At 45.4% G+C, this 57,292-nt stretch carries 47 protein-coding genes, 2 tRNA genes, 1 other RNA gene and 1 pseudogene; 19 read left to right on the top strand and 32 right to left on the bottom strand.

Translation table 11 applies throughout. From position 1 onward, the window contains the following. Positions 1-403: 403 nt before the first annotated feature. The 3 genes from aroC to crcB are packed head-to-tail and all read right to left on the bottom strand — an operon-like array spanning position 404 to position 2,461. The gene (aroC, locus tag LRY47_RS04395) at positions 404-1,492 is read right to left on the bottom strand and encodes a chorismate synthase (RefSeq protein ID WP_295222930.1); all 1,089 of its coding nucleotides are present in this window, start codon (positions 1,490-1,492) and stop codon (positions 404-406) included. 1 nt (position 1,493) lies between these two features. Then, positions 1,494-2,087: a molybdopterin-dependent oxidoreductase gene (locus LRY47_RS04390; RefSeq protein ID WP_295222934.1), complete on the bottom strand. Its 594-nt coding sequence runs from the start codon at positions 2,085-2,087 to the stop codon at positions 1,494-1,496. Next, positions 2,087-2,461, bottom strand: coding sequence for a fluoride efflux transporter CrcB (gene crcB, locus LRY47_RS04385; RefSeq protein WP_295222928.1), 375 nt, complete (start codon positions 2,459-2,461; stop codon positions 2,087-2,089). Before crcB ends, LRY47_RS04390 begins: the two co-directional genes overlap by 1 nt. 34 nt (positions 2,462-2,495) lie before the next feature. On the opposite strand from crcB, the gene LRY47_RS04380 reads away from it, so the two are divergent. After that, positions 2,496-2,753, top strand: a complete 258-nt coding sequence (locus tag LRY47_RS04380) for a hypothetical protein (protein ID WP_295222926.1) — start codon at positions 2,496-2,498, stop codon at positions 2,751-2,753. Here LRY47_RS04380 and LRY47_RS04375 read toward each other — a convergent pair. The 20 genes and pseudogenes from LRY47_RS04375 to LRY47_RS04280 all read right to left on the bottom strand — a co-directional run bounded on the left by LRY47_RS04375 (position 2,740) and on the right by LRY47_RS04280 (position 28,241). Continuing rightward, positions 2,740-4,923, bottom strand: coding sequence for a heavy metal translocating P-type ATPase (locus LRY47_RS04375; RefSeq protein ID WP_295222924.1), 2,184 nt, complete (start codon positions 4,921-4,923; stop codon positions 2,740-2,742). The genes LRY47_RS04380 and LRY47_RS04375 overlap by 14 nt on opposite strands. Before the next feature lie 89 nt (positions 4,924-5,012). Then, positions 5,013-7,349, bottom strand: coding sequence for an endopeptidase La (lon, locus tag LRY47_RS04370; RefSeq protein ID WP_295222922.1), 2,337 nt, complete (start codon positions 7,347-7,349; stop codon positions 5,013-5,015). Between the two features lie 16 nt (positions 7,350-7,365). Next, positions 7,366-7,773, bottom strand: coding sequence for an Hsp20/alpha crystallin family protein (locus LRY47_RS04365; protein WP_295222920.1), 408 nt, complete (start codon positions 7,771-7,773; stop codon positions 7,366-7,368). A 20-nt stretch (positions 7,774-7,793) separates the two neighbouring features. After that, on the bottom strand, positions 7,794-8,657 hold the full coding sequence (gene galU / locus LRY47_RS04360) for a UTP--glucose-1-phosphate uridylyltransferase GalU (protein ID WP_295222919.1): 864 nt from the start codon (positions 8,655-8,657) through the stop codon (positions 7,794-7,796). After that, entirely contained in the window at positions 8,647-9,456 is an 810-nt protein-coding gene (amrB, locus tag LRY47_RS04355; protein ID WP_295222917.1) for an AmmeMemoRadiSam system protein B, read from the bottom strand. Before amrB ends, galU begins: the two co-directional genes overlap by 11 nt. After that, positions 9,435-10,250, bottom strand: a complete 816-nt coding sequence (locus LRY47_RS04350; RefSeq protein WP_295222915.1) for a hypothetical protein — start codon at positions 10,248-10,250, stop codon at positions 9,435-9,437. The genes amrB and LRY47_RS04350 overlap by 22 nt, the downstream gene beginning before the upstream one ends. Before the next feature lie 3 nt (positions 10,251-10,253). Next, positions 10,254-11,264, bottom strand: a complete 1,011-nt coding sequence (gene mqnE, locus LRY47_RS04345) for an aminofutalosine synthase MqnE (RefSeq protein WP_295222913.1) — start codon at positions 11,262-11,264, stop codon at positions 10,254-10,256. A gap of 80 nt (positions 11,265-11,344) precedes the next feature. After that, on the bottom strand, positions 11,345-12,649 hold the full coding sequence (locus LRY47_RS04340; protein ID WP_295222911.1) for a diguanylate cyclase: 1,305 nt from the start codon (positions 12,647-12,649) through the stop codon (positions 11,345-11,347). A gap of 121 nt (positions 12,650-12,770) precedes the next feature. Continuing rightward, the gene (gene nhaB, locus LRY47_RS04335; RefSeq protein WP_295222910.1) at positions 12,771-14,309 is read right to left on the bottom strand and encodes a sodium/proton antiporter NhaB; all 1,539 of its coding nucleotides are present in this window, start codon (positions 14,307-14,309) and stop codon (positions 12,771-12,773) included. Positions 14,310-14,422: 113 nt separating this feature from the next. Continuing rightward, positions 14,423-15,952, bottom strand: a complete 1,530-nt coding sequence (gene nhaB, locus LRY47_RS04330) for a sodium/proton antiporter NhaB (RefSeq protein ID WP_295222909.1) — start codon at positions 15,950-15,952, stop codon at positions 14,423-14,425. Positions 15,953-16,071: 119 nt separating this feature from the next. Next, positions 16,072-17,250, bottom strand: coding sequence for a molybdopterin molybdotransferase MoeA (locus LRY47_RS04325; RefSeq protein ID WP_295222907.1), 1,179 nt, complete (start codon positions 17,248-17,250; stop codon positions 16,072-16,074). A 3-nt stretch (positions 17,251-17,253) separates the two neighbouring features. Next, on the bottom strand, positions 17,254-18,273 hold the full coding sequence (locus LRY47_RS04320; protein ID WP_295222905.1) for a molybdopterin-binding protein: 1,020 nt from the start codon (positions 18,271-18,273) through the stop codon (positions 17,254-17,256). Positions 18,274-18,303: 30 nt separating this feature from the next. Continuing rightward, complete coding sequence (locus tag LRY47_RS04315) at positions 18,304-18,705, bottom strand: bifunctional nuclease domain-containing protein (RefSeq protein ID WP_295222904.1); 402 nt, start codon at positions 18,703-18,705, stop codon at positions 18,304-18,306. A 2-nt stretch (positions 18,706-18,707) separates the two neighbouring features. Further along, positions 18,708-20,024, bottom strand: coding sequence for a tRNA (N6-isopentenyl adenosine(37)-C2)-methylthiotransferase MiaB (gene miaB / locus LRY47_RS04310; RefSeq protein ID WP_295222902.1), 1,317 nt, complete (start codon positions 20,022-20,024; stop codon positions 18,708-18,710). A gap of 47 nt (positions 20,025-20,071) precedes the next feature. Beyond that, positions 20,072-21,136, bottom strand: coding sequence for a glycosyltransferase family 9 protein (locus LRY47_RS04305; RefSeq protein ID WP_295222900.1), 1,065 nt, complete (start codon positions 21,134-21,136; stop codon positions 20,072-20,074). Continuing rightward, positions 21,136-22,078, bottom strand: a pseudogene (rfaD, locus tag LRY47_RS04300) (ADP-glyceromanno-heptose 6-epimerase). Before rfaD ends, LRY47_RS04305 begins: the two are co-directional and overlap by 1 nt. Then, positions 22,078-23,493 (bottom strand): D-glycero-beta-D-manno-heptose-7-phosphate kinase, encoded by a 1,416-nt coding sequence (rfaE1, locus tag LRY47_RS04295; protein ID WP_295222898.1) that lies wholly within the window; start codon positions 23,491-23,493, stop codon positions 22,078-22,080. The pseudogene rfaD and the gene rfaE1 overlap by 1 nt, the downstream one beginning before the upstream one ends. Positions 23,494-23,500: 7 nt before the next feature. Then, positions 23,501-24,214: a hypothetical protein gene (locus LRY47_RS04290; protein ID WP_295222897.1), complete on the bottom strand. Its 714-nt coding sequence runs from the start codon at positions 24,212-24,214 to the stop codon at positions 23,501-23,503. Then, complete coding sequence (locus LRY47_RS04285) at positions 24,211-25,425, bottom strand: hypothetical protein (protein ID WP_295222895.1); 1,215 nt, start codon at positions 25,423-25,425, stop codon at positions 24,211-24,213. Before LRY47_RS04285 ends, LRY47_RS04290 begins: the two co-directional genes overlap by 4 nt. Further along, positions 25,404-28,241, bottom strand: a complete 2,838-nt coding sequence (locus LRY47_RS04280) for an anaerobic glycerol-3-phosphate dehydrogenase subunit C (protein ID WP_295222893.1) — start codon at positions 28,239-28,241, stop codon at positions 25,404-25,406. The genes LRY47_RS04285 and LRY47_RS04280 overlap by 22 nt, the downstream gene beginning before the upstream one ends. 154 nt (positions 28,242-28,395) lie before the next feature. On the opposite strand from LRY47_RS04280, the gene pdxA reads away from it, so the two are divergent. From pdxA to LRY47_RS04230, 10 genes are all read left to right on the top strand, one after another. Beyond that, on the top strand, positions 28,396-29,358 hold the full coding sequence (gene pdxA / locus LRY47_RS04275; protein ID WP_295222891.1) for a 4-hydroxythreonine-4-phosphate dehydrogenase PdxA: 963 nt from the start codon (positions 28,396-28,398) through the stop codon (positions 29,356-29,358). After that, on the top strand, positions 29,342-30,148 hold the full coding sequence (gene rsmA / locus LRY47_RS04270) for a 16S rRNA (adenine(1518)-N(6)/adenine(1519)-N(6))-dimethyltransferase RsmA (RefSeq protein WP_295222889.1): 807 nt from the start codon (positions 29,342-29,344) through the stop codon (positions 30,146-30,148). Before pdxA ends, rsmA begins: the two co-directional genes overlap by 17 nt. Then, on the top strand, positions 30,129-30,758 hold the full coding sequence (locus LRY47_RS04265) for a 3'-5' exonuclease (protein ID WP_295222887.1): 630 nt from the start codon (positions 30,129-30,131) through the stop codon (positions 30,756-30,758). Before rsmA ends, LRY47_RS04265 begins: the two co-directional genes overlap by 20 nt. A gap of 98 nt (positions 30,759-30,856) precedes the next feature. Beyond that, positions 30,857-31,708, top strand: coding sequence for an acetyl-CoA carboxylase, carboxyltransferase subunit beta (gene accD / locus LRY47_RS04260; protein WP_295222885.1), 852 nt, complete (start codon positions 30,857-30,859; stop codon positions 31,706-31,708). Further along, on the top strand, positions 31,708-32,844 hold the full coding sequence (locus LRY47_RS04255; RefSeq protein WP_295222883.1) for a Mur ligase family protein: 1,137 nt from the start codon (positions 31,708-31,710) through the stop codon (positions 32,842-32,844). The genes accD and LRY47_RS04255 overlap by 1 nt, the downstream gene beginning before the upstream one ends. Continuing rightward, complete coding sequence (locus tag LRY47_RS04250; RefSeq protein WP_295222880.1) at positions 32,841-35,021, top strand: LptA/OstA family protein; 2,181 nt, start codon at positions 32,841-32,843, stop codon at positions 35,019-35,021. Before LRY47_RS04255 ends, LRY47_RS04250 begins: the two co-directional genes overlap by 4 nt. Beyond that, on the top strand, positions 35,014-36,042 hold the full coding sequence (locus LRY47_RS04245) for a hypothetical protein (protein WP_295222878.1): 1,029 nt from the start codon (positions 35,014-35,016) through the stop codon (positions 36,040-36,042). Before LRY47_RS04250 ends, LRY47_RS04245 begins: the two co-directional genes overlap by 8 nt. An 11-nt stretch (positions 36,043-36,053) precedes the next feature. Continuing rightward, the gene (locus tag LRY47_RS04240) at positions 36,054-37,043 is read left to right on the top strand and encodes a DHH family phosphoesterase (RefSeq protein WP_295222876.1); all 990 of its coding nucleotides are present in this window, start codon (positions 36,054-36,056) and stop codon (positions 37,041-37,043) included. A gap of 44 nt (positions 37,044-37,087) precedes the next feature. After that, entirely contained in the window at positions 37,088-37,249 is a 162-nt protein-coding gene (rd, locus tag LRY47_RS04235; protein WP_295222874.1) for a rubredoxin, read from the top strand. Positions 37,250-37,313: 64 nt separating this feature from the next. Beyond that, on the top strand, positions 37,314-38,525 hold the full coding sequence (locus LRY47_RS04230; RefSeq protein ID WP_295222872.1) for an FprA family A-type flavoprotein: 1,212 nt from the start codon (positions 37,314-37,316) through the stop codon (positions 38,523-38,525). Between the two features lie 62 nt (positions 38,526-38,587). Here the strand turns inward: LRY47_RS04230 and LRY47_RS04225 are convergent, their stop codons facing one another. After that, complete coding sequence (locus tag LRY47_RS04225) at positions 38,588-40,012, bottom strand: serine protease (RefSeq protein ID WP_295222870.1); 1,425 nt, start codon at positions 40,010-40,012, stop codon at positions 38,588-38,590. A gap of 82 nt (positions 40,013-40,094) precedes the next feature. Here LRY47_RS04225 and LRY47_RS04220 point away from each other — a divergent pair, with 82 nt between their 5' ends. The 4 genes from LRY47_RS04220 to LRY47_RS14140 all read left to right on the top strand — a co-directional run bounded on the left by LRY47_RS04220 (position 40,095) and on the right by LRY47_RS14140 (position 42,778). Then, a complete protein-coding gene (locus tag LRY47_RS04220) occupies positions 40,095-40,508 on the top strand; it encodes a hypothetical protein (RefSeq protein WP_295222868.1) in 414 nt (137 codons plus the stop codon). A gap of 93 nt (positions 40,509-40,601) precedes the next feature. Next, positions 40,602-40,690: transfer RNA gene (locus LRY47_RS04215), tRNA-Ser, on the top strand. Positions 40,691-40,724: 34 nt separating this feature from the next. Further along, positions 40,725-40,823, top strand: an RNA gene (gene ffs, locus LRY47_RS04210) — signal recognition particle sRNA small type. 50 nt (positions 40,824-40,873) lie between these two features. After that, entirely contained in the window at positions 40,874-42,778 is a 1,905-nt protein-coding gene (locus LRY47_RS14140; RefSeq protein ID WP_366043228.1) for a SurA N-terminal domain-containing protein, read from the top strand. A 61-nt stretch (positions 42,779-42,839) separates the two neighbouring features. On the opposite strand, the gene LRY47_RS04195 is transcribed toward LRY47_RS14140, so the two are convergent. The 7 genes from LRY47_RS04195 to LRY47_RS04165 all read right to left on the bottom strand — a co-directional run bounded on the left by LRY47_RS04195 (position 42,840) and on the right by LRY47_RS04165 (position 52,211). After that, positions 42,840-44,522 carry a methyl-accepting chemotaxis protein gene (locus LRY47_RS04195; protein WP_295222866.1) on the bottom strand — a complete coding sequence of 561 codons (1,683 nt, stop codon included), beginning with the start codon at positions 44,520-44,522 and terminating at the stop codon, positions 42,840-42,842. Positions 44,523-44,672: 150 nt separating this feature from the next. Next, positions 44,673-45,806: an ATP-binding protein gene (locus tag LRY47_RS04190; RefSeq protein ID WP_295222865.1), complete on the bottom strand. Its 1,134-nt coding sequence runs from the start codon at positions 45,804-45,806 to the stop codon at positions 44,673-44,675. 630 nt (positions 45,807-46,436) lie between these two features. Continuing rightward, positions 46,437-47,807: an amidophosphoribosyltransferase gene (gene purF / locus LRY47_RS04185; RefSeq protein WP_295222863.1), complete on the bottom strand. Its 1,371-nt coding sequence runs from the start codon at positions 47,805-47,807 to the stop codon at positions 46,437-46,439. Further along, complete coding sequence (gene purL / locus LRY47_RS04180; RefSeq protein ID WP_295222862.1) at positions 47,804-50,035, bottom strand: phosphoribosylformylglycinamidine synthase subunit PurL; 2,232 nt, start codon at positions 50,033-50,035, stop codon at positions 47,804-47,806. Before purL ends, purF begins: the two co-directional genes overlap by 4 nt. Then, on the bottom strand, positions 50,032-50,730 hold the full coding sequence (purQ, locus tag LRY47_RS04175; RefSeq protein WP_295222860.1) for a phosphoribosylformylglycinamidine synthase subunit PurQ: 699 nt from the start codon (positions 50,728-50,730) through the stop codon (positions 50,032-50,034). The genes purL and purQ overlap by 4 nt, the downstream gene beginning before the upstream one ends. A gap of 2 nt (positions 50,731-50,732) precedes the next feature. Further along, on the bottom strand, positions 50,733-50,966 hold the full coding sequence (gene purS, locus LRY47_RS04170) for a phosphoribosylformylglycinamidine synthase subunit PurS (RefSeq protein WP_295222858.1): 234 nt from the start codon (positions 50,964-50,966) through the stop codon (positions 50,733-50,735). A gap of 231 nt (positions 50,967-51,197) precedes the next feature. Continuing rightward, positions 51,198-52,211 carry a glycoside hydrolase family 3 protein gene (locus LRY47_RS04165; protein ID WP_295222857.1) on the bottom strand — a complete coding sequence of 338 codons (1,014 nt, stop codon included), beginning with the start codon at positions 52,209-52,211 and terminating at the stop codon, positions 51,198-51,200. A gap of 78 nt (positions 52,212-52,289) precedes the next feature. Here LRY47_RS04165 and LRY47_RS04160 point away from each other — a divergent pair. The 4 genes from LRY47_RS04160 (at position 52,290) to LRY47_RS04145 (ending at position 55,754) form a co-directional block, all read left to right on the top strand. Continuing rightward, positions 52,290-52,363: transfer RNA gene (locus LRY47_RS04160), tRNA-Arg, on the top strand. A 200-nt stretch (positions 52,364-52,563) separates the two neighbouring features. Continuing rightward, positions 52,564-53,706, top strand: a complete 1,143-nt coding sequence (locus LRY47_RS04155) for a site-specific integrase (RefSeq protein ID WP_295222855.1) — start codon at positions 52,564-52,566, stop codon at positions 53,704-53,706. A gap of 210 nt (positions 53,707-53,916) precedes the next feature. Continuing rightward, a complete protein-coding gene (locus LRY47_RS04150) occupies positions 53,917-54,234 on the top strand; it encodes a hypothetical protein (RefSeq protein WP_295222853.1) in 318 nt (105 codons plus the stop codon). 491 nt (positions 54,235-54,725) lie between these two features. Continuing rightward, positions 54,726-55,754 carry a Fic family protein gene (locus LRY47_RS04145; RefSeq protein WP_295222851.1) on the top strand — a complete coding sequence of 343 codons (1,029 nt, stop codon included), beginning with the start codon at positions 54,726-54,728 and terminating at the stop codon, positions 55,752-55,754. A 658-nt stretch (positions 55,755-56,412) separates the two neighbouring features. On the opposite strand, the gene LRY47_RS04140 is transcribed toward LRY47_RS04145, so the two are convergent. Continuing rightward, entirely contained in the window at positions 56,413-57,201 is a 789-nt protein-coding gene (locus LRY47_RS04140) for a hypothetical protein (protein ID WP_295222850.1), read from the bottom strand. Between the last annotated feature and the right edge of the window lie 91 nt (positions 57,202-57,292).

The following is a 57,292-nucleotide window of genomic DNA, read 5'->3' as shown; positions in this document are numbered from 1 at the left end:
CCCTTTCTAAAGTCAAGAAGTTTTTTTCAAACCTTCCTTTTTCTTCCGTCCGGTCTTTCGAGCTTCCCGCTCTTTCAAGCGGCTGGTGAATCTATCAAACTTACTCACCGTTGTCAATCTCTTTTTTAGCTTTTTTAAAAATCTTTTCAAGACCTTTTAAAAAGCAATCGGCACCTTACGATGCCGTATTTTCCAACATCTTTCTCGTTGCCCGCCGTCTGTCTTTCGGCTTCTTGCGGGAGGGTGAGCTTACTTGATTCAGCCCGCCTTGTCAACTACTTTTTTCTTTTTCTATCAACTTTTTCCGTCTGAACTTTTTCACCAATCAAGGTGTGTCTCAAGCGGAGATGTGTTATATCTAATCTGACTTATGAAGTCAACCACTTATTTCATTTTTTTTAATTTAATTGTCTGTTCCTGCTCCGCCAACATTAAAAAACTTCGCTATCGCCCTGTCAGTCATTATCATATCAAGTACAGTGACGGCAGACATAGCTTCGGCAACAGGTACAACGCGGGGAGCAACACAGGGGTCGTGGCGTCCTTCTGTGATAATTGTCTTCTCATTACCGTAGAGGTCTATGCCCTTTTTGGGTACAGTTATGGAGCTTGCAGGTTTAACCACAAAACGGAATACAATATCCTGACCGCTTGCCATACCACCGAGTGTACCACCGGCATTGTTTGACAGGAAACCGTATTTGGTCACCTCGTCGTTGTGCTCACTGCCGCGCATGAGAGCCGCCGCAAAGCCGCTGCCGAACTCTATACCTTTAACGGCGGGAACAGACAGGATCGCTTTTCCGAGGTTCGCGTTCAGCCTGTCGAATACTGGCTCGCCCACACCGACAGGCACTCCTTTAATGGTCACTTCCACTATGGCACCTACAGAATCGCCGTCATTCTTAGCATCCAATATATAATCAGTCATAGCCTGCACCGCATCGGGGTCACAGGTTCTGATGATATTCTTCTCTATAAAATCGAAATCTCTTTTAACAGCCTTATGAGGACCCACCTGAATGACATATCCTTTAATGTCTATACCAAGTTGTGTCAGCACAGCCTTTGCCACGGCGCCGCCGCAAACACGTCCGATAGTCTCACGGGCTGATGAACGCCCGCCGCCTCTGTGGTCGCGAATACCGTATTTCGAGAAATAAGTAAAATCAGCATGTCCGGGGCGAAACAGATTTTTGACTGCGTCATAATCTCTCGACATCTGATTCTTGTTGAACACCATCATCATTATAGGGGTTCCGGTTGTCTTGCCTTCAAATATACCGCTATAGATATCCACTGTATCGGATTCATCGCGGGGTGTTGATACCTCGCTCTGTCCCGGTCTGCGTCTGTCCAGTTCTTTCTGGACATATCCCAATGAAAGCTCAACGTTAGGCGGGCAGCCGTCAATTACAACGCCTACCGCTTTGCCGTGGCTTTCGCCGAATGTAGTTATGGTAAAATTCTTTCCGAATGTATTCCCAGCCATATTAAAACTCCGTAACTTCGCCGCCTTTGATGCGGATATGTTTTCCTGTATTTACGTCCTCAACCATACATGGAAGAATGGTTCCGTCGTCTCCGTAACCGTTCGCCTCCCAGAAACCCCGAACATATTCATCCGTAAAATATATCTTTTTAAGCCATTTACAGCTTTTGAAACCCCATTGGTTAGGGATGACCATCCGCAGAGGACCGCCATACTCGTGTTCAATCTCTTCCCCTGCAACACCTGTGCAGATTATAACGCGCGGATTCATAAGAAGTTCCGCCGCCAGAGAGGTTTTATAACCGCCCCAGCTCTCCGTATACATATATTTATAGTCAGCCGATGGTTTTACCCAATCTAAAAAATCCTGCCACAAAACACCCTGCCAGTCCGCCCTGACGCTCCATTTTGAAACGGAGGTCAATCTGCTGTTGACTGTGTGTATTTTAAAGTTTGACAGGAATTCGTCTAATTTATAAATACCCGTCTTTTCGCACTCGCCGCCTATCTGTATGGTATAGTCGGCACGTTCCGGCACCTCTTTAATGCGCTCGGCATTGAACACCGGACATTTGACGCTTCGCAGAAATCCCATCACACCAACTGTCTGGCAAGCAAAACACCGCCATATGCCGCAAGAAGGCTCAGAAAAAGATTGCATGCTATATATATGAAAGCGGGGATGATTGCGCCATCTTCAAGCAGGTAGACCGTTTCAACAGAAAAGGTTGAAAAGGTTGTAAAAGCGCCGAGCATACCGACACCAATGAACAGCCTGATATCCTCGCTTGCGACAAGCTTTTCAACAGAAAGCACAACAACAAGACCCAAAATGAAAGAACCGATAACGTTAACGACCACTGTTCCAAACGGAATCTTATCTGTTATCAGGCTATTCGTCCATTTTGTAGTATAAAACCTTGCGATGGCTCCAAGAAATCCGCCTATACCGATTAACAAAATTTTCATTTACAAAACCTCATTTCAGTCTTATATAGAAACTATGACATCAATTCAAGGCGTTATTGCAATCTGTGTGATTGCATTTATTTTGAATTTACCTTTCGGGTGGATAAGAGCCAATACCAGAAAGTTTTCTCTGGCGTGGTTCGCCTGCGTTCACGCACCCATTCCGGTCGTAGCGGTCATCCGCATAGCAACGCATACCCCGTGGACATACATTCCTCTCTTCCTTCTGTTCTCAGTTGCCGGACAGATTCTCGGTGCGAAGATGAAGCGCTTCTGTGTCAAAGCTTCTTAATTTTAAGCCTCAAAGAATTGCTCACAACGCTTACGGATGAAAACGCCATTGCCACACCTGCATACATAGGCATCAAACGTATGCCGAAAGCCGGATAGAAAGCCCCTGCTGCGAGGGGAATCAATACTATATTATAAAAGAACGCCCAGAAAAGGTTCTCTCTGATTATCGCCAGCGTATAACCTGACAGTTTGATAGCTTTTACAATTCTGTCGGTTTTGTCGCCTATGATAGTGATATCTCCCGACTGCATGGCAACCTCTGTTCCGCCGCTCATGGCAAAACCCACATCACTCGCCGCAAGCGCAGCCGCATCGTTGATTCCGTCGCCTACCATGGCAACAACGTCGCCGTTGTTTCTGTATTCATGGAGTTTTTCAAGCTTGCCCTTGGGGCTTACGCCGCTGAAATACTCATATATATCAAGTTTTTCCGCAACGCTCTTCACAGACTTTGCATTGTCTCCGGAGATTATCACAGGAACGATATTCATCTTTTTAAGTTTTGCAACAGTATCGACCGCATCTTCCTTAACGGTGTCCGCCACACCGAACACACCAACGTAGACTCCATCCACAGCGACATATACATGGGAGCCTGAAAAACCGGACTGCGGAGCTTCCACATCGTTGCTTTTCAGGAACTCCAGTTTACCGACAAGAACTTCTCTGCCTTCTATTCTCCCTTTCACGCCCTCGCCGTCTATGTTTATGAAGTTTTCAACGCTATGAATCACTGCGCCTTTACCATTTGCAAAAGCAACAACCGCCTTTGCCAGAGGATGTTCAGAAAGCGTCTCCAGAGATGCGGCATAAGAGAGAAGTTTATCTTCTGTATATCCCACAGCCGTATGCACGTCTTCAACCCTGAGTTTTCCGGTTGTCAGTGTACCCGTTTTATCAAATATCACTCTGTTGACCTTACAGGCTTTTTCAAGGGTTTCGCCGTTTTTGACAAGTATCCCTTCGGAAGCGCCCCTGCCTGTGGCAACCATAACGGCTGTAGGTGTTGCAAGCCCCATAGCACAGGGACATGCAACTATCAGCACTGATACGAACGCCAGCAGGCTGTTGGTCAGAACAGGTTCGGGGCCGAAAATCATCCACAGTCCAAGGGTTGCTCCTGCGATCAGAATAACCGCCGGAACAAAAACAGAAGAGACCTGATCCGCCATTCTCTGAACGCGGGGTTTGGATGCTGTCGCACCCTTAACCGCTTTTATTATACCCGCAAGTACGGTATCAGTACCAACTGAGGTCGCTTTATAAAGGAGAGTTCCGGATGTCAGTATTGTTCCGGCATAAAGGCTTTCGCCAACCCTTTTTGAAACGGGAACCGACTCACCGGTGAGCATGGATTCATCCACACTGCCCTGCCCGTGTTCTACAATTCCGTCAACGGCTATGGAACCGCCGGGCTTAACACGGATAACATCATCTATTTTAAGTGTTGAAGCGGCAACTTCCCGCTCGCCGTCGTTCTCTATTACGGTAGCTGTCTTCGGAGCAAGGTTCAGAAGAGCTTCAATGGCGCCGGCAGCTTTCTTTTTTGCTCTGGTCTCAAGCAGTTTGCCCAGCAGTATGAAAGTTATGATAACCACTGACGCATCATAGTATACATGCGCCATGTTGTGCTGCATAAAAAAGTCATGAAAAATGGTTACAGCTGCGGAATATCCGAACGCGGACAGTGTGCCCAGCGCCAGCAGAGTATTCATATCTGACGTGCGGTTTTTCAGATTCTTCCAGGCTATCTTATAAAATGAGCGCCCACCGAAATACATGACGTAAAGTGACAGGAACATCATGACCCAGTTGGTTATCTGCATATATTTGTGCGGGAGCATTATTACCATTGAAAACAGAAAGACAATGAAAGCAACAGGAGCCGCCAGCTTCAGCGATTTTGCGTAATAAGCTTCCGTCTCGTCATCGGAGATATCTTTGTCCACGCCTTTGTAAACGTAGCCGATACGTTCAATCTCCTGCGCGATGTCATCTATGTCCACAACTGCAGGATCGTATTCTACAGCCGCTGAGTTCGTTGCAAGATTGACAGCAACGGAACTGATCCCTTCGACCTTTCCGAGTTTCTTCTCAACACGGCGCACACAAGCAGCACAGGTCATTCCGCCTATGTTCACGTTTTTTTCTACAAGTTTTGAAGACATATGAACTCCGACAAAAAATATTGATATTCAACATCAATATAAGAAAAGCCCTCCTGAAATACAAGAGGGCTTTTTGAATATTTGAATATTTAATCAATCAGCGCGTGTGGAACAACTTCGTCAAACGTGCTGACGTAAACTATCTCAAGAGCTTTGGTCACATATTTCGGAAGACCGCGGAGGTCTTTTTCGTTTTTCGCAGGCACCAGCACCTTTTTAATGCCGTGGCGTTTTGCAGCCAGCAGTTTTTCCTTAAGTCCGCCGATGGGCAGAACCTTTCCGGTGATGGTTATTTCGCCCGTCATGGCTAGGCTTTTCTCCACTTTTTTACCTGTCAGACAGGACAGGATAGCTGTCGCCATGGTAATGCCAGCACTGGGTCCGTCCTTCGGTATAGCTCCGGCAGGAACGTGGACGTGTATATCAAAGTTTTCAAAATCCTCGTTGCTTATGCCGTATTTCTCGCCGATTGTACGGACATAGGTCATTGCGGCACGGGATGATTCTTTCATAACATCGCCAAGCTGTCCTGTAACGTTCAGCGCGCCTTTGCCCTTAAACTTGGTACATTCGACAAAAAGCACGTCTCCGCCCACGGGAGTCCACGCAAGTCCTGTTACAACGCCGACCTCGTTCTCTTTCAGAGCGTCTTCACCAAGGAACTTTATAGGTCCGAGGTATTTTTCAAGTGACTTATCCGTAACTACGAAAGATGCCGCCTTGTCGCCCTCCGCTATCTTTCGTCCTATCTTTCTGCACACCGTACCGATAGTACGCTCAAGGTTACGGAGTCCGCTCTCCATTGTGTAGCCTGAAATAAGCTCAGACAGAGCTTTTTTGGTGAACGTCACGTCGTGGTCGTCTATGCCGTTCTCTTTTTTCTGTCTGGGTATCAGGTATTTTTCAGCAATCTTTATCTTTTCCTCTTCCGTATAACCGGGGATGTTGATTATCTCCATCCTGTCTTTAAGCGCCGGAGGTATCGGGTCGAGGTAATTCGCAGTGGTGATAAACAGCACTTTCGACAGGTCGAAAGGCACGCCCATGTAGTGATCCGTAAAGGACACGTTCTGCACGGGATCAAGCACCTCAAGCAGAGCGGAAGACGGGTCGCCCCGGAAGTCGGAACCTAGCTTATCAATTTCATCAAGCATAAAGACAGGGTTGTTAGTTCCCGCCGTCTTCATCCCCTGAATTATCTTGCCCGGAAGCGCACCGATATACGTTCTTCTGTGACCGCGTATCTCCGCTTCGTCCCTAACGCCGCCAAGGGACATACGGACGTATTTTCTGCCCATTGCTTTTGCGACTGACATACCAAGAGAGGTTTTGCCCACTCCGGGAGGTCCCGCGAGACAAAGTATGGGGCTTTTAAGATCGTTTTTCAGCTTGCGCAGAGCGAGGAAGTCCAGAATCCTGTCCTTCACCTCTTCCAGACCGAAGTGATCCTCATCCAGTATTTTCTTAGCATTCTTAATATCTATCATATCTTTGGTGGCTTTGCTCCATGGGATTTCCACCATCCAGTCGAGATACGTTCTTGCAACAGTTGCCTCGGCAGAATCGGGATGCATCTTCGACAGCCTGTCGAGCTGTTTCATTGCCTCGTCGTTCACCTTTTTAGGCATTTTGCATTTCTTTATCTTTTTGGCGTACTCATCCATTTCGACCTGAAAGTCGTCCTCTTCACCCAGCTCTTTTTTGATAGCTTTGAGCTGCTCGCGGAGGAAATACTCTTTCTGGCTTTTGTCTATCTCACCTCTGGCATCGTTCATTATCTTCTGCTGAACTTCCAGAATGGATATTTCGCGGTTAAGGAGTTCGCCTACCTTTTTAAGTCTGTCCACAGGGTTCTCTATCTCAAGAACTTCCTGCCCCTCGTCCATCTTAAGTCCGAGGTTGGATACGATTATATCCGCCAGTTTCCCCGGTTCGTCTATGCTGTCTATAACAGCAAGCAGATCCGGCAGCATGGGTTTGCCAAGTGAAACCGCTTTGCTGAGAAGCTCTTTCGAGTGGCGAAGGAGTGCCTGCTCGTCGATGTTCTCCTGTTTAACGGAATCGTTTATCTGCTCTATCTTAACGCGCATGCCCTGATCGCTCTCAACATAATCGGTAATCTTCGCACGTTTGATACCCTGAATCAGCAGTTTGACTCTGCTGTCGGGCATCTTGAGCATACGAAGGATGACGGCAACTGTGCCGACCTTGTATATTTCGTCCTTTTCAGGATCCTCAACGGATGCATCCTTCTGGCAGGCAAGAAAAATCAGCCTGTCCTCGTTCAGCGCCTCGTTAACGGCGGCGATACTCTGTTCCCTGCCGACATAAAGCGGCAGAACCATGTATGGGAAAACAACTATGTCCCTTACGGGAAGGAGCGGAAGCTCATCGGGTATGTTTATTTCCTGCTCGAATTGTTCCATGTTTATCTCCTCTCAATCATTCAAGTTCACAAGCACATCTGGATATTCTGACTGTAAGTACACCGTCTTTCAGTTTTGCGGTGGTATCGGAATCGTTAACGCAGAAAGGCAGACGAACCACCCTGCGAAACCAAACCGCCTCACGCTCAACACGGATATAACGTACCTGTTCAATACATTCTTTCGGTCTCATGCCTTCGACAACAACTATGTCATCGAGCTGGTAAACGGTGAAATCGTCAGCGGAAAGCCCCGGCAGTTCGACATAGATATTGATATCCGTATCGTTTATAACAATGTCCATCGGGGGACCCTGTGTCTCTGTCAGACTTGCTTTGGCAGAGTTTGCAAACCTTAAAAGCTCATCCAGTTCTTTTTTGAATAATCCGTGGATGAATTTAATTTTCTCTATTTTGTCGTGCATTTGCTCCACCTCTCACGGTGTCAGATTTGCATACCTTTTATAACTTTCATTGCGTGTTCGCGCATATCTTCCCTATCCAGTGCAAAATTTACGGCAGCCTCAAACAGCCCGAACTTATTTCCGCAGTCAAACCTTTTTCCTTCAAAACTATAGCCGTATACTCTGCTTGATTTTGCCACCTCAAGGATAGCGTCAGTAAGCTGTATCTCCCCGCCGGCACCTCGTGGTATGGTCTGAAGAGCGTCCATTACCTCGCTGGTCAGGATGTATCTTCCGATTATCGCAAGGTTTGAGGGCGGGTTCTTTTTCGGTTTCTCCACCATACCTTCCAATCTCATCATCCTGTCGTCAACCCTTTCACCCGGAACGACAATTCCGTATTTTGAGGTGTCCTCGTCCGGCACCTCCATAAGGGAGATAACCGATTTCCTCGTCCTGTTGAACTGCTCGACAAGCTGCGCTGTAACAGGCACTTTGCTCATTATTATATCGTCGGGCAGAATCACAGCGAAGGGTTCATTGCCTACGGCATCCTTTGCGCAGAGAACCGCATGTCCAAGCCCGTTGGGGTTTTTCTGGCGGACGTATGTGATGTCGCACATCTCCGATATTCTGCGCATCTCCTCAAGAGCCTTCACCTTGCCGTTAGACTCAAGCTGATACTCAAGCTCCGGCGTATTATCAAAATAATCCTCCAGAGCGCGTTTGCTTCTGGCGGAAACAAATATGACCCGTTCTATCCCCGCTGCGATAACCTCTTCAACTGCATACTGTATCAGCGGTTTGTCTATTAATGTAACCATCTCTTTCGGGATGGATTTTGTCGCAGGTAAAAGCCTTGTTCCAAGCCCCGCAACAGGGAATACTGCTGTTCTAACTCTCATGAATCACCTTTGAATATATTAATCCGGCATAGCCCACAACACTGTTAAAGTCTCCGGAAACGACGCCGCTGTGGGTGTGTTCGACCAGTTCCGCCTTATGCGCGCCGCAAAGTCCGCAATAATGCAGACCTATGTAAGCTGGGAAAATACCGCACATCGATATACTGTTCGTAAACACGCTATTATACAGCATATTTTCATCGGATTTCAACAGAGCATCCAGTGCAATGGAGTCTTTTTGCTCTGTTATCTGCGCATTTTCAAAGTGATTCATGTCAGAACTCACTACAACCAGCGCATTTTTGTCTCTGACTGATGAAAATAATACCTCAGCGGCAGATTTTAAAGTGTTTTTATGCATATTTTTTACAGTTATACATGTTATTTTTACATCAGAACGTAAAAATTTGAGCATAGGTACGATAACTTCCAGAGAATGTTCTCTGCGATGCGCCTGTGTGTCCCTTTCAAAGATATCTGACAAACAAAGTGTGTTCACTGTTTCCCCGTCAATTATTACATCGCCGAAAGGAGTCTCCCACTCGCCCTCAGGATACACCGAAACAGCAGCACCCGCACCGGTGTGGTTCGGTCCCATAATCACGACATGTTCCGGAATATTAACTGACGACAAAGTTCTGAAAGCGGTGGCGCCTGAATAGATGTAACCGGCATGCGGAACAATAACCATCAGGGCATCTTTTTTAGGAAGTTTGGAAGTGTTCTCTTTGAAGAATTCTGTAAGTTCGTTTTTATCCGCGGGGTAGAAATATCCCGCTACCGCTGCCTGTCTGCGCATATCTGTTTACCTACCTTGTCAAACCATTCGGAGGTCAGCTTAACGGAAATGTTAAAATAACTGAAATCGTTAAGCAGTATCAGCTTTTTGTCCAGACTGTTCATCACCCAAGGCATCCTGTTGCGGGAAATGACCAGCTCTTTGACCCTTTTAAAGCTGAATTTGTTCAGAAAATGCAGTTTTGAACTTAAAAATGCGAGGTTATCGGAACTTTTGCTGCCGATTATCACAAGTCTGTTACCGGATCGGCACATTTCAATTCTTCGACCGTCGCACATGAAAATTATATAGTCGTTGCCAAGGGCATCGTTTATATCAAAATCGGTGTCGTACAATGAAAGTTTTTCGCTTCCCGCAACGAACTCAAGATAGCCCGTAACGATAACAGCGTTGCCGTTATCCTCTGCAATAGCGGAGAAGCTGGAAGCGCTGGACACAGGAGACGTGACCATGTTGTTATCCTCAAGCGCCTGCCGTCTGAAAAGCGAAAGGTCGATTATATCGCCGCAGCCAAGTCCTTTTGAAATTCCGCGCAGTTCGCCTGAAACTCCGCGCACACTGAAACCGGACAGGAACGATTTTTTGAGTTTCATAAAGCGCTTGGAGGTTCCAAGTCCCGGTTCGTTCTGATAGAACGTACGGTATCCGCCGTCGAAGAACACATGAACGTTCTCCGCCGTTATTTCAGGGAATTGCTCGTTCTTCACCAGCTTAACGTCAAAGCCTCTGTTGCGGACGTTCTCTGCAACTTTCAGCAGATTTGGCGAAGGGTTTAAGAAAATATAATCAGCCATATATCAGCCGTATACCTTTATTTCGTTATAAAAAGCATCGCGCTCCACAGCGGTCAGTCCCGCCGAACGGGCAAAATCAGCCATCTGATTAACAGTAAGCCCATCGCTGCTCTTTGCTCCGGCTGCGTGAGTTATGTTCTCTTTAACAATGGTTCCGTCAAGATCGTCCGCACCGAAGCGCAAAGCAACCTGAGCGGTTTTCTCACCGAGCATCACCCAGTAAGCCTTTATATGCGGCACATTGTCCAGAACAATTCTGGAAACGGCTGTGGTCTTAAGGTCTTCAACACCTGTCGACGCAGGAATATGACTCAGAAAGGTGTTTTCCGGATGAAATGAGAGCGGGATAAAAGCCTGAATACCGCCTGTTTCCTCTTGCAGTGTACGCAAGGTCTCAAGGTGGCGCATCTTATGTTCATCTTTTTCTATATGTCCGTAAAGCATTGTGGCGTTGGTCATTATCCCAAGCCCGTGAGCCGTTCTGTGTATTTCAAGCCATCTTTCCGCAGGTATCTTTTCGGGACAGATAACATTTCTGACCTCAGGGTCGAATATCTCCGCACCGCCACCAGGCATCATCTCAAGCCCTGCCTGTTTGAGTGCTTTCAGAACTTCTGCGACAGAAAGATCTGATATCTTTGAAAAATAATCTATTTCAACAGCGCTGAACGCTTTGATGGTTTTGTCAGGATACGCGGTTTTCAGTGCAGAAACCGCATCGGTGTAAAATTTGAAGGGTTTATCCGGATGAAGACCGCCGACTATATGTATCTCTCTGGCATCAGGCGCCTTTTCGTCTACATATCTAACCATGTGGTCTATTTCATAAAGATACGAACCGTCGTCGCCGGTATCTTTTGCAAAAGCGCAGAAACGGCATTTGCTTACACAGATATTAGTATAGTTGAGGTGAAGATTGCGGACAAAAAAAGTCTTTTTGCCCCACATCTTTTGTCTTATATCATCCGCCTGTCTGCCAAGCGTAAGGAAGTCTTTTTTGAAGAGATTTTCCACGATAAACTCCAGTCAGGTACACTGTACCACACCAGAAACTAACACACAGCAAAGCTTTAATCAATATTAAACTGAAAGGTTTACATGCTGCATCTGAATGAGCCGCCTTCAAACATCTGGGCATTGTTGCGCCCTTTGCTCTTCGCCTCATAAAGTGCAATATCTGCTTTCTGTACGAAACTGTCGATGGTGTCGGTCTCTGCGAACTCGGCGACACCGAAACTGCAGGTAACTTCCTTGCAGATTGGAAATTCATACGATGCTATGGAGTTGCGCAGTCTGTCCGCTATTTCAAACGCACCCTCGGCATCCGTTCCGGGCATAAGTACGGCAAATTCCTCGCCTCCGTAGCGGGCGAGAATATCCGTTTTGCGTATTCCTTTGCGGATAAGCTCAGTAAGCTGTATCAGTACCTTATCGCCCACAGAGTGACCGAAAATATCGTTGATGTTCTTAAAATAGTCTGCATCCATCATTATCAGAGAAAGTTTCTGTCCGTAACGGTTGACCCTCTCCACCTCTTTCTCGATCTCGTCAAAGAATTTTTTACGGTTATATACTTTCGTAAGCGGATCCTGAAGAGACAGTATCATATAGAGCTGTTTCTCCATCTCAAGGTGGGTTACATCGGCAAATGACAGCAGATATTCGTTTTTGCCTGGTACATGCCTTACGGTGAGGATGAAAGTGGATTCGTCATCGTCGACGCTGGTGTCCGGTCTCATGACAACGATACGGCTTGTCTGCCTGTCGTCCGCAGCGGTTGCTATCCAGTCGGTTATCTTTTTGCCGGCATAGAATGAATCGTCCTTATCCACAAAAGCCTTGTCCAGAGAACCGTAACGAAGGCTGAAATCCTCAAGTCCGGTACATTTGAGAAAGCTCAGAAAAGAATCGTTTATATATGTACACTGCGTGCCTTCGATTGTCGCCAGAAAGTTCGGGTTAAGATCCATCAGCTCACGGAAAAACTTGTTCTGTTCTTCAAGCTGTTTTTTATAGTGTACGGCAGATGAAAGATGCAGGATGACCTTCATCAGTTCCCTGAAATCAACAGGTTTTTTGATATATTTGTCAACACCCACATCAATGGCTTTAAGCAGAAATTCTTCGTCGTTGTGACCTGTGGTTATGACAACAGGAGTGCTTGGAGATATCTCCTTTATCCTGCGTGACATGGCAAGCCCGTCCATAACAGGCATACGGATATCCGTCACCACTATGTCAGGTTTATGCTTCTCGAAAAGCTCAAGTCCTTCCTGCCCGTTTGCCCCAAGATAAATAGTGCCGGAGCGGCGTTGAAAAAATCTTTGAAGCCCCTCTCTGATAGCAGGTTCATCTTCCACATAAAGAATTGTTATGTTTGAAAATCTGTCTTCTTGCATTGATCACCGAATAATTAATATTAGCATTATTTTGTGTATATAAAAAGCTAAATGATACATAAATGATATAAAAATAAACAAACCTGCCCAAACGGGCAGGTTTATTTTATTCAACAGTTATTTACAAAAGGTAAAGTGTTGCCAGATAACCGGCGATACTCATTGTTATCGTATAAGGCAGAGCAAGCTTCACCATTTCCATGTAAGAAAGCTTTATGACAGGCGCAAGCGCAGATGTCAGAAGGAAAAGGAATGCCGCCTGACCGTTAGGCGTGGCGACAGAAGGGATGTTTGTTCCCATGTTGATAGACACAGCAAGTTTTGCAAGATGTTCCAGTTTCTGAAAATTTTCAGGTGAAAGATCAGTGGCATGGTGTCCGAGAAGTGGTGCAACATCACTGAAATGACTCATGGTCTCGTTCATATACACCGTCGCAACAAAAACGTTGTCCGAAATTGAGGACAACACTCCGTTAGCAATGAAATATGCGCCGAGCTGTGCGTGACCGTGCAGACTGAGAACGTAGCCTATAACAGGCTTAAAAAGCTCCTGATCGTGTATTACGGCAACAATGGCAAAAAAGACAACCAAAAGAGCTGTAAAAGGGAGTGCCTCAGTAAAGGCATGACCTATTTCATGTTCGCTCACGATGCCGTTAAGGGCTGTGAGCAGAACTATCAGGGTCAGACCGATAACGCCGACCTCTGCAATGTGGAAAGCCAGCGACAGAACAAGACCAACACCCAGAATCCCCTGAATGATGAGTTTCAGCTTTCTGGATGTGTCCATCTTTTCGGCGTCCTTCTCTACGTTGCGTTTCAGAACTTCATAAACGTTCTGCGGAAGCTGAAAGCCATAGCCCATTATTTTGACCTTTTCAAGCAGCAGACAGGTAGCAAGCCCTGTCAGCAGAACAGGTATGGAAACAGGTGCGGCATGGAAGAAGAAATCAGCAAAGTGCCATTTCATCTTTTCACCAATAATAAGGTTCTGCGGTTCGCCAACCAGCGTACATGCTCCGCCAAGAGCCGTACCGACAGCTGCGTGCATCATAAGATTGCGCAGAAAACCTCTGAACTGGTCAAGGTCGTCAAGGTGTTCCTCAGGAATATTCCCGTCGTTACCCACATTGTATTCGACATCGTTAAGCGATGACGCATACTCGTGATAGACCTTATAAAATCCATATGCAACAGAGATGACCACCGCTGTAACGGTGAGCGCATCGAGAAATGCCGAAAGAAATGCTCCGGCGAAGCAGAAGAAAAGCGACAGCATCATCTTTGAACGTACATTCACAAGCAGTCTTGAAAAGATGAAGAGCAGCATATCCTTCATAAAGTAGATAGCGGCAACCATGAACATCAGAAGCATTATAACCGGAAAGTTGGCGTGTGCTTCCTCATAAACGGTCGCGGGTGATGTCATGCCCAAAACAACTGCCTCCACCGCAAGAAGTCCGGCAGGCGGGAGCGGATAACAGTTAAGAGCCATGGCAAGGGTGAAGATAAATTCGATGATCAGCACCCAGCCGGTAATAAATGAGCCGACAGTTAAAAGCAGGATCGGGTTCAGAATTAAGAAACAGAGAATGGTGAGCTTATACCACTTGGGCGCATCACCTAAAAAATTGGCAGTGAATACCTTACCCATGTTCATTGTGTATTCTCCTCATGCGTATAGCACACAATACGCGATTTTACAGAATCACAAGTTTAAAAACAAGGGAGAAAATATGTCCGCTACAAAAATAAGCCTTACTTTTTAAATAATTATAGAAGGTAGATAGTCGCGGCAAAGCCTGTTATGCTCATAACTATGGTATAGGGAAGAGCCAGTTTCACCATCTCGACATATGAAAGCCTTATCAGAGGCGCAAGAGCAGATGTCAGAAGGAAAAGGAACGCAGCCTGACCGTTGGGGGTGGCAACGGACGGAATGTTGGTTCCGGTGTTGATGGAAGCTGCCAGTTTTGAGAGGTGTTCAATCCTTCCTGCCTGTTCGGGGGTGAGTCCATCATGAGTACCCAGAAGGGGAGCTATGTCTTTAAAACCGCTTATGGTTTCGTTCATATAAACAGTCGCAACGAATACGTTGTCTGAAACAGCAGAAAGGACGCCGTTAGCAACGAAATATGCCCCAAGCTGTGCATGTCCTGACATTGCAAGAACATAATCCGTAACGGGTTTGAAAAGGTGCTGGTCGTGTATGACTGCAACAACTGCAAAAAACACAACCAGAAGAGCAGTGAACGGCAGAGACTCCGTAAATGCGTGACCTATCTCATGCTCGCTGATGATTCCGTTGAAGGCAGCCAGAAGAACTATGAGGAAAAGACCGATAACTCCGACCTCCGCAAGGTGCAGAGCAAGTGACAGCACAAGCAGAACGCCCACAATACCCTGAACAATAAGCTTCATTTTGCCGGAGGCATCTATCTCTTCCGCCTGTTTCTCGACATTCTTCTTAAGAACATCGTATACGTTTTCGGGAAGCTGATAACCGTAGCCGAATATCTTTGTCTTTTCAAGCGCCCAGCATGTGGCAAGTCCAGCTATCAGAACAGGAAATGTCACTCTGTATGTATGAACGACGAATTCGGCGAAATGCCATTTCATTTTTTCAGCAATAATAAGGTTCTGCGGCTCGCCCACCATTGTTGTAACACCGCCGAGAGCCGTACCCACAGCCGCATGCATCATAAGGTTGCGCAGAAAGCCTTTGAACTGTTCCATATCAGCTTTGTGTGCATCGAGAACAAGACTGTCATCGTCAACCGCATACTCCTCCGCTTCATCGTCTGAAGCATACGCGTGGTAAACGGAATAAAAACCGTATGCAACTGCAATGATAACTGCCGTAACCGTAAGGGCATCGAGGAAAGCGGAAAGAAAAGCACTGACAAAACAGAACAAAAGCGACAGAAAAACCTTTGACCTGACGTTTATGAGGAGTTTTGTGAATACGAACAGCAGTCCGTCCTTCATAAAGTGTATGCCCGCCACCATGAACATCAGAAGCATGATAACAGGAAAATTTGCGTGTGTTTCGTGATAGACCGTTGCCGGTGAAGTAAGTCCCATAACAACACATTCAAGAGCTATGAGACCCGCAGGAGCCAGAGGATAACATTTCAGAGCCATGGCAAGGGTGAAAATGAATTCTGCGATGATCACCCAGCCTGTGAAAAAAGACCCGAATATCGCAAGCAGAAAAGGGTTGGCAACTATAAAGCCCAAAACCGTAAGTTTATACCAGTTCGGAGCCTCACCAAGAAAGTTATGAACAAACTGCTTACCCATATGTTATACTCCTCATTTAATAAGTTTTATTACATGAGGAGTATATCTTATATTTCAACGAAGAACAATATTTATCGGAAATAACCCAACAAAAAACTTACACGCTTAAAATTTAACAATCACAGAAAAATTGCCTTCGCAGAATCTCCTTTATCAAGGCTTCCTGTCTCTTCATCCAGAAGCAGAAGTGCATTCACGCGGGCAAAACTTATAAAGTGCGAGGTCTTCTGCGTACCCGCATCAACAGCGGTAAACACACCGTTTACAGGTTTCACCACTGCACGGTTTATATCGAACCTGCCCTCTTTGCAAGATGTCCTGCTTCCCATGACAACATTCACTTCTTCATTTTCAAAAGTTTCGTATCCGTAACATTTTTTAAGGAACGGGATGATGTAAAAAACCAGATTTGTCATAAAAGCCGCAGGATATCCGGGCATACCGATGAAGGTGCATCCGTCTTTTTTTGCAGTCATGAGCGGACTTCCGGGCTTGATTGCGGTTCTTGAAAAGAGTATCTCATACCCGCAGGTGTTGAAAACTTCTTTCACATAGTCATATTTACCCATGGAGATGCCGCCGGACGATATGATAATGTCGTATTTCTCAGACATCATCTCAAAGACTTCCGCAACGTCCTCTTTGCTGTCCTTCACATGTCCTGCATATTCAAAATCGAACCTGTATTTTCTGAACATGGATTCGAGAATATATTTATTTGTATTGTATACAAAGCCTTTGCGATATTCCTCACCCGCTTCCAGTATCTCGTCACCTGTAACAAAAATGCCGATCTTCGGACGTTTATATACTTTTACTTTGCCCCTGCCCAGATAGAACAGAACAGGGAAAAGTCCGTCGGTCACAACACTGCCCTTTGTTGCGGCAACGTCGCCTTTAGAATTCTCTTCCGCTATTTTATTGATATTCTCTCCGGTCGAACATTCAGGGATGATAACTCTGCCGTTTTCGGTTTTGCAGTCTTCCACGCGGGCAACCGCCAAAGCATTTTCAGGCACGTTTCCGCCTGTCATAACGAATACAGTCTCGTCACCGCTTATGGATTCGGCTCCTTTGCGTCCGGCACCTGTTTCGCCTATCTGGTTATAACTTGTGTGACCGGGTATGTGCGCATAGCCGTCCACAGCAGATTTGCGGCAATCTGGATAGTCCCTTTCCGTAAGAATATCCTCCGCCAGAACACGCATATAGCTGTCTCGTACGTCAACCTCTTCGATTTCCGGTCTGGCAGCTATTGAATAGAGTATCTCTTTTGCTTTATGCCTTGAAACTTTCATTTGTCAGCCCCTCCCGAAAGGACAGATGGGATAAACGCATTTACTGCAGAAATGGCAAAGCCCGCCGTGTGCAAGAAGCGCCATATCCTTTTTACCGATTTTTTCGCCGGCAAGTATTCTGGGAAGAAGTATGTCGAAGCTGGTGGCTGTGAAGTGAAGAGCCGCCGCTGGTATGGCACATACGGGTTTGTCGCCGTAATAGCCCATTGTCATGTTGTTGCCCGGCTGTATCTGCGAACCTTTCATTTCGTATGTAACACCTGCGTCAAGAAGTGCCTGCGCAGTGATATCGTCAGGGTCTACCGACGTTCCTCCGGTTGTGATGAGCATATCAGCTTTTTCCGCCATCTCTTTCACAGCTTTGATGACAATTTCCGGTTCATCCGGAACGATGCGGTAATCTATCAGATCAACACCCCATCTCTTGAGTTTCGGTTCAAGTTTCGGACGGAAGCCGTCCTTTATGCGTCCCTCATAAACTTCGCTGCCTGTAATGAGCATAGCGGCTGTCTTAATGACGAACGGTTTCACCTCAATAAGAGGAGTATCAAGAATCTCTTTGACCCTGTCCATGACACTCTGTTCGCAGACAAGGGGGATTATTCGGAATGCGGCGACCTGTTTCCCCGCTTCCACACTCATATTATTATGTATTGTGGGCAGAGAAGGCACGCCGATGTTGTTTATTTCAAAAAGGCGCTCTTCGTCAACTTTGAAAAGCCCGTCGATCTCGGCATAAAAACTGACCTTCCCTTCAGAAGTCTCAGCGTCATATTTTATATTTTTTCCTGCGATGAGAGGCGCCGCGATCCGTGCCGCGTCGTCTTCGTGAACTCCGGTTGAATTACCGTCTTCGATGAAAATTGATCTTCTGCCGAGGCTTTTAAGATGTTCAACCTCTTCCGCGGCAATAATGTGTCCGCGTTTGTAGGCTCTGTGTTTAAGCCCTTTAGCGAGATTGACTTCGGTGATATCGTATGCGAGGACATGCCCGACGGCATCCTCAACGGCAACCTTCTTCATTGAACCCCCACTCAATTAATGATAATAATATCAGTTGTTTATTTCACAGCACTCTGACGGATGCTTTACAAAGATCGGAACGTTTCTGTCCATGGCAAGAATAACACCGTCAGAAGGGCGGCAGTCTATCTTTATATCCTTACCTTCTGAGGTCATGAACAGATTTGCTTTATAAATTCCGCAGTCGCAGTTATCTATCACAAGTTTATGGAATTTTACACTTTCAACGGCGTCAAGTATGGGCGAGAGCATATCATAAGCGGACTTTTTGCATTTGCCGCTTGTGCATTTTCTGGAGTGAATGTTTTCAGCTTCGTATTTGCCTATTGGGATTAAAACAGATTCCTCTGTCATGTCAACTGAATCCAGAATAAGAAGATATCTGGAGGTAAGCGGTTCTCTGATAACCTTGTACACCTTCACTTCATACATTTTTAGTCTCCCTCGACAGCTTTTCCGTACAGGCTGTTGGGTCTTGCCTGTGTAATGTATACTCTGGCGAAATCGCCTATATTAAGTTCCTTATCGCTTGAAAAGTTTACCACTTTATTCTGACGGTTTCTACCGCTGAATTGATTTTCGTCTCTTTTGCCTCTGCCTTCGACCATAACCTCGACGACTGTCTTTTCATATGCTTTCGACCGTCTGGCTATTATCTCTTTTTGCAGGTCTAAAACCTTTGCAAGGCGCATCTTTTTTACCTGTTCAGGAACGTCGTCAACCAGCTTTTCCGCCGCTGTCCCCGGACGCACAGAATATGCGAAAGCAAAGATTGAGTCATACTCTATCTCACGCAGAGCGTTGAGTGTACATTCAAAGTCCTCGTCTGTTTCGCCCGGAAAGCCCACTATGAAATCCGAAGAGAGTGCGATATCCGGCATTTTCGCCTTTGCGTGCATGACCATTTCTTTATATTTCTCATAGGTGTACTTGCGGTTCATGGCTTTCAGAACCTTGTCGCTGCCCGCCTGCAAAGGCAGGTGGAGGTATTCGCACACCTTCTCATTGTCCTTTATAACGTCTATCAGCTCATCAGAAAAATCTTTGGGGTGCGACGTCACAAACCGGACGCGCCTGATGCCCTCAATATTACTCACCCTGTTTATAAGTTCGGGAAAAGATACTGATATTTCAAGTCCTTTTCCATAAGAGTTTACATTTTGTCCCAAAAGGGTAATTTCACGCGCACCGTTATCCGCAAGATACTGAACTTCTTCCATGATCTCGTCAACGGTGCGGCTCTTCTCGCGACCTCTGACATATGGCACTATGCAGTAACTGCAAAAGTTGTCGCAACCTTTCATTATGGTCACGAAAGAGGATACGTTGACACTGCGGCGGAAACTGCCGATGGAAAGCTCACCCTCGTTCACCTGTGTGTCACAGGTTCTCTGCCCGTTTTCCACACAGGCAATGACCTCTTCCATCCTGTCCAGCCCGTCTGTTCCCACAACGAAATCTATATATTTGCTGTTTTTGAGTATTTTTTCGCCGTCCTGCTGTGCTACGCACCCGCAGAAGCCTATTTTGACATCCGGTCTTTTCTTTTTGATCTGTTTGAATCTGCCGATGGATGAATCCGCCTTATGCTTTGGCTTCTCCCTCACACTGCATGTATTTACGATAAGGTAGTCGCCCTCTTCCATTGTTTCAGCAGGGGCAAAACCCATTTTTTCGAGTATGGAGGCGATGCGCAGTGAATCGTATTCGTTCATCTGGCAGCCCATGGTGTGAATAAAGTATTTACGCAACAAGAAGCTCCTTATTTTTCCTGAAACCTAAATATAATGAATCGCGGCTATAAGGGAAATACTTTTTTCACCATCTCAAACACTTCTTCGGGAGTAACGCTGTCCATGCTGTTTTCGTCGGCACTTTTTTCATAACCGTAACACAACATCTTTTTTACATCCGGCGGGATAACATGATATATTTGATTGCCAAGTGTCCCCCATCTTTTGGGATTAACAGAACCTGTCAGTTCCAGAACCTTTGCACCGCAGGCGGATGCAAAATGGGAGATACCGGAGTTAACGGAAACGACCCCCCGACAGGAGCAAAATTTGGAGGCTAACCCGTCGGGGGATCTATCCGCTATAACTTGAGCTGTAATGCATTTCCCGTGTAAAAATGCTTTAAGATGATCTGATTCTGTACCATAGGAAGTAAAACCAAGGTAAAATCCGTTATTTTTTATTAATTTTGCAAGTTTTTCCCAATTATCAAAACTCCACATCCGACACATATATCTGGCTCCGGCACAGTACATGTGCATTATTATCATATCCTTAACACTGTTGTCAGGTTCAGTTTCACACTCAGGCAGAACTCCCGTCTGCGCACAAAAATCTTCTGCCAGCGCATAATAATTATCAAGCTCGTGTTTATCTCTGCTGTGTTTGACTGTATGGTCGTAACAAAAATGTCGGTATTGTCTCTCCGTCTTGAATCCCATACGGAAATCTGACGGTACGAACATACTTAGGAACGCATCAAACCTCGCCCATGCACCGAAATCTATCAGCACATCAGCTTTTTCAAGGCGGCAAAGAGAAAACCACTGAACAGGATTCTTATGCGAAACCGCTATCACGCGGCAATCGGTCATATATTCCGCCATCTCCCTGTTTTCAGGCGAACAGACAAGCGTCATATTTGCAGACGGATATTTAGACCGAACCTGCCCTATAACGGCGGACAAAAGCACCATGTCGCCAACTCCGCCTGTCTTTATGAAACAAAAACTCTGCGGATTGTCAGGTTTTATGCGTTTTCTCAGAAAAATTGAAATGAAAAGGAGTAAAAGAACACCGACAGACCTGTCAAGAAATCTCGAAAGTCTGCCGGTGCGTTTTTGAAACATTAAAGGATATAGCCGTCTGTTTTCTCAAGGATGTCCAGATATGCACTGACACCCTTCTCAAGCGCTGTAAACTGTACGTCGCATCCTGTGGCGCGCAGATTTGTCAGGTCAGCCTGAGTATATTTCTGATACTTTCCTTTCAGCGCGTCGGGGAAAGGTATTTCTGTTATCTTCGCATTGGGATAGCGTTTTGAAAAGATATCTGCGATATCTTTAAAGCTGCGGCAGTTGCCTGTTCCGCAGTTATAGATACCTGAAACTTTGGGATTGTTCAGCAGATAGAGGTTAACCGCAACAACATCATCAATATAGATGAAGTCGCGGAGGAAATCAGCACTGCCTGCAAAGACCTTTATCTCTTTGGAATCTCTGTACTGGTTAAAGAAGTGCCTGATAACAGACGCCATTCTTCCCTTGTGGTTCTCCTGCTGACCGTAAACGTTGAAATATCTCAGTCCCGCAACCTGAATCGGCACATTGTCGGGATAGCGTCTTAAATAGTTGTCGAACATGAATTTACTGAAAGCGTAAACATTCAGCGGATATTCGTTCTCGCGTTTTTCCGAAAATCCCGTGTCGCCGTTTCCGTAAACGGATGCTGACGAAGCATAGATAAAGCGGACGTTGTGTTCGATACATTTATTGAACAGCGCGCAAGTGTATTCATAGTTGTTCTTCATCATATAGTGACCGTCGGTCTCCATAGTGTCGGAACATGCGCCCTGATGGAAAATCACGTCAATTTCCGGAGCCAGCTCGTCGAAAACCTCGATAAAATCCTCTTTATCGACGTAATCTGTGAAATCCAGCCTGTTCAGGTTCAGGTGTTTTTCGCTTTTTTTTAAGGTTATCGCTGATTATTATGTCTTTATAGCCCGCGTTGTTCAGTCCTTTAACAAGGTTGCTTCCTATGAACCCCGCGCCGCCTGTTACGGCTATCATCATTTCTTATCTCCTTGCATAGCTTTAATTACTGATGTGGTGGAATATCCATGCACAAAATCTATCAGAACCGTTTTCTTTGCAAACTCCCTGCCCACAACCTCTTCAACTTTATAGTCCGCGCCTTTCACAAGTACGTCCGGAGCAATCGCTTTTATGAGTTCATAGGGGGTGTCTTCATCAAATATTGTAATATAGCTGATACTTTCAAGTGCCGCCAGAACCTCTGCCCTGTCAATCTCGTTGTTTATTGGGCGATCCGGTCCCTTTTGCAGTCTGCGCACGGAATCGTCGCTGTTAAGCCCCAGAACGAGAATATCGCCCAGCTCCGCCGCTTTTTTAAGGTATGTCACATGCCCTTTGTGCAGTATATCGAAACATCCGTTTGTGAAAACTATCTTCCTGCCAGTGATACGCGCTTTTTCAAGCTCGATGAGCAGCGCGTCAAGGGGCATAAGCTTTGACTTCACATCGTGGGAGCTGTTCAGTTCTGAAAGCAGAACCGGAGCGGTTCCTATCTTAGCAACAACAATACCCGCCGCTCTGTTTGCGACAGTGACGGCATCCTTAAGCGAAAATCCCTTCGCAAGGGCAAGAGCCAGAGAAGCCACAACAGTGTCGCCTGCACCGGACACATCGAAAACCTCTTTCGCCTGCGTGGGAAAGTGCATGAAATCATTGCCGTCAACAACGGTGATCCCCTTTTCGCTTCTGGTCACTATCAGATATTTAAGACGTACCCTGTCGATTATCTCCCGTGCGGCAAGTACGATAGCCTCGTCCTCGTTGGGAACGTATCTGCCCACTGCCTCCGCAAGCTCTTTAACGTTTGGCGTAACCGTTGTAGCTCCCGCATATTTGCGCCAGTCGCTCCCTTTAGGGTCAACTATCACGGGAATATTATGTATTTCCGCCAGACGGATTATGTCCTCGCACACGTCCAGAGTGCAGAATCCCTTGCCGTAATCTGATATTACAACCGCACCGCATGTTTTCATATGCTCTTTAACCCGTGCGGAGACTGTCCCAGACTGTTCGCGGGTGAGCGGAGTGACCTCTTCAAAGTCAAGCCTGACTATCTGCTGTTTTTCACCGATCACGCGCAGTTTTGTAGTTGTGGGTGCATCTGTTACAAGCATGTCACATTCAATGTTTATGCTATCCATCATGCCTTTGAGTATCTGCGCGTCGGCATCCTCTCCCCAAACGCCCATCATCACAGCATCAGCGCCAAGGTGGGCTATGTTGTTTACAACGTTGCCTGAACCGCCGAGCGTCTGTGTTGTTCTTTTAACATTCACAACGGGAACCGGAGCTTCCGGAGAGATGCGGGAAACGGAACCGAAGTGGTACCTGTCCAGCATAAGGTCTCCTGCGACAAGCACCTTCGCCCCTGAAAAATCATACAATGACATCTGTCACCTATTTCAGCTTTTTAAGCTCTGATATTTTATATTGCGCGTCCGCATAGTTCTCGTCGAACTGCTGAACGGCAGAGAACCAATAGATTCCGTCCTGAGCAATGCCCTTATTACCCATACCGCTGATAACGGATTCATATCTCTGCATACCTATCTGGTAAGCGAGTTCACTCCGTTTACGCTGTATCTTTTCGTTCTGCTGGTCTATATTGCCAAGCGCCTCATAAGCCCGTGTCAGATCGCCGCCGCCGACATATTTCATAGCCTCGCGGTACTGCACTTCAGGTCCGCGCTCGATTATAAGCTCCGTATCGCGATTTATCTTTTTCATAAGCTCTTTCGCTTCCGGTTTTGAAGGTGAAAGCCCTGGGATATCCGTAGCGATTTTATAAGCTCTGGACAATTTCAGCTTGGCTTCGTCCACCTTTCCTTCAAGCCCTAGGTTTACCCCGTCTTCATAAAGTGTCTTCGCCTCGTTAAGCATGTCCTCACCCTCAACTATACGGCGCAGTTTCGGGCGCAGCGCAATAGCCTTCCTGTTCAGCTTGTTAAGGTTAAGCGCTTCATCCGCAAGTCTGTATGCCTCGCGGTATTTTCCTTCGTTGTAAAGTTTCTCCGCCTCGCGGGAAAGCTCGTAGCTTTTCGATGTGAAGGTGTAATAAACACCGTATCCCGCAACGGCAAGAACCGCCAGCAGTATCAGAAACCTTTTCATTTAGCAGCTCCTGAAAGCTTTGATCTGAGATACGCATCTTTTATCTTTGCCGCCGTCTCCGACGCCTCTTTCTTTTTGCCCAGTCCGGCGTATCCTATGGCGGTGTAATACCTGTCCATATCGTCTGAACCGCCTTTGAACATGTTCACAAGTCCTTTATAGTTACGCTTCTGCGCCATAACGTCCGCTATGTGGAACTTATTGTCGCAAGCGGCGAATTTAGATTCCTTCTCTCCGGTGTACAGAGAGTTTGCAAATATATATTCACCGTAACCGCAGAGACCTGAAAATATCTTCGTACCCAGCGAATCGGCAAATGCTGTCATGGCTTTAGGGTCTTTTTTACCCGCCAGACACGCGCCTTTCACCTTTACAAATTCAACTGTATATTCTGTTATGCATTTGTTCACAAGGTTGCAGTCAAAATCCCTGCCGGCCTCGTTGTAAAGCTCTATTGCACGGCAAACCGGAGCGCCTGTTATGTCATATTTGGCGCTAAGCGCGGCGAACCTGTCCATATATCCCTGTTTGTCGCCCTTCACCCAGTATCTGTCAAGTTCAAGTCCAGCAAGATCGGCATCCATATAGTCCGCCTTCACCTTGTCGAAACGGACAAAATCCTTCTGCCTGTAAAAAAATACTCCGAAATAGCGTTTTGAAGACGCAGACAGAGTGGACAGAGGAGTTGAATCGAACACTTTATTTACCATTTCAGGCTTATCGGTGAATTTTGAAACCAGCTTCATCTTCACTGATTCACTTTTTGATCCGTCGAGCATCGCCTTAAACAGATTATCGTCTACTGTACATTTTGAATCCAGATATACATCAAATACACCGTCCTGCGGATGTCCCGCCGCATATGCGGAGGCTTTTGCGCAATCGGTTGACGTAAGGATGGACATGTTGTCAGCAGACATCTGCACCTTGTCGAAGCGCGAATCGTCCACATCCGCTATCTCTTTCAGGTATTTCTGCGCGTCGGCAGTTTTTCCCTGTTTCATATATGTCTTATAGAGAAGATATTTTGCATAATTACGCTTCTGTACTTCCTGACCGCCCTTAAGGTACGTTTCCAGAGCAGGCGCGGCAATTGAATAAAGTCCGTCGCCGAACGCATTCAATCCGAGAATATAGTCGTCGTCACCTGCGTGTGCCATTGAAGCACAGAAAAATGCAATTATTAGTATCAGTCTGATATTTTTAAACATTCAGCCATCACCTCAATGGGATGTTTTACCTCTTTCATGCTCATATGCTCCATCTGGATGGTGCATGTGGGGCAGTCCGTAACGCCTAAATCCGCACCGCTGGCTTTCAGCTTGTCGGTCATGGGCGTTCCTATCTTTGTACTGAGATCGTAGTTGTCAGCTTTCATACCCCAGCTTCCAGCCATTCCGCAGCAGTTGCTTGCCAGATCCTCCACAACAGCGCCTTTCAGACAGGAGAGCATCTTCATGGAACTGCCGTTATCGGGAAGTGCGCGCATGTGGCAGGACTTATGGTATGCCAGACTAAGCTTGCTTTCGTTGAACTCAAGCTTGTCCATGTTCATATTTACAAGGGTGCTGATGTGTATCAGCTTGCCCTTGACCTTCGCAGTAAAATCGTCATCGCGGAGGAATCCCCATTCTTTGTAAAGGGATAGACCGCACGATGTGCAGGTTGTGACAACGTAGTCGACTTCATCAAGAAGATTGCCCCAGCTTTTGCGGTTCTGGTCAACTTTATCCTTTGCGCCGTCCACAAGACCTTTTGAAAGGTGCGGAATACCGCAGCAGTGCTGGTCGGGTACAAGAACTTCGATACCTGCCGCTTCAAGAACTCTTATCATCGCCTCACCTATCTGCGGGCGGACGTAGCTGGCATAACACCCTGCAAAATAAAGAACTTTGCGGTCGCTTTTCAGTCTGGAGCGGTCTTTTATCCTATCGTAAAGGGAGTTTTTCGCCAGAGGCATGAACTCTCTTTCGGCGGAGATGCCTGACGCTATCTCCATTATATTTCTCGCGAGTTTATGTTTCATAACAGGTTCGAGCATCCACGTCACTTTGCGCAGACTGCGACCCATGTTCTCAAGCCTTGTGGGTATCCTGTCTTTCATAGATACGCCGAAACGCTCGGTATACTGGGATTTCGCTTCGATGCTGAGTTTGGGAATGTTCACAGCAGAAGGACACTCTATGTGGCAGCTTCCGCAGTTTACACAGTGGCTTATGACTTCCTGCAAAGTCTCTTCATAAAGCGCTCTGTCGTCCACGGCACCGCTTATGAGTGCGCGCAGGATATTAGCTTTCGCCTTTGGTGCGGAATATTCGTCGCGGGTTATTTTATAGACCGGACACATCCTTGTTGCTGTGGTCACAGTAGTACACTTTGAACAGCCGTGGCATTTTTCAGCCTCTGTAACAAACCCTTCTGACCAGTTGAGATTTTTATTCTGTATGTCTTCGCTGCGGTAGTCTTTTCCGTAGCGCAGGAATTTCATCATCTGATTTTCGTCGTGCTGGGTCTTTATCTCCGGGTTCAGCAGGTGTCCGCTGTCCAGTATGTTCTTTGTTTCCATGAACACGTCGTAAAGCGCGCCGTACTGCTTTTTAATGTATTTACTGCGCAGTCTGCCGTCTCCGTGTTCTCCGCTGATGGCTCCGCCAAGGCGGTTAACCAGAGAGAACACCTCGTCGCCGAGGATACGCAGAAGCTCTATGTCGTGGGGGTCTTTCAGATTCAGCAGGGGTCTGGTGTGCAGAAGCCCCTTCGCTATATGACCGTAGATAACAAATTTCGCTTCGTGGCGCTCCAGAATCTCGTAAAGCCCCTCGAAGTATTCCACGAGTTTGTCTGTGGGGACAGCCGCGTCCTCTATCAGAGCCAGAATCTTGCGGTCGCCCTTTATCTTATAAAGTATCGGCACAGCCGCCTTGCGCACCGCCCAGAATTGTTCCTTCTCCTCGTTCGTTGCCGCAGTGTGCATCAGGGGCGAAAGATTCTGCTCTTCCAGAATAGCTTTCGCGCGGTCAGCAAGCTCTGTGGTCTCCTCTTCGGAGAAGCCGTCGAACTCGAACATACATACGTTGTCGTATCCGTCCGGTATCGCTTCGTTCAGCTTTTCGTCGAACTCTTTGGCGAATTTAAGGAGCGATTTATCCATTATCTCGATTCCGGCAGGGTTGAGCGGCAAAATAGCCTGCGTAGCCTTTGCGGAATTGATTATATTGTCGAAATACGCAACAACAAGGCTGTCGTGGGAAGGTTTTTTCAGCAGTCTGAATTTCAGACGGGTGGTTATGACCAGTGTACCTTCTGAACCGCCTATCAGTTTGCCAAGCGTCAGCTTTCCGCTGTCCACAAGGTTTTTGAGGTTGTATCCTGCCACGTTGAAACGGATGGCTGGATAACCGCTCTCGATTTTGTCACTGTTATCGCTGTAAAGGTCGAACAGTTTTCTGAAAGGCTCGTCCAGACTGTCGTAATCCGTTCCGGCAATCTGGCTGAAAGTATATACTTTGCCCTCTGCCGTAACGAACTCTGCATCCTCTATATAATCCGACACGTTTCCGTATTTAACGGAGTGGGCGCCGCTGGCGTTTGTTCCGAACATGCCGCCGAAGGTTGCGTATTCGCCGCTGGAAGGGTCAGGCGGGAAAAAGAGTCCTTTTCCTTTAAGCTCGACCTCAAGCTCACCGAATCTGTACCCCGGCTGGCAGACGAAAGTTTTCTGCTCTTCGTCAAGATCGATAAGCCTGTTCATGAATTTCGCGAAATCTATGATTATCCCTCTGCCTATCGCAGAACCGCAGAGACCAGAACCCGCACCTCTTGAGTGGACGGACAATCCGTATTTATTTGCGAATTTCACAGTCTCAACAACGTCTGAGGTGTCTTTAGGGTAAACTATGCAGGCGGGTTCAACTCTGAATATTGATCCGTCGGTGGAGTGCAGATATCTCCGCACAGCATCTGTATATACTTCGCCTCGGATATTTTCCGTAAGCTCATCGAATATGTTCTTAGTAAGCTGGGGCATTTTCTCTCCTTACCTTATGTCGCATAAACATCGGGCGCTCTATCTTACAGACTTTTGTCTTTCATTTCAAATAATACATATAATATTTAGCGGATATTTTTGTGCAAGTTTTTAACTCTTGAAACAAGGGGGCGGATGCTATATCCTTCCGGTTATGAAAAAGACAAAACTTGCTATAACAACAGGCGACCCCGCAGGCATAGGCGCGGAGATCGCATGTAAATTTGCGGAAAGCATAACACAGAACGATGAATACGAAGTTATTCTTGTTTCCTATGAATATATCATAAGGCACACTTTTGAAACCCTGCTGAAACGACCGATGCCGGACATCACGATCGTTGAACCGGACGAAAAACTTACGTTTGACATTGAATACGGCGAAATAAAACCCGAATACGGGAAAGCTTCCATGCTGTTCGTTGAAAAAGCGGTACGCATGGTGCAAAACGGCGAGGCTGACGCTGTTGTCACCTGCCCCATAAACAAAGCATCCATCAAAGAGGGCGGATACAACTTTCCCGGACATACGGAATTTCTGGGATTTCTGACAAAATCGAAACACTTCTCCATGCTGATGGTTGGCGACAAGGTGCGCTGCGTATTAGCGACAACCCACGTCCCAATGGAACATCTGGTGGAAAAACTTGATGAAAAAGCCATAATGAACGCAATACTCAATGCGGATGCCGCAGGACAGTTCTTCTGCGGGAAACGCAGACCGAAAATTGCCGTGTGCGGACTTAACCCCCATGCGGGCGACAACGGCGCGCTTGGCGACGAAGAGATAACTCTCATATCGCCTGTGGTTGAGATTGCACAGGCAGAAGGGATAAACGTTGAGGGTCCTTTCCCCGCCGATTCCCTGTTTGTTAAGGCGGCAAAAGGCGAATATGACTTCGTTGTGGTCATGTACCACGATCAGGGGCTTATCCCCGTTAAGATGGAATCATTCGGCAACGCGGTCAACGTCACTCTCAACCTGCCTATAATAAGGACGTCGGTTGACCACGGCACAGCCTTCGATATAGCCGGACAAGGCATAGCCTCGTGTACCAGCATCAAACGAGCCTCCGAAGTGGCGGCGGAAATGGTGAAAAATGCTCGACTTGCTTGATATTTATAAGAACGAATTCGGATATACGAAAAAGAAGTTCGGTCAGCACTTCCTGACCAGCAGACACACTATCGACGATATTGCCCAGTCGCTGGCGGACGCTGAATGTAAGAACGTGGTGGAGATAGGTCCCGGGTGCGGCGTGCTTACCATCGCCATGCTTGAAAAGGGTGTGGGCGTTACTTCCGTAGAGATAGACGAAGACCTCGCAAAATTCCTGCCGCGCTATCTGTTCATCTATCCGAAATTTAAGCTGATCCACTCTGACTTTATGCTCATAGAGGAATCACAGCTTCCGGAAGGCAAGATAGCCTTCGCAGGAAACCTGCCGTACAACGTTTCTGTGGAAATTCTGATGCACTGCGTCAAGTTCTTCCATCGCATAGAAAAAATGACCTTTATGTTCCAGAAGGAAGTCGCTGACAGAATAAACGCCAAACCTAACTGCAAAGAATACTCTTCTCTATCTGTAATATCCTCCTACTATTTCACAATGAAAAAGCTGAAAGATATATCCGGCGGTCAGTTCTGGCCCAATACAAAAGTGCGCTCAACCGTTCTGGAATTTTACCCCAGAGAGCGCTATTTCGAGCCGGAAAGAGAGCAACGCTTTCTGAATATGGTTCGTAACTCATTTGTACTTAAACGTAAAACACTTAAAAACAACCTGATGAAATCCATTGAAAATATAGAAGAAGTTCTGGAAAAAGCCGGATTTGCGCAGAACATCCGCGGAGAGCAGATGACCGTTGCGGATTTCATAAAACTCTTTGAGTGCAGCGATGTATGACACGCCTTTTTCGGAGATGACCTTCACCGTGTTTGACACGGAAACAACAGGAATGTCGCCGCAAAAGGGAGCAAGGCTTGTTGAAATCGCCGCTGTTAAAGTTAAACCGGGTCTCATTGTCGATCTTCAGGATACGTTCAGCTCACTCATAAATCCCAAGACCGACATACCCTATCAGGCGTATGCCATTCACGGCATAAACACGCGGATGGTCGCCGACAAACCTGAAGCGTATCAGGTGCTTCCGCAGTTTCTGGATTTCGCCGGAGACAGCATCATAGCCGCGCACAATGCCGGATTTGACTATGCTTTCCTGACTCACCACATGGAAGAAAAGGGACTGCCTGTTAACCTCCGGTGTGTAATAGATACTGTAAAATTATCAAGAGCGGCTGAAAAAGGACTTAAGAGCTATTCCCTTGATAATCTTATACATCATTTCGACATGAAAATTCCACTTCCGGACACCTACCGCCACCGCGCACTTTTTGATGCAGCTCACACGGCACTGCTGCTTTGTATCTGTTTGAAGAAATTGACCAACGAAAACATATGCACACCTGCGCAGCTATTCACACAACATAGAAGAACCTTTCATATTTTCAGGTAAAAAAGAAAACGTTTGCAAAAAAAAGGGAACAGTTTTATTATTCAACTTTCAGATACCGTCTTCATTATGGTTAATTGACACACAAACACGGAGAAAATATGGGCATCAGAGATTTTTTACGCGATAAAGTCCAGAAAGTTAATACTCCCGACCAACAGAGAAAGGAAATTGACGAAAAGCTCTGGATGAAATGCAGCGGATGCGGCGAGATAAACTACCATAAAGAGGTAACAAAAGCTCTCCAGACTTGCCCCAAGTGCGGAAAGCACTTTCCTATCACAGTAAGGGAAAAGATCGACATTATCATAGATCCCGGTACTTTTCAGGAGATGGATGAAAACCTGAAATCGCTTGACCCGCTCAAATTCAAAGACTCTAAAAAATATCCCGACAGGGTTAAAGCAGCTGTGAAAAAAACAGGCATGAATGACGCTTTTGTTTCAGGCATAGCCCGCATCAACGACAAACCCGTACATATCGGCGGCATAGAGTTCGGCTTCCTCGGCGGAAGCATGGGCAGTGTTGTCGGCGAAAAGATAGTCAGACTTATCGAAAGCGCTATTGAAAAGAACACACATGTCATTACTATAAGCTGCTCCGGCGGCGCAAGAATGCAGGAGAGCATACTCTCTCTCATGCAGATGGCAAAAACCTCTGCGGCGCTGGTGAAGCTGCGCCAGAAGGGACTTGGACACATCTCCCTGCTCACAGACCCCACAACAGGGGGCGTCACCGCCAGTTATGCGATGCTCGGCGACATTAATATTGCCGAACCAGGTGCGCTTATCTGTTTTGCAGGTCCCAGAGTTATCGAACAGACCATCCGCCAGACCCTCCCCGAAGGGTTCCAGCGTTCGGAATTTCTTCTTGAACACGGAATGGTGGACATGGTTCTCCACAGACAGGACTGGAAATCTGAGATATCCAAGGTCCTTGAATTCTTTGGCTGATGCCTCACTCTCTATTTGAATCATTTTTCAGACAACGCGGTGAGTTCAAAAATCTTGAACTCACCCTTAACCGTATCAAAAATGCGGCAACAGAACTGGGTCTGTGTGATAATATCGCAAAAAACGTCATACACATAGCAGGTACAAACGGGAAAGGCAGCACGTCTTATTTTATCGACCAGATACTCCGCCACAGGGGACACACAACAGGACTGTTCACCTCTCCCCATATATTAAATGTAAGGGAACGAATAAAACTGAACGACGAGGACATCCCACAGGTCGATTTCAACAGGATATTCTCCGCTGTCGAACAATCTGTTATCAAGCATACCCTGTCCTATTTTGAAACACTTACACTTATGGCGTTCTTTTATTATAAGGAACAGAGCATAGACACTGCCGTTATTGAAACGGGACTTGGCGGACGGTTCGACTCCACAAATATTCTGAACAGCAAGATACCTGTAATAACAAGCATCTCAATGGATCACACGGAGTTTCTGGGCAACAATATCATTTCCATTGCCAACGAAAAGCTAGCGATAATCAAAACCAATCCGGTTTTTTTCCTTGGCAGAAACACTGAACAGGTCAGAAGCCACGTCTATGAAGAGTTTTCAGATAAGACCATCATAGAACCTCAGTATTCCGAAGAACCTTACCGTGGTTTTGAAGACCCCTACTCAAACAACCTCAGACTGGCGGAAGCAGTCTGCGACTATATTGAAAAAGGCGGTATGCCTGAAAATCTGAAACTGCCTATGTGCAGGATGGAACGGTTCGGCAGATTTGTTCTTGACGGTGCGCATAACGAAGACGGACTTAACAGACTTTTACAGCATTATAAAGGTAAAAACCCGATTGTGATCTTTTCATGCACTAAGGAAAGAAACGCTGTAAAGCACATAAATATACTGGGAAATGTGGCATCTCAAATAATAGTAACACAGATACCCGGAAATGAAAGAAGCATTGATATTAATGACTTAAATGTTAAAGCTACGAAGCTCTCAAATGTCCGGGACGCTGTCAAATTAGCCGTTGAACTTACAGGAAATACTGATATACTCGTATGCGGTTCGCTGTATCTTTGTGCAGCGGTCAGAGAAATACTGCTCAAGGACAGGCTGTGAAACTTATTCTCTCCATTATAATTGTCTGCATCTGTATGTCGTCTTATGCCGCTGAAAATGTCACAATTGAAGCGGACAATGTCGATTCGTCCGACCAGAACTTCTATCACGCATCCGGTAATGTCAAGGTTTTCCAGGGCGAGCGTACGCTCACTTCTGACGATCTCCTCTATTATAAGGACAGAGGATATATGGAAGCGAACGGAAACGTCCGTATGACGGAAGCAGACGAAACAGTGGACTGTGAGAGAATGGAGTACGACACCGAAACGGAAACCGGAAAGTTCTATGATGCGGATGCTTTCGTTCAGCCATATAACTGGTTCTCCGCCAAAGAGGTTCACAAAACAGGCAAGAACTCTTATAAGCTTTTCAGCACCACTTTTACCACCTGTTCAGGTGATGATCCGGCGTGGTCGCTCTCCGCGTCCTCTGCAAAAATTGACGTGGGCGGCTATTTTTCCGCCTTCAACGTGGCGGGTTGGGCAAAGAGCGTTCCCGTCTTTTATTCACCTTATATTATATACCCGATAAAGAGCGAGCGTGAAACAGGCTTTCTTATTCCCAGCATGGGCTACAGCTCAACATTGGGAATGTTCGTTCAGCCGAAATTCTTTTACAATATCGACGTGGATAAGGATACAACTTTTGCCGCAACTTTTTCGCAGAATGAAAACACTCTCTACGCCAATGAGTTTCGCTTTACACCCAGCGCTGATTCAAAGATATACAACTATTTCGAGTATGTCGGCAAAGACAGAAAGTCACCGACAGAAGAAGCTCATATATCCGGTCCTGAAACGGATTCCGGTCGTTTCTTCATATATAACAAGTCCAGTATAGCCATAACCGACAGTCTCAGGCTTAAGGTCGATCTTGAAGCGGTATCAGATTACAGTTATCAGGACGATTATGAAGATTATTCAATAGCGCAGGATTACGACAACGAAGACGAAACCTATTACAACAGCTTACAGCTTCAGTATGAAACAAAATACAGCGACGTAGAACTTAAATACAACGACGTAATGTCATACACTATCACAAGCACATACCTTAAAGAGCATACATATCTGCGCCCTGAACTCTCTGCACAAAAAGATATATCGTTTGCGCCGGTTAATGTCAGGTATTACGCAGCTCACGACGAAGTCAGAAATACAAAATTCATATATGACTATGATCTTGACACGAAGGAAACAAAAAAACTGGACTATACCAGAGACCACGCAAGTCTGATGTTATATAAGCCCATATCTGTATACATCGGTACTTTCACACCATCCATCACTGGTTATTACACCAGATGGTACGATTTTGAAAGCAATTATGACCTTACTATGCCAACCACCGACAAACACTCCGGCACAGCATATCTGGATGTTGACGAAGACTCCATAACAAGGCAGATGTATACTATAGACTACTCGTTCGCTTTTGCGGAAATATATAAAAACTACAACGGTTTTCGCCATTCAATATATAACACATTGAGATATGTGCAGACACCGGACATCGACCAGACGAATCTTTTCGACTACATAGATCAGGATGTTATAGACGAAACAAAGAACTACTCATATTCACTTAAAAACTATTTCAAAGCTCCCGACTGGGCATTAAAACTTGAAAACACTCAGGGTTATGAGATGACAAGAGCTGAACACCGCTATGAGCCTCTTGTCAGCAAGGTAGAATTTTCAACTACAGGCGGGTTTTACAGCTATTTTGAACACGAATACAACTACTACGACAAGGATGCAGATTTCCTCCTCACCAGACTCAGTGTATCACTTGGGAAAATAGTAGTTTCCGGCAAATACGCGTTCGATAAAGAGACCAGTGACGACAAAAACACTACCATTCAGGGAACAGTGACCTATACTACTCCAAAGTACGACCTTTCTTACAGCAGAACCAGCTCCGGCTGGAACAATCATCTTTCATGGAAAGCTGAATCGTCTGTTGATGATGCAGTCACTCTGCTTTACAAGAGCGAATGCTGGGAAGCAGGTATAACATACAAAAGAAAGACGGAGATAAAAGACGTTTCAGTCAGCAACGACAGCGATGTTGAACATATAGTAATGCTGACTATTGGGCTCAGAGGTCTTGGAAAATACACATCATCAGTGTATACGGCTACAACAACAGAGAACGGAGACAATAATGAATAAGTTACTGGTAATGGCTGCGGCTGTTCTGCTCCTCACAATAAATGCATATGCGACGGTCGTTAACGGCTCCGCAACCGTGACCGTTCAGAACGACAACATAAAACAGGCGGACACTTCGGCAAAGAACAGCGCCCTTCTGAACGCCCTCTATAACTATTTCTCCAGACAGCAGGATGAACAGACAGGTTCCGACATGCCGGAGATAACATCAGAATATCTTAAATTTATCAGAAGCTACAAGATAGTTGACAGAAGATATAACCACGGAACCATAACCTATACGGTGATAGCGGATGTTGACAAGCTTAGCCTTTCAGATGTTGCATATATGATCAAGTCCAGAACCGATAACGCTGTTTATGTCATAGACGAACTCCACGACAACTATGAAAACAACGCCGCCATCACGAACGCGCTGAAAAAGAATGCGTTCAGCACAAAATACCAGATGGATTTCCTCTCCACAGTTGCCGACAGCTCTATGCCCGATCTGGTCTATGAAGCATTTCAGAATTCAAAAGCACAGTACCTCTTTGATATAAAAGCCGACACAACTTCAGGCGACGGAAAATGTTCTGCCACTGTCAGTATGCGTGTCGCCGGCAAGGCAAAGGAGTTTCCGGCAGTTAAAACATCCGGCGAAGGCACAGGACAATCTGATGTTTCATGCGTAGCATCAGCCATTTACAGCGCCATGGATCTTGCCCTCTATTCCGTTCGCGAGGGTGCTATTCCGGCACCGTCTCTTGACAGGGAACTGACAAAAATAACTCTGACGGCTGCGAACTACGCCAACTTTGCAACCCCCAAGAACCTCATGGAAGCGCTGAAAAGAAAAACGTTTATAACCAACTACAGCATAAAAGGTTTCGCTGAAAAATCACTTGATATTGAAGCCGAGATATACGTTTCGCCCGACATGCTCCTTAAAAAGCTTCAGGGGATACAGAAAGAATACGGTTTCACAGCGTCAAAACTTGAAGGTGGGAATATTCTCCTTGATTTTACGTCACAGGAGTAATAATCTTTATCATGATAGACAGGATACTAGAAGATATCAAACCTAAACGAAAGGTTCTGATACTCACCCATAACAACCCTGATCCTGATACCATTGCGGCTGCCACCGGAATGAAGTATATCCTTTCCTCTAAACTCAAAAAACGATGTACAATAGGATTTTACGGTATCGTTGGCAGAGCAGAAAACCGTGAACTCCTGCGTTTGTGCAAAATAGATATGCACAGTTCTTCAAAACTGAACTTCGCAAGATACGACTACCTTATCGTTGTCGATACCCAGCCAAAAGCAGGAAACGTTTATATACCGGAAGGGTTTAAAGTGGATGTGGTCATCGATCATCACAACTACAGACACACGACCTCGGAAATACGCCTGCACGATGTCAGACCGAATGCAGGCAGCACAAGCACAATCATCACTGAATATATGAAGCGTCTGAATATTATTCCTGACACGGACACAGCAACGGCGCTTTATTATGGAATAAAGACGGACACCGTCGGTTCGGGGCGTACGAACACCTGCGAAGACAAAGCCATGATGTCGTACATTTTCCCCTATATCTCCCACAAAAAACTCACAAAAATTGAAAACCCCGAAGTCCCCAGATACTATTTCAAAAATCTGAAAAAAGCTGTAGAATGTTCAGAGATAATCGACAACCTTATTTTCTGCGATCTGGGCGAGGTACGAAACGCCGACCTCATTGCAGAAACAAGCGATTTTCTGCTTCGCATGAGAGATATAAAATGGACATTCGTTGTTGGAAAGATAGATAACTGCGGTTTCTTCTCCCTGCGCTCGAAATCCACAAGAACAGCAGTGGGCAGAATGGCTATAAGCCTTGTCAAAGGACTTGGTACAGGCGGCGGGCATATGAAATCCGCAGGCGGTCAGCTTAACCTTGCAGACAAAGACTACAACTTTGTGATAACCACTATAAAAGACCGACTGCTCAAGAAGATAGGTATTAAGAACACCGAAATCAAAAAGATTTGACTTGCATAAAAAGACCAGTATACTCTTATTATAAGGAGGCAACCATGAAGTATATCTGCACAATCTGCGGCTGGATTTATGACCCTGAAGTGGGCGACCCCGATGGCGGTATCGACCCCGGTACAGCTTTTGAAGATATCCCCGAAGACTGGGTCTGCCCCGAATGCGGCGTAGGCAAAGACAGCTTTGAGGCTTATCAGGACTAAGAAATAAAGCCGCCGCGCAAACTGTTACGGCGGCTTTTTTTCACTTATTTTTCTTGGAGGAAATATGCATGCTACTCTGCTGAAAAAGGATATTTACTGGGTCGGCGTAAAAGATCCGGAGCTCGAGATTTTCGACATAGTTATCCCCACGGAACACGGAACGACATATAACAGCTATCTGGTTATAGGCAAAGAGAAAACAGCTCTGATAGAAGCCTGTAAGCTTAATTTTCAGAAGGAATACATCGCCAGAATAGAAGAGATCGTGCCTGTGAGCAAGATTGATTACATCATTCTGAACCACAACGAACCGGATCACTCCGGCGCACTGCCCACTCTGCTTGATCTCAACCCCGATATGGAAGTTATCTATTCCAAAACGGCAAAGACCTTCGTTGAGAATATCGTCAACCGTGACTTCAAAGGAAGAGCCGTAGGAGATGAGGATGTTATAGATCTCGGCGGAAAGACGCTTCGTTTCTTCCATACTCCTTTCCTGCACTGGCCGGACACTATGTTCACCTATCTTGTGGAAGAAGCAATGCTCTTTCCCTGCGACTTTCTCGGTGCGCATTACTGTCCGAAAGACGAGATACTGCTGAACAAGGACATAGCGGAAAAGGAAACGGCAAAAGAAGCGTTCCGCTTCTACTACTCCATGATCATGCGACCCTATAAGGAACATATAACCAAGGCTCTTCAAAAGATCGAAGGACTGAAAATTGACATGGTCTGCCCTTCCCACGGTCCAATTCTGGTTGAGGATATTGACTTTTACATGGATTTCTATGAAAAGTCCGCCGCCAGATACTATAAGAACATGACAACACGCCAGGTCACGCTGGTTTATGCCACAGCATACGGCAACACCAAAAAGCTGGCAGACCAGATACGCGCAGGAATCGAAGAGGTCGGCGTCCGCGTTGATATGTATGATTCCGCCACAACTGACATAATGACATTAATTGATTCCATAGAAATATCCCACGGCGTGCTTATCGGTACACCGACACTCAACGCGAAGGCTCCGCACCCGGTACTTGAACTGTTCTCATACTTTGTAGTTCTGAACGTTGTGAACAGACTGGGCGGATGTTTCGGCTCATACGGCTGGAGCGGCGAAGGCGTTAAGGTCTCAGAGGATATAATGAAGACCATGCGCATGAAGACTCCTCTGCCCTCGTTCAAGGTTAAGATGACACCGTCTGAGCATGAGCTCAGGGACGCTTATCAATGGGGCAGAGACTTCGGTATGCAGGTTCTGGAAGCTCAATAAAAGACATAAGAAGCAATTAAAAAAGGCAGCTAAGCGGCTGCCTTTTTCTGTATCTGAAAGAGTTAAGCTCTTCTTCTGCGTATCAGGTATATTCCGCCAACAACAAACATAAGAATCAGTGCAACAGGCGAACCGTCTCTGGATGCGGAACATCCGCCTCCTCCTCCGCCGCCGGAACTTGAATTATTGTCAGTACTCAAGCCTACATAAACAGGGTCAACTATGACGCCATTAACAAGACCATCAGTATCATAAGTTCCACCGTCTTCAACGTAATACCATATTAAATGTTCATTACTATCTCGTTGAACAGAAATGGAAGAACAATTAATCATGTTATCTTCACATTTAAACAGATTAACTTTTGAAATATCCATTCCGGGCAGATATAAAGCAACAATGGAGCTGTTACCAACAGTTAGTGTACTAGTGAAATCAATAGAGGCAAAAATGTTATAATTATTTATAGAAGCACTTTCATTATGAACTGTTTGAGATAAGAATGTTGACCCAACCACCCCAAACCCCATTAACTGACTTCCTGATAAATTATAGTAAACTTCATCCTCTATATTGGTGTCTATTTCACTTGCGCTTCCAGAGGTAGGGATATCCGAAATATCTGGCGTTGAACCAGGGTCAGTTTCACTGTCTGCTGGTGTACCGCTCATCTTTCCTTCTATCCATGAGGTATACTGGGAAACTCTGGTATAGATGCCGTAAAAACCTGCTAAAGCGCAGCCGTTACCGTTACTGACGACACCGATAACTATATAGTTGGATCCGTCCTGAACGAACAGAGGTCCACCGCTGTCACCCGAACAGGAATCTTTCCCGCCTTCAGGATAACCGGCACAAAGCATATTAGAGGTGATGTTGCTGTAGCTGCCGCTGCATGTTGCGTTTGAAACAACAGGAACATCGACCTCCATAAGATCTGTGGGATAGGAATACGGTTCAGGAGAAGTAGTTGTACCCCATCCTGCAACAGTTGCCAGATCATCGGTTGAAAATCCGGGGTATGTGGACGACGAGAGAGCATCGATGGCATCAACACTAAGCGGTGTACTGAGCTTAATGAGTGCGATGTCGTTGTTAAATGTCACGCTGTTGTAACTTTCGTGCACATAAACCGCTGAAACGCTAACTTTTGTTCCAGAACTTATGGTTGTCGTTGAAAGTGTGTTTGTTCCTGCGAGAACTCGAAGCTTACTCATATTGGAAGAAATTGTGTAATCTTTTAATTTTACCATACAGTGTGCCGCTGTCATGACCCATTGTGAATCAATGAGGGTTCCTCCGCAAAACTGCTGGCTATAATCTGTCGTACCGCCTGTGGTATCGAGAATCGCAACCATAAACGGGTAAGCTCCGCTCGAAACTGTAGTTCCGCCTATAATTTTTGCGGTAACATCTGCCGCCGAAGCAGAAAAAACAGATACAAACAGAAACGCTGCAAGAATCAACAATTTAAATTTTGTAATCATAAACGACCTCGTGAACTGTTTTGTCGTGATATTATCATATTAGTATGCTACTACAAAGTAATTAATACCTCAATGGTGTGACATGAAAACCATAATTATATCAATATTAATTTTCACAGCCGTCATTGCGTTTGCCATGGGCGACAGAAGCTCGCTCACTTCGTTTGAAAAGGTCAACGGTTTCGCCCCTGTGGGACGTCCTGTTTATGGTGTTAAGATATTCAATTCAGATGAGGAATACAATGCTTTCCACAGAGCAAGGGCTATTATCAATAAAAATACTCAGCCGTTCGACTATGAAAATTTTTCACTTCTGGTGGCATATTTCGGCAAGGCTGCCGGCGATTCATGTATAAAGGTATACCGCATTGACGAAACCGAAAAGTCCATTGTCGTTTATGCGGAGCCGACAGCATGCTCAAACGAATGGTATGCCCCGTACGTTTATTACAAGATTAAAAAGACGGATAAACCAGCTAAAATAATCGTTAAATAGCCGGTAGCAAAATAATGCATGGAGAATCAAACCATGCTATTGACATTAAAGTGAAAGCCTGATATACATTTGATTCCTTTTTGGAATCATGAAGGAGAGGTGTCCGAGTCAGGCTGAAGGAGCACGCCTGGAAAGTGTGTGAACGTTAACGCGTTCCGAGGGTTCGAATCCCTCCCTCTCCGTTTTGATGCTTAAAAAATGAATATCAGGCTGGCCCGATGGGGTCTCTGCAATGAATTTCCCGCGAACCCCGCCAGGTTCGGAAGAAAGCAACGGTAGTGGGTTAATTTGTGTGCCGGAGTCACCCTGTCGGGTCTTAAATTTTTAATATATCAGTCAAATATTGCCTCACGAGGTACTTCAATATGATCTCCAGACTCAGACAACAAAAAAAGATGACAGTTTTTGCCCTTTGGTTTGTGATAGCAGCTTTCGTTGCTACCATCTTTTTCGCATGGGGTATCGGCGACAAGGTCGCTGAAAGCCGTTATGCAGTAAAGGTAAACGATACTGTCATATCAGACGCTGATTTCAGTCAGAAACTTGACGCCACCAGAGAAAATTTCCGCAGTCTTTTCGGAAATCAGGTCGATCAGCTTATGAAAGACAACCTGATCGAAAAAACGGTTATGAACGACCTCATCGGTCAGGCACTCCTCATTGAAGAAGCAAAAAGACTGAACATTCCCGTTTCCGATGCGGAAGTTCAGATGTATATCCAGAATATGCAATCGTTTCAGGTGGACGGTCAGTTCAACATTGAGCAATATACAGGCATACTTGCCAGAAACAGAATGACACCCGCCATCTTTGAACAAAAGGTCAAAGAGGACATCACAAACCAGAAGATGTCTGAGTTAATAAAAAACAGTGTGTCTGTAACTGACAAAGAAGTGAATATGGAATACAAATTCCGTAACACAACCGCCACTGTCAATTATATAGAGTTTGACGCAAACGACTTCATTGCATCGGTAAATGTTGACGAAAAAGCTGTGAAAAAATTCTACGAAGATAACAAAGACGAATACAGAGTTCCAGAAAAAGCAAACTTCATAGCACTGGTGTTTGACCCCGCGCTTATGAAAAATATTGATATTCCCGTTTCCGACAAAGAGGTTGAAGACTACTTTATCAGAAACAAAGCGTCGCTTACGCAACCAGAGAGCGTGAGAGCCTCTCACATCCTTTTCAAGGTTGACGACTGGAAGAACACTCAGGATGCAGAAGCAAAAGAGAAACTCGCAAAAGAGGTTCTCGGAATGGTCAAAGCGGGCGGCGACTTTGCAGAGCTTGCTAAAAAATATTCAGCTGATTCAAGCGGACAAAACGGCGGCGACCTCGGTTATTTCACCAAAGGTCAGATGGTTCCCCAGTTTGAAGCGGAAGCATTCAAACTTAAAGCCGGCGAAGTTTCCGGTATAGTCAAAACCCAGTTCGGCTACCACATTATCAAAGTGATTGATCACAAAATTGAAACCAGCCCCACTCTGGATCAGGCTAAACCTCAGATAACCGAACTGATCAAAAAAGAGAAAGGTCAGACGGCATTCAAAAGTTTCGTCTTTGACAAATACAAAGAGATTGTTGCTGAATCAAACATCACCGCTTTCAATAAAAAGAACGGCGGTAAACTCCCTGTCGTAACAATCAACGGTGTAACCGAAACAGGTGCCGGAACAGCGCTTGAAGGAAAACCCGACATAGCCAAAAAGCTGATGTCAATGACTAAAACAGAAGTCAGCCAGATAATTGACTTTGACGATAAAAAGGTTATTTTTGAAATGACTGACAAGTTCCCCTCTTACATTCCTAAGTTTGAAAACATCAAAGCTCAGGTTGAGGGCGAATATAAAGCACAGGAAAGTGTTAAAGCGGCTGAAAAAGCGGCTGCGGAAGCAGGAAAGCTTGCATCTATTCAGGAAGCGGCTTCCAAAACAGGCAAAACGTTTGTTACTCCCAAAGCATTCAACCGTAACGAACCCATTGAGAACCTTGGTATGAACAACGATCTTATGGATGCTGTTTTCAAAGCCAAACCCGGTTCTTTCCTTGCGAAACCCTACACAGTGGGCGGTAAAGTTTTCCTTGTTCAGGTTGTAAGCCTGACACCTCCTGCAGCACCTGTTACGGCTGAGCAGAAAGACCAGATAGTCTCCGCTCTTCTGGGTGTTAAGCAGAATGAAGCACTTAAAGATTATGTGGACGCTCTTAAGAAGAAAGCGAAAATTGAGGTCAGTCCTCAATACCAGCAATACTATACGAAGTAAATGATAAAGCCCTCGCCAAAAACGAGGGCTTTTTTTATATCTGAAAATAAATGCTTATCAATCAAACTCTGAATTTGCCGACCACATTCAGCATATCTCCCGATTGTGCTTCAAGATCATTAACGGTTCTTGATATCTCGTGCAATGCGTTTGAACTCTGCTCTATACCTGCTGAAATGGTCTGCGTATTGTCATTGATTCCTGAAATAGCAGAAAGCTGTTCGCGTATGGATGTTTCTATCACACCGTTCATTTCGTTCATGGACTTTACAGAAGTCACGATCTCGTCAAAGAATGAAGAGATGGATCTCATGCTGTTCACACCGCTGTCTACATGAACCAGAGCCGAACTCATATCGCTGGATGCTTTGACGGATTCTCTGCGGAAATTATCAACAATGGAGCTTATCTCCCCTGTTGCTGACTGCGTTCTTTCCGCCAGCTTGCGCACCTCGTCCGCAACCACCGCAAAACCTCTTCCGTGGTCTCCGGCTCTTGCCGCTTCTATCGCCGCATTGAGCGCCAGAAGGTTCGTCTGATCCGCTATATCGCTTATTACATTAAGGATTACGTTTATTTCCTGAGATGAATCTGCAAGACTGCTTATGGCCTTTCCAAGCTCATCAACCTGCTGTTTTATACCGACGATCTCGTCCACAGCCTTTTGGAGCATAATACTTCCCTGTTCCGTGTTACGTTCAGTTTTTCCGGCAAGCTCAACGTTTGTGTTCAGGTTAACCACTATCTGCTCCGATGACCTGCTCATCTCTTCTGTGGCGGCAGCAACGCCTGAAATCTGTGCTGCCTGGTCTCTTATCGTCACAGACAGTTCCTCTGTGGCAGAGGCGAGCTCTGCGCTCCCTGATGCAACAGAATGGGAAGAGGACTGAACCGATGAGATTATCTCTTTAAGTTTGGTTATGAAAGTGTTGAAATAAACTGACAGACTTCCGACTTCGTCTGCACTCTTTACAGGAAGCTGCCGTGTAAGATCACCCTCACCTGTAGAAATCTCCTTGAGAGTGCTGCTGACTGAGCGAATGTTTCTCACAACAGGATTGAGCATGAATCCTGCCAGCATAACGGAAATCAGAGCGGCAAACACTGAAACCACAGCGGTCATGGCTATCATTCTGCTCACCTTTGCATCTCCGGCTTCTTTAACCTTCGCTACAATATCATCGATATCATCGACATAAAATCCGGTTCCAACCATCCAGTTAACCTTCGGTATCATAGCCGCATAGCTCATTTTCGGCATAATTGCATCTTTGGACTTTTTAAACTTTTTGTAAGGAACGTATCCGTTACCTTTCTGAGCCTCTTCGATCATCTGACGGATGTATTCAACACCTTCGTCGTCTTTAACATCCATCCTGTTTTTGCCCTCAAGCTGAGGCGTCATAGGATTCGCCACGAGGGTACCGTCCGTTTCATAAAGGAAATAGTAACCGTCCGAGCCGTAATTGATACTGTACGCAAGATATTTGATACGCTGTCTGGCCTCTTCTCCGGTGAGGTTCTGATCGTTCAGTATCTTGTCTGATGCCGACAGGAAAAGATCGACAAGCTGTTTAAGCTCATCTTTTTTTCCTTCCATGAGCCTCTCCCTTGTTTCCTGAAGCTCAATGACTGTCTGCTTTTTGATCGTTACCACGTTTGAAACGCCAACCATTGCGGCGGCGATCATAACCGGAAAGAACACAAGCAGCAAAATCTTGTTCTTTAGTGATTTGGATATCATGCAAAAGTCTCCTCAAAATGAAAATTGAATATGTCACATAGAAAATTCCAATGTTACGATATTAATTACTACAATATTGAGTTATTTTCAATTGTAAACACATTTTGTCCATTATTAGAAAGTGCGATAATTACGCCACTACAGAAGGTTTCAGAATTGAACGGGGATATGGATCCGGAAGACAGTACCGATTTCTTCGTCTGAAACAAAATCAGCTCTGCCATTAAGATATCTTTCAGTGAGAAGTTTTACACTGTGGGTTCCGAGACCGGAACCGCGTTTTTTGGTAGTAAAGGAACGCTGGTAAATCAGATGTCTGTTCTGTTCGGGAATAACCTGTTTATTATGAACGCTGAAAACAGCAATACTATTGGCAAGTCTGACGGAAACAGTCACTTTATCTCCGACTTCAGACGCTTCCAGCGCGTTTGTAAGCATATTCAAAAGAACACGGGTCAGCAGAGATTCGTCAGTATCAATTTCAAAACAATCGCTGCCAGCATCAAGATATATTATTTTTCCGTATGCACTTTTCAGATTTTCCGCCATGGCTGTAACACTGCTCAGCAAGTCAGTTGACATAAACTTTGACCTGGTAACGATCAGCTCGTTCATCTCTGCCGCTTTCAGTATCTTGTGTGCAGAAAGCTCATTTATAAGCTGTTCAGATGTAAGAACAAGCAGCCTGTTGATTTTGTCACGCTCGGCATCATCCTCTATGAGGCTTCCGTCCATAATAAGCTGTAGCATAGAGTGTATCCCTCCGGCAATGTTCAGAACGTCGTGAAAGAATATCTGTTCAAGCACTTTCATGCGTTTTTTCTGCCCGATATCGCAAATAGAGAACAGAGTATACTGAACACCTTTAAACTCAAAGGGCTTGCTGCTCACCTGAAGTTCATATGTCTCACCGTCGAAAGAAGTGATTACACACTCCTCCAGCCGCTCCTCATTTTTGAGCTGAGTTGCGAGAATAGCGTTAACAGCACCACACTCTTTGCAGAATCTGGCAGTTCCGCAGCCGCCTTCGTTTATTGAATTTAAACACTTAAATATCTCGCCGGGGCGCATTCCAAGAATATCTTCCGGTTTTTCTATTGAATAGTTTTTTATTACGGCATCATTGATAAAAACAGTCTGCCGCCTGTCGTTGAGGATAAGTATATTCTGCTCAAGTCTGTCCATCAGTGCCATAAATATAGGTTCTGATGCTATGAGTCTGTAAACATCCAGAATTTTGTCCATATCGTCGCGTTCGGCTGGTGCAAAGTGTGTATTTGTCATGATATCAGTATAAATGATAAAGATTTTGGCAACAAGGGAAAATGGAAATGCTGATGACGGTATGTGTTGCGAGCGGGAAGAAACCGACGACGCAGAACGAAGCATATCTCTCCTGTCTGCCGTTCAGATGCGAGCTATGCGAGGAGGATTTATTCGAGATGAGCATAAGCATACACGACGGTATGTGTTGCGAGCGAGAAGAAACCGACGACGCAGAGCGAAGCATATCAACGGCAGAACAAAAAAGCGGCTTATCCAGCCGCTTCATTAACTCTCATCCAATTTCAGCTTAACCCTTGTAACAATGTCCTCCGCCTCGGAAAGTCCCCAGCAAAGAGGCTTTTTGTTCAGAGAAACATAGGGTAGCGGCAGTCTTCCGTCCACAATGGTCTCGATGTCGCCGATATAGTCAAGTATCTCCGGCGACGAAACGTCGATATACCTGAAATCAATCCGTCCGAGTCCATACTCCTGTGTCAGAAGCGCATCCAGCCTATAGGAAAGCTGTTCGTAGGGATCATCGTGTGTCCCACAACCTGTGGGAAAATACGAAGGGCTTCAGCCTGAAACAAACTCCATGCTGCTGCCGAACATACGGATAACGATCATCTCTTCCATAAAATCACTCCGTTATTCACCGTTCTTGTAAATCGTCGGATACTGACCGGAGAAGCAGGCATGGCAGTAGTTCGTGCTGCCGACGCAATCCATCAGTCCTTCTATGCTCAGATATCCGAGACTGTCAGCGGTTATGTATTTTCTGGTCTCCTCTATTGTGTGTGTAGAGGCTATCAGTTCCTTTCTGGTGGGAGTGTCTATGCCGTAGAAGCAGGGAAACGCCGTAGGGGGCGAGCTGATGCGCATATGCACCTCTTTCGCGCCTGCCTCACGAAGCATTTTTACTATCTTACGGCTTGTGGTACCCCTTACTATGGAGTCGTCCACAACGACAATCCTTTTTCCTTCTATAACTTCCCTCACGGGGTTCAGTTTGATCTTAACGCCGAAGTGTCTGATTGACTGGCTGGGTTCGATGAACGTCCTGCCGACATAGTGGTTACGCATAAGTCCCATCTCGAAAGGTATACCGCTCGCTTCGGAATAACCGAGCGTCGCAACAACGCCGGAATCAGGAACAGGAATAACCACATCCGCATCCACGGGTGTTTCATTCGCAAGCCACCTGCCGAATTTCTTACGCACTTCGTACACGTTGCGTCCGAACAGGTATGAATCGGGGCGCGCAAAGTATATATGCTCGAATATGCAGGGTTTCGGCGTGGTCTTTTCAAACGGGAATATGGATTTAATACCGTCGTCGTCGATGATTACCATCTCGCCCGGCTCTATCTCGCGGACAAAGCTTGCTTCGATAAGGTCAAGAGCGACTGTCTCGGAAGCAAGGATGTATCCGTTGTTTTTAAGTTTACCGAGAACAAGCGGACGCATACCCATAGCGTCGCGCACGCCTATCATCTTGTCGTTTGTCATGATGAGCAGTGAAAAAGCACCCTTGAGCTTGCGCAGGGAATCAGTTATGGCATCAACAAGGTTATCTTTTCCGCATTTTGCTATGAGGTGGACGATAACTTCCGAATCCGAAGTGGAACCGAATATTGCGCCTCTCGCAACAAGCCCATCCTTTATCTCGTCAGCGTTCACAATGTTTCCGTTGTGCGCGATGGATATCTCGCCGAAATTTATCGTAACGGTGATGGGCTGGGTGTTAGCCAGAGCGGATACGCCTGTTGTGGAGTATCTGTTATGCCCGATGGCGATATCACCCTGAAGTTTGTCCAGTTTGTCCTGACTGAAAATATCAGCCACAAGCCCCATTCCTTTTTCATAGGATATATGTTTGCGGTCGGTCACGGCTATACCCGCGCCCTCCTGTCCCCTGTGCTGGAGTGAATACAGCGACAGATAAACAAGATTAGCCGCCTCTCTGTTTCCGTGAACCCCTGCTACCCCGCATTCTTCGTGAAATTTATCAAAAATCATTTCATTCTGTCTCCGATACTGTTTTTCCATATTTTTTCAAGATCAGCCACTTTCGCGGATATGACCTTTTCGCTCTTGTTCGCAATCTCAATAAGTCCGCTGCATGTGCGTCCTATTTTCGATATAGGCAGATTATATTTTTCCGCAAGTGCTGTTATCGCCTGTGCGTTGTTTACGTCTATTTCCAGAATGACACGTCCGTGGTTTTCACCGAACAGAAGAGCGTCACTGCGGATGCCGCTTTCAAGCTTAACATTAACGCCTACGTTCTCGCCGCCGAAGCACATCTCGCACAGAGCAACAGCCAGACCGCCCTCTGAAACGTCGTGAGCCGCTTTGACGAGTCTTTTGTCAGCCGCCGCACACATGAAGTCTATTATGTTCTTCTCGCGCTCAAGGTCAACCTCTGGTGCGTCGCCGCGCTCGTAACCGTGTACGGAGGCAAGATATTCACTGCCGCCGATGTATCCGGTGTTCTCACCGAGCAGATACACAGCGCTCTCCATACTGGTGAAGTATGAGCCGATGCGTTTGGTAACATCGTCGAACACGCCCACCATCACTATTGTGGGTGTGGGATGAATCGGTTTACCCTCTGTTTCGTTATAGAGTGAAACGTTACCGCTGATCGCAGGAGTTTCAAGCACTTTTGCCGCTTCCGCCATGCCCTCAACCGCTGAAACGAACTGCCACATGATGTCCGGTTTTTCTGGGTTTCCGAAGTTCAGACAGTTAGTGAATGCTCTGGGGCGCGCACCGCTCACAGCTACGTTTCTTGCTGATTCTGCAATCGCCGCTTTTCCGCCCTCAAAGGGATTGAGCAGACAGTATCTGCTATTGCAGTCGCTGGAAATGGCAATGCCCTTCTCGGATTCGTTCAGCCTTATAACAGCCGCATCGGAACCGGGAAGCTGTACGGTACCCACACGAACCATGTGGTCGTACTGATTCCATACCCAGCGTTTAGAAGCTATTGTCTCGTTGGCGAGCAGGTCTTCCAGAACCTTTTGCAGGTTCGCGGGTGATTCAACCTTGGGCAGACGCTGGAGTTCATCCATATATTCGCCTCTGGCGTAGGGTCTGTTATACTTTGGTGCTTCGTCAGCAAGGGGTGCCGCCTCAAGAGCCGCAACCTCTTCCCCTTCCCAGAACAGCCTTACATATCCGTCGTTTGTCACCTCGCCGATAACAACCGCGTCCAGATCCCATTTTTCAAATATAGCCTTAACCTTGTCCTCATAACCCTTCTTAGCCACCATAAGCATACGCTCCTGTGACTCGGAAAGCATGATTTCATAAGGGTTCATACCCTTTTCGCGCATGGGAACCATATCAAGGTCGAGCCTTACGCCAGAACCTGATTTTGAAGCCATCTCGAATGACGAGCTGGTAAGCCCTGCTGCTCCCATATCCTGTATGCCGACTATGTAGTCGGTCTTCATAAGCTCAAGGCATGCCTCAAGCAGAAGTTTCTCTTTAAAGGGATCGCCAATCTGTACATTGGGGCGTTTCGCCTCGCTGTTCTCGTTGAACTCCTCTGATGCCATAGTAGCGCCGTGAATACCGTCACGCCCTGTCTTGGCGCCGACGTAGATAACGGGGTTGCCGAGACCTTCCGCCTTCGCAAGGTAGATGTTCTCTTTCTGGACAACGCCCAGAGCAAACGCGTTTACGAGGGGGTTACCGTCGTAACAGCTGTTAAAGTAAACCTCGCCGCCCACTGTGGGAACGCCGAAGCAGTTGCCGTAGTGGGAGATTCCCGCAACAACGCCTTCAAAAATCTGGCGGTTTTTAGGTTTGTCCAGCTTGCCGAAACGGAGCGAGTTCATCGCCGCAACGGGTCTTGCGCCCATTGTGAATACGTCGCGGAGGATACCGCCCACGCCAGTAGCCGCGCCCTGAAAGGGTTCGATGAACGACGGGTGGTTGTGAGATTCAACCTTGAAGCATACGCAAAGCCCTTCGTTATCGACCTCTATGATACCCGCATTCTCGCCGGGTCCCTGAACAACCCAAGGGGCTGTTGTAGGGAACTTTGCCAGATGCACACGGCTGGATTTATAGCTGCAATGCTCGGAATACATTGATGAAATAACACCAAGCTCTATGTAGTTGGGCGTTCTGCCCAGAAGTTTCTTAACACCGTCAAACTCGGATGCGGAAAGCCCCATGCCCTTCGCCGCTTCCGCCGTTACCTCGGGGAAACCGAATTTTTCGTATACGCTCATTTTAAGCCCCCGATGAATTTTGCTATTGATTCAAAAAGGAAGTATCCGTCGCGGGTCTGCATAACGCCTTCCGCACACCTTTCAGGGTGGGGCATCATGCCCAGAACGTTGCCCTTTTTGTTTATGATTCCGGCGATGTTGCCCAGCGAGCCGTTGGGGTTGCTGTCGTTTTCCGCTGTTCCATTCTCATCGCAATAGCGGAACACTATCTGATTGTTATCCTCAAGCTCCTTCATGCCCTCTTCGTCAATATAGTAATTGCCGTCGGCATGAGCTATCGGAATGCTGATGACCTCTCCGTCAGCATACATACTGGTATAGGGTGTGTCGGAGTTGTCCACTCGTAGGTTCAGATATTCGCATTTGAATTTCAGACCTTTGTTGCGCATCAGCGCGCCGGGAAGCAGACCGGATTCGGTAAGCACCTGAAATCCGTTGCAGATACCAAGCACATGCCCGCCGTTCTCGGCAAATTTTATGACCTCGTTAACAATGGGAGAGAACTTTGCGATAGCTCCGCAGCGCAGGTAGTCTCCGTATGAGAACCCGCCGGGAAATACAACAAGGTCAACACCCTGAAGGTCAGTGTCCTTATGCCACAGGAAAACCGTTTCGGCTCCGATGACATGCTTTAAAACGTGATAGCAGTCGTGGTCACAGTTGGACCCCGGAAAAACAACTACTCCGGCTTTCATGCTTACGCCTCAAACTCTATGGAATATTCTTCGATGATCATGTTTGCAAGCATTGTGGAGGCTATCTTTTCAAGATCTTTACGGCAGGATTCATCCTTAACCTCTATTTCAAAGACCTTGCCAACCCTTACCTCTTTCGCAAATTCATAACCCATTCTTTCGATTGAGCTTTGGATTGTCTGTCCCTGAGGGTCGAGAACGCCGTTCTTAAGCCTGACATACACTTTTGCTTTCATTAAAGACACCTTTTATATGTTTATTTCAGATTTTGGACGCACCTGTATCGGAAGATTTTTTATATCAGAAACCATACGGCATGTCATTAAAAAATCAAATAAAAAGGCACAAGGATGTGCCTCACGGAGTCAGTGTTTTACGGTTCAACGTAAAACACTGGTGGAGTGTGAGTATCGGTCAGGCTTTGCCTGATGAATACGTTGTGAAATAATGACACGGAAGTCATTATTTCATTGATTAATAGGTATTCCGAGAACCTGACGCACTTTTTCGGGATAATGCTTCTCATAAAAAAAGTAGTTTGAGAACAACAGGATATTGTTTCCGGCTTCAACAGCAAGCTTAACCGTGTCCTCAAAACTGTAGTTATCCGTGATGGCGCCCATCTGGAGGTCGTCGCTTATAACAAGCCCTTTGTAGTTCATGTCCTGTAAAAGCGATATGGTCTTCTTTGAGAGCGTCGCAGGGTAATCAGGGTCTATGCCTGAGTTGTAAACGTGTGCCGTCATTATCATGTCAGCGTAACCATCTGCGATGAGCCTTTGAAACGGCTCAAGCTCCATATCATTCCATGTGGTTGAAACATCTGTGAATCCCTGATGTGAGTCCTTTTTCGCACTGCCGTGACCGGGAAAGTGTTTGAGGCAGGTAATTATTCCGTATTTCCTGTGCGCATTTATGAACGCTTTTGCATATGCGACAACGGTGTCAACATCCGCAGAGTAACTGCGCTCTATCGCACCTATTACAGGCGACGACGGATTGATGTTGAGGTCTATAACCGGAGCAAAATTCACATTGAAGCCGACGTCCGCAAGGTCGCGGGCTGTAAGCTCGTAAACCTTTTCAGCCTGATCGGGTGTCATGTGCTTTGAGATGTATTGCGCAGTCGGTTCCTCAACGAATCCTTTGTCCACAGTGAGCCTCTGCACGCGCCCGCCCTCTTCGTCCACCGCCATGAGCAGAGGAATGAAGGAGTGGTTATGTCTGTTAAGCTCAGCGATAAGCCTCTTCACCTGTTTTCTGGACTCGATATTGTAGCCATAGAATACAACGCCTGCGACAAGCCCTTTTTCTATCTGGTCTTTCAGATCGTTCAGCTCCTCGTCCTTATAATCCGTGGCATGGAAACCCACCATGACCATCCTCTTTGATATGACATCTTTCTCTATTACGGGAGCTTCTGCGAAAGAATTGTAAATAGTTGATACAATGAGAAATATAATAAGTATTAGTTTTTTCATGGCAACAACATAGCAGACTTTTCAGAAAAAAGAAATATCTTGACAAAAACTTCTTCAATCTATAGTTTTTTCTTTCACGCCCCCGTAGCTCAGGCGGATAGAGCGATGGATTCCTAATCCAGAGGCCGCATGTTCGAGTCATGCCGGGGGCGTTTGTTTTACCAATGTTTTCAATCACTTATCAAAAATATCCTAAAAATTCAAAATTACTCTAAGTTACTGATAATTTCTCTGGATTACCCTTTTTGGCGCAAATATGGCGCAAATAATTTCTTCGTATTTTATTGTAAAATAAACAGTTTTCTATTGAGAAAAACTCAAATACTCCTATATTTTCAATATGAGGTGTGTTATGAGTGTAAAATTTGTCACTACTAAATATCCCGGCATAGTCTTTTATCAATCAACAACAAAGCTACACAATGGCAAGCCAGACAAATGCTACTATTTTTCTGAAAAGATTAAAGGCTCAGACGGCAAATATAAATCTAAAAGAACAAAAATAGGCTGGGCTTCCGAAGGACATAAGCCTGAAACAGCTTATGGAATCAGATCTGACCACATGAAATTAAGAGAGCACGGTATTACTAAAGATATTGCCTCAACTATGACATTTGAAGAAGCTGCAGGTCTATATATCAAAGACTCTATAAATAAACGCAGTATTAAGACTGATATAAGCCGATTAAATCATAGAATTCTCCCAGCGATTGGCAATAAATACCTAAACGAGATAACACCTGCTCTTGTACAGAAATTCTATAATAACTTAATGAACTCTGTAACTGAGCGCGGCAAGACCATGGCTCCTGCCACCGCTGAGCACCATATTAAAATCATACGACAAATATTTAATTACCTAAAATATCAGCATAATTTTTTAAAAAACAATCCCGCAGATTTTCACTATTTAAAGTTGGCAAAATACGATAACACATTAATACGGTATCTTAATGACAAACAAACTGACGCTCTATTAAATGTTCTCGCCGAGTACAAAAACAAAACAATAGCCAATATGGTCACTCTGTATCTCCATACTGGCATGCGCAAATCTGTTATTCTCAATCTCACGTGGTCACAGATAGATACGCATCTATGGACTATACAGTTCACCAACAAGGACGGTTCCCTTGATACAATCGTACTTAACTCTGCTGCCCAAACTGTTTTAGCCGAACAAATGGCAAATGGCTCAGACTCAGAATTTGTCTTCACGTCCAAAAACGGTAAAAACTGGGTAAACATCTCAAAACATTGGAAAAAAATTAAAAAAATGGCTGGATTAACAAATTTCAGACTACACGATCTCCGTCATAATTTTGCAACACAACTCCACTTTAATCAAACCGAAATGAGAGATATCATGGCTCTAATGACACATAAAGACGCAAAAACAACATTAAAATATACACATGTCAACCCTGCAAGACTTAGAGAAATGAGCGAGCTTATTGTCAAGAAACGCATTGACAAACAAGACAAATCGGACTAAAATATGAAGTCATCAATTTCATTGAGGACACGTATAACCACCAGCTCAACGGGGTGGAATCGCTACGGCGAATAAACGCACAAGGTTGCGTCTTTAAGCGGACACTAGATGTCTGACCGTTTCATATTCAACATTATAACAATACAAAAACACCACAACAAAATTTATCTAGCAATATTAATATGTTATGCGTTTCAGGCGGAGCGACATATGAATATTTTGTTCCTACGCATCGTGCGCATTATTATGCGCAAACACAATTCCTATATCGATAGGAAATTTTGCGAACTGTCTCATCAGCTCATTGCTGAAATTACCAATCAGCAGAAATTTTCTCGAATTGATGCAACATTCAGCATCGAGGAAACTGCTGTGTTTTTACACACCACTCCTGCGAATCTCGCAAAATGGCGGTGTATCGGCCGAGGTCCTAGCTACCGTAAAGATGGCGGAAACGTTTTTTACACGGCAAAAGACCTGCAGACCTATCTCAACAAGATAGAGTCTAAGAAACCCAAACATTATTAACAATATACGCTAAACATAAATATTGTTTAGACACCAATTTTCATTTTGAAAGTTGAAAATACTAAATTGAAAAATAGCAACACAATAATTAATAAATATAAAGAATACATTCATAAAAGCACTGGAGCGATCCGGTGCTTTTTTTTGTTTAAATATTCAACCCAACGCAAAAATTAACATATCAACATGTAATATATTGCTTATTAAACGGAAATATAGGTATCAATACGCAATTAATTTCGTTTTGACACTGAAGGCAATATTATTTATGTTTCTTCATGAACTGCTTCAACGTAATTAACAACGCCATCTTAACTGAAGCTAGATTCAAAGCTAATCTCACAAAATAGAGATTACAGTCAAAATACTTATGAAATAATTTGCGCCTCTCGTTCTTTGTTACGTTTGATAAATTTATCTCTAGCGTAACAAGGACAATTTTGTTACAATATAGTCAGTTACATTAAAACTGCCTTTACGAGCGTAACAAGATGCAAAACATTTCAGATGAACTCTTAAACCCTCGCCTCTCCTTACTGAATAAACTCGGCAGCATATCTTCGCCAGTCGTAACCAATAACGAATGGCTGTATCTGCTCACAGAAGAGACAAGAAACTCTATATTAATCGAAGGATATTTCGTAGATAAGAAATCACTCCAAGATGTGTTCAGCAATAAGAAATATAAAAACAATAGTGACGATGTTGACAAAGCTGTCAACTACCACCAAGCTGCCAATACATTCTACGGACTCGCATACAACGACTACGTGGACAAAACAGACTCGTTCCTTACCCCAGCAATCATCAAAACCATCAACTCCACTCTGCGCCAAGGCGACAACGACACCGGTTTCCGCAGAGATCATATCGTAATAACAGGCTCAAAACACACTCCGCCAGACTACGTTGACATTGAGTATCTCATAAAAAATCATTTCCTTGAACATATCATAAAGTCGAGAAAGGCTTATATGGCAGGAGGGATAAAGCTCTCTACATATATTAACTCTATTGCGAAACTTCATTGTCTTTTCGAAGCGATACATCCCTTCGCTGATGGCAACGGCAGAACCGGAAGAATATTCCTGAACTGCATGCTTATTGCATCGGGATTACCTCCCGTTATCATCAAAGGAGCAGATAACGACAGAAACAAATATTATGCCGCACTTGAAGAGTTCGACTCAAAACTTGGAAATAGCCTGAATTTCAGAGATTCATTTTACAGGATTGACAACCTGATAAATGATGAAGGCAACGCAGAGCTTATGACGGGCATTATCTATGATTCTCTTCTTTATAGTTTAGACACTTTCATATGCAATACTCTTGAGAATAGAGGCGTAAAAATCAGCCCTATTGCAGATATTGCGCCATCTATGGGCTACACAGCAGACTCTCTTCGTGTCATGGTAAACCGAGGACAACTCATTGCAAAAAAAGCAGGTAAAACTTGGTGTTCCAGCGAAAAGCTCATTATTAAGAATAATATGACTGAGATTGAAAGCACTATTTAATAACTACTAGTTAAAATGTGCTTATTTCAGCGTGAATTTTCTATTCTCCGTATTTTCGCTTCTAACGCAATTTGCATCCATAAACACAAAACTTCCAACTCGCAAGCTATTTTTCGTCTCATACAGGCTCATAGCCACTCACAACGCCATACCAGAGTTTCAACGCCGTGCCATAGGGAAAAACCATTTATCAATGGATGACATTACTGACAGCTAAAATTTTAGTTCGCATATAAATCTTTTCCGGAAAACCGAATACGAATACTGTTGATTTTTACACCGACTAAAATTCGTTTGCATAGAAATCAATTGTTTTATTTTAAAAAATGGAGAAATAGAAATCGCTTTCGCTCGAAATAGAAACTGTAAAACATACGAAGTATATAATACTGGATAACGCTGGCGTTTCTAGAAACGCCGAGCGGCGTTTGCAGGAACGCCGGCAGGCGTTCACGGAGCTGCTAACTGGTTGCTAAAAATTCTTAACATTATCTCATAATTCAAACTATATGGTTTTGTATTTAATTATTTTAACAACTATTATTTCATACTCATTTCTACTCTGAAATTCAGTGTTAACTAACCGCACAGGACGGGGGTTCATGTAACCCAATATTGGGCAGCGTATGCCCAGTTGGCACCCAAAACAATCCCAACTCTACCCAACATCAGAACTATCATCGCTCATATTCCATATTGAACATGACACCACGCGCCGATGGAACTGCATATTCTTTCGCACCTCTGTTACTCTGTCATTCTGCAAGTCATAAATAATCCGCGCTTCAACAGACCTCGCCAGCACATTCCCATCAGCTGAATGATGAAGAATGATATTTTCAAGTTTTTGAAGAACGGATTCATCAATCTCAATCATCTTGGCAGCGTTCTCTAACAATATCTTGTGCGATGAAGAAACAGCACCGATATAAAGCCCCGTGTGCGTGACCTGAAAGCCTCGCTCTGTCATCCTGTAACACTTGGATTTTCCAATATTAACAAGCAGAATGCCCGTGATGAGACGGTCATAATTTATATATTTTCCAATGCGATCCATCTTCGCAAAAAGTGCTGCTGTCTCAAAAAGCTCACAGGTATGCACCAAAAGCCCGCCAATGTAATTGTATTTGCTGTCATTCGACTCCGGCGCATCTACAAACAGCCTCATAAGCTTTCTGTCTCGATGAATCATGCGGAATAGTCTGCTACACGTGTGATCTTGCAGATTAAAACTGTAATCTACAAACTTCTGCATGTATTTTTCATAAAGCTTGTTAAGGCCTATTCTTACTCTAGAAATGCTTATCCTACCGTTTTTCCTGCTCTTAATCCTGACACCATCAATACTGATTTCACTGTAATCAGCCAGCATCCGAAGTTTGGCATCAACTTTATCCTTGCAGTAGGCTACTTCTTGTCCTTTTGGACCGGAAACATGCAATTTCAAACATCTGCCGTCAGAGCTGACAATTCTTTATGTCAGACCACAACTCACCCAGATATTCAACTATAGTGGACCGACGAATTAAGACAGTCTG

It is taken from the genome of Seleniivibrio sp. (assembly GCF_021209385.1).
GTDB lineage: Bacteria > Chrysiogenota > Deferribacteres > Deferribacterales > Geovibrionaceae > Seleniivibrio.
This window is presented reverse-complemented; position numbering and strand designations above follow the sequence as displayed.

Bases quoted from the DNA above. Each gene is read 5' to 3' on its own strand.
- LRY47_RS04225 (WP_295222870.1), bottom strand. From the start codon at position 40,012: ATGATTACAAAATTTAAATTGTTGATTCTTGCAGCGTTTCTGTTTGTA.
- LRY47_RS04350 (WP_295222915.1), bottom strand. From the start codon at position 10,250: ATGGCTGATTATATTTTCTTAAACCCTTCGCCAAATCTGCTGAAAGTT.
- LRY47_RS04145 (WP_295222851.1), top strand. From the start codon at position 54,726: ATGCAAAACATTTCAGATGAACTCTTAAACCCTCGCCTCTCCTTACTG.
- LRY47_RS04280 (WP_295222893.1), bottom strand. From the start codon at position 28,241: ATGCCCCAGCTTACTAAGAACATATTCGATGAGCTTACGGAAAATATC.
- LRY47_RS04290 (WP_295222897.1), bottom strand. From the start codon at position 24,214: ATGAAAAGGTTTCTGATACTGCTGGCGGTTCTTGCCGTTGCGGGATAC.
- LRY47_RS04245 (WP_295222878.1), top strand. From the start codon at position 35,014: ATGAATAAGTTACTGGTAATGGCTGCGGCTGTTCTGCTCCTCACAATA.
- LRY47_RS04380 (WP_295222926.1), top strand. From the start codon at position 2,496: ATGACATCAATTCAAGGCGTTATTGCAATCTGTGTGATTGCATTTATT.
- LRY47_RS04195 (WP_295222866.1), bottom strand. From the start codon at position 44,522: ATGATATCCAAATCACTAAAGAACAAGATTTTGCTGCTTGTGTTCTTT.
- galU (WP_295222919.1), bottom strand. From the start codon at position 8,657: ATGAGAGTTAGAACAGCAGTATTCCCTGTTGCGGGGCTTGGAACAAGG.
- LRY47_RS04285 (WP_295222895.1), bottom strand. From the start codon at position 25,425: ATGTTTAAAAATATCAGACTGATACTAATAATTGCATTTTTCTGTGCT.
- purL (WP_295222862.1), bottom strand. From the start codon at position 50,035: ATGAGCGTATACGAAAAATTCGGTTTCCCCGAGGTAACGGCGGAAGCG.
- LRY47_RS04325 (WP_295222907.1), bottom strand. From the start codon at position 17,250: ATGAAAGTTTCAAGGCATAAAGCAAAAGAGATACTCTATTCAATAGCT.
- amrB (WP_295222917.1), bottom strand. From the start codon at position 9,456: ATGCGCAGACAGGCAGCGGTAGCGGGATATTTCTACCCCGCGGATAAA.
- LRY47_RS04365 (WP_295222920.1), bottom strand. From the start codon at position 7,773: ATGCACGACAAAATAGAGAAAATTAAATTCATCCACGGATTATTCAAA.
- pdxA (WP_295222891.1), top strand. From the start codon at position 28,396: ATGAAAAAGACAAAACTTGCTATAACAACAGGCGACCCCGCAGGCATA.
- LRY47_RS04240 (WP_295222876.1), top strand. From the start codon at position 36,054: ATGATAGACAGGATACTAGAAGATATCAAACCTAAACGAAAGGTTCTG.
- purF (WP_295222863.1), bottom strand. From the start codon at position 47,807: ATGATTTTTGATAAATTTCACGAAGAATGCGGGGTAGCAGGGGTTCAC.
- purS (WP_295222858.1), bottom strand. From the start codon at position 50,966: ATGAAAGCAAAAGTGTATGTCAGGCTTAAGAACGGCGTTCTCGACCCT.
- LRY47_RS04150 (WP_295222853.1), top strand. From the start codon at position 53,917: ATGAATATTTTGTTCCTACGCATCGTGCGCATTATTATGCGCAAACAC.
- LRY47_RS04390 (WP_295222934.1), bottom strand. From the start codon at position 2,087: ATGGGATTTCTGCGAAGCGTCAAATGTCCGGTGTTCAATGCCGAGCGC.
- accD (WP_295222885.1), top strand. From the start codon at position 30,857: ATGGGCATCAGAGATTTTTTACGCGATAAAGTCCAGAAAGTTAATACT.
- LRY47_RS04255 (WP_295222883.1), top strand. From the start codon at position 31,708: ATGCCTCACTCTCTATTTGAATCATTTTTCAGACAACGCGGTGAGTTC.
- LRY47_RS04220 (WP_295222868.1), top strand. From the start codon at position 40,095: ATGAAAACCATAATTATATCAATATTAATTTTCACAGCCGTCATTGCG.
- nhaB (WP_295222909.1), bottom strand. From the start codon at position 15,952: ATGGGTAAGCAGTTTGTTCATAACTTTCTTGGTGAGGCTCCGAACTGG.
- purQ (WP_295222860.1), bottom strand. From the start codon at position 50,730: ATGAAAGCCGGAGTAGTTGTTTTTCCGGGGTCCAACTGTGACCACGAC.
- LRY47_RS04340 (WP_295222911.1), bottom strand. From the start codon at position 12,649: ATGCAAGAAGACAGATTTTCAAACATAACAATTCTTTATGTGGAAGAT.
- LRY47_RS04315 (WP_295222904.1), bottom strand. From the start codon at position 18,705: ATGTATGAAGTGAAGGTGTACAAGGTTATCAGAGAACCGCTTACCTCC.
- LRY47_RS04375 (WP_295222924.1), bottom strand. From the start codon at position 4,923: ATGTCTTCAAAACTTGTAGAAAAAAACGTGAACATAGGCGGAATGACC.
- rsmA (WP_295222889.1), top strand. From the start codon at position 29,342: ATGCTCGACTTGCTTGATATTTATAAGAACGAATTCGGATATACGAAA.
- rfaE1 (WP_295222898.1), bottom strand. From the start codon at position 23,493: ATGTCATTGTATGATTTTTCAGGGGCGAAGGTGCTTGTCGCAGGAGAC.
- aroC (WP_295222930.1), bottom strand. From the start codon at position 1,492: ATGGCTGGGAATACATTCGGAAAGAATTTTACCATAACTACATTCGGC.
- crcB (WP_295222928.1), bottom strand. From the start codon at position 2,461: ATGAAAATTTTGTTAATCGGTATAGGCGGATTTCTTGGAGCCATCGCA.
- LRY47_RS04165 (WP_295222857.1), bottom strand. From the start codon at position 52,211: ATGAAAAAACTAATACTTATTATATTTCTCATTGTATCAACTATTTAC.
- LRY47_RS04320 (WP_295222905.1), bottom strand. From the start codon at position 18,273: ATGAAGAAGGTTGCCGTTGAGGATGCCGTCGGGCATGTCCTCGCATAC.
- rd (WP_295222874.1), top strand. From the start codon at position 37,088: ATGAAGTATATCTGCACAATCTGCGGCTGGATTTATGACCCTGAAGTG.
- LRY47_RS04230 (WP_295222872.1), top strand. From the start codon at position 37,314: ATGCATGCTACTCTGCTGAAAAAGGATATTTACTGGGTCGGCGTAAAA.
- LRY47_RS14140 (WP_366043228.1), top strand. From the start codon at position 40,874: ATGATCTCCAGACTCAGACAACAAAAAAAGATGACAGTTTTTGCCCTT.
- LRY47_RS04305 (WP_295222900.1), bottom strand. From the start codon at position 21,136: ATGTTTCAAAAACGCACCGGCAGACTTTCGAGATTTCTTGACAGGTCT.
- LRY47_RS04190 (WP_295222865.1), bottom strand. From the start codon at position 45,806: ATGACAAATACACACTTTGCACCAGCCGAACGCGACGATATGGACAAA.
- lon (WP_295222922.1), bottom strand. From the start codon at position 7,349: ATGGAACAATTCGAGCAGGAAATAAACATACCCGATGAGCTTCCGCTC.
- LRY47_RS04155 (WP_295222855.1), top strand. From the start codon at position 52,564: ATGAGTGTAAAATTTGTCACTACTAAATATCCCGGCATAGTCTTTTAT.
- nhaB (WP_295222910.1), bottom strand. From the start codon at position 14,309: ATGAACATGGGTAAGGTATTCACTGCCAATTTTTTAGGTGATGCGCCC.